Origin of the sequence: Polynucleobacter campilacus (genome assembly GCF_002206625.1) — a bacterium.
Lineage (GTDB): Bacteria > Pseudomonadota > Gammaproteobacteria > Burkholderiales > Burkholderiaceae > Polynucleobacter > Polynucleobacter campilacus.
Genome location: NZ_NGUP01000005.1, coordinates 55485 through 113155 on the forward strand (window position 1 = coordinate 55485; position 57671 = coordinate 113155).

The window sequence follows — 57671 nt, forward strand, 5'->3', positions numbered from 1 at the left end:
CCAGCCATCACCGCTGAGTTGTCGGAATACGCAACAATCGTCCCTTCTGGATGCAGCTGATGGGTATTGCGAATCATGGCAAACAACGAACGCTCTTGATCATCGCCATCAATAGTCCAGCTTGAATTAAAAATCTTATGGCGGCAATGTTCACTATTGGCTTGGGCAAACATAATGAGCTCTACGTCACTAGGATTGCGCTTTAGGCGGATGAAATTTTCTGTCAAATAATCAACTTCATCGTCAGAGAGAGCCAGACCAAGCTCTTGATTGGCCTGATCTAGTGCCGCCCTGCCTTGCTCTAGAACCCCAATCCGACTTAAAGGACGATCCTCAAAGGTTTGATATAAAGCATTTGCATCCTCAACCGATTGAACGACAGTTTCAGTCATGCGATCATGAACCGCTGCCAAAACCATTTGCTCTTGAGCTGCGCTTAAAGATTTTTTAGTTTTCCATGAGAACCGTACGCCACGCTCAATGCGCAATACATTTAATCCACATTGCCGGGCAATATCAGTTGCTTTACTAGCCCAGGGAGAGACTGTTCCAAGACGTGGAATGACGACAGCACTTTTTCCAGAGGCAGCGCCTGTAAATGGCTGACCGTACGTTAAAAGGCTGGCTAGAATTTTCTGATCTTGAGCAATTAAGGCTTGCGTCGACCAAATGAAATGTAGATATTGCGCCTCAATAGAATTTAGCTCGATACCTTGATTAGCTAAGGAGGCTAAAAGACGCTGTTGGCGAAAGGTAGATAGCGCGTTTGCGCCAGGTAAAAAATGGAAAAAAGACATCCCTAGATTATAAGGTTTTGCCTACAGCAAGCGTCCGCCCTGGAGGTGCAGTTGGCGCTGGCACCTGCTAGCCAAGGCTGGATCATGGGTGACCAGAACTAGGGTGGAATGATTGGCCTGATTTAGCTCAAAAAGAAGCTCAATCACCCGATTGCCGCTGAGTTCATCTAAACTTCCTGTAGGCTCATCGGCAAATAGAATAGCCGGCTGAGTGATAAAGGCTCTAGCCAAGGCAACTCGTTGCTGCTCTCCACCAGAAAGGGTCTTAGGGAAGTGTTCAAAGCGCTCGCCCAGCCCAACTCGCTCAAGCCAAGCCATGGCAGATGCTTTGGCATTGTCCATACTAGCCAGCTCTGCTGGAAGCATGACATTTTCTAGCGCCGTTAAGTGTGGCAATAATTGGAAGGACTGAAATACAAAACCAACCTGTAAGCCCCGAAGCTTTGCCCGCCCGTCCTCATCAAGGCTATTGAGGTCTTGGCCCATGAGCGTGATGTTACCCTGGCTCGGAAGATCCAGACCAGCCAAGAGCCCTAGTAAAGTGCTCTTACCGGATCCAGAGCTGCCAGTAATGGCTACACTCTCACCAGCTTCTAAATCAAAGCAAATATCGTGCAAAATAGTCAAAACACCATCACTAGATAAAACAGACTTACCTAGGTGGTTTGCACTGAGAACTTTTTCTGTGGTGCTCATAAAAACAGAAAGCAATTTATAGGCTTTTTAGCCTTAAAGTGATTGAATAGATGAATCAAAATAATCTGTTGACCTTTGTATCAAAAAAAGCAATTGCAATAGGCTTATTTTGCCTGTTAATTTCTTTTATCACCTCGGCAAGCTCAAATTCCACTATTTTGGTATTGGGCGACAGCCTCTCTGCTGAATACGGTATCTCCAGGGCCTCTGGCTGGGTCAAACTTCTTGAGGGACAGCTTCAAAAGCAAGGTAGTCAATGGATTGTCTTCAATGCCAGCATTAGCGGGGAAACTAGCTCGGGTGGTCTTGCGCGCATTTCCAACCTACTCCAGCAAAAGAAGCCAGGCATTGTCATGCTCGAGCTAGGGGCGAATGATGCCTTACGAGGTTTGTCTATTGATGAGACTGAAAAGAATTTAAGCAAGATGATTCAAATGAGTAAAAAATCAGGAGCCAAAGTATTGTTATTTGGCATGCAAATTCCACCCAATTACGGCCAAGACTATACAAAGAAGTTTAAAGATCTATACCCTAAACTTGCTAGCCAAGAAGGGATTGAGTTAGTGCCATTTTTTATGGCAGGAGTTGTCAGTAATGCGGATCTATTTCAGCCGGACAATATCCATCCTAATGAAAAAGCGCAGGCCATTCTCTACAAAAACATATGGGGCGCAATGGCCCCATATCAATCACTTCTCAATAGCAAGAAAACAGATTAGCTACCTGCACCTGTTGAGGGTGGCTTCAGTACGTTGATGGTCTTTACCTTTGCGTTATCACGCCAATAAGCCATAAATCCTGCAAACTCCGCCTGAGCTGCTAGTGCTTGTATCTGCTGTGACTGTGCTTTGTGTACTTTTGCATCAACGCCTGCTGGTTGGCGAGTCTGGTCAACTCGATACAAAGTAGTTCCAATACCTGGATTAGCAACGGATACATAAGCAGGCAATTTTTCTTGGCTCACAGACATTACATCATCTAGTGCGCTACCAACTAGGTTTGCTGGCTTATTCCGTGAAACCCAAACCGCAGCTCCAAAGCCAGAGGTGCTCTTTGGGTCTTTTTGAAGCTCTGTATAACGTTCCGCAGCAGCCGCAACAGCCAATTTCTCTGCAGATCGCTGACTGACTTGTCTTCTCACTTCAGCAGAAACCTCTGCAAACGGCAATGTCTGAGCAGGGTGAAAAATGACGACTCTTGCAGAGACAAAAACACCAGGCGAGATTTGCACTGCCTCAATATTACGTTTATTTTTTATTGCCTCATCACCAAATAGCGCTTGAACTACCTTTGGATTGGCCAGAGGGTGATCTCTTGATACACCACTTGGGCCTGAGCGTGTTACGCCCTTTTGATTCTGAATGCTTAACTTTAATTTTTCTGCAGCGGGCTTCAAGCTATCGGACTGGTCATAAGTTATATTAGCAAATTGGTCAGCTTTCTCGTTAAAGAGTTTGGCTTCCTCTTTGGGATCGGCCTTGAGCACAATATACTCAACATCAACGAATTCAGGGCTTGCAAAGAGTTTGGCATTGGCCTGATAAAAGGCTTGTAGTTCTTCTGGCGTCGGATTTACCTTAGATAAATAAGCTTTAGCCTCAAATGGCATAGCTTGTATTTGACGCTCTGTCTCATAAAGCGTAGAAATCATTTCAGAAAGTTTCGGACTGGCTAATTCAGTGCGGGCAACAGAATTGACCAGTTGGCCTATCTTGAGATCAAATGCCTGGCTTGCATAAAACTGCTCTTCGTTGAGACCATTGTTAGCTAAGAGTTGCTTAAAACGCGCGTCATCAAAGCTACCATCTGCTTTATATAAGGAACGAATTTGTGGAATATTTTGTAAATTCTTAACCAGAGCATCTTTGCCAACTTGCAGGCGTAAATCGTTTACCGCAAAACCGAGAATGAGCTGCTGTAGTAACTCGTTCAAAATTGCCTGTCTAAATGGAAGGCTTTGTGCAATCTGTGGGTTACCACCAACACGCTCGGCCTGACGTTTAGCAGCATTATCAACTTCCTGTGCAGTAATGGGTTTTCCATTGATCTTCACAAGATCAGTTTCTTTATCCATGAAACTGGAATAACTAGAGATTCCAAAAAAAGCAAACGATGGAACAATAAACAGCATCAATAAGAGCTGCATCAGCTTTTGGTGTTTACGGATGGTATCAAACATGAATAGGTTCGCTAGTATTAAATATTAACTGTATGAGTGTACTAGGCGGCTGGATTTGAAAGCTTGGACGCCTTGAAACAGGCTCAGAGGAAGTAAACATTTGGTGGGCGCTGACGGGCTCGAACCGCCGACATTCTGCGTGTAAGGCAGACGCTCTACCAACTGAGCTAAGCGCCCCAAACATTACAGAAAGGATTGTAACCTAAGTGCCTAAAAACACGTGTTTCCCGTCAAATCAGCCCCAGATGGAGAGGCAGAAAAGACGGAAAATAACACTACTTTCAGTGCTTGAGAACCTCGCCTGATAACAGCTTCTCACTAGCTTTGCTAGCTTCCGATGCTTTTTTGGCAAGCTCTTCAGGAGTTGGGTCAGGCAAAGCTACCGGCATACGGTCCAATGCAAGCTCTAACACCTTATCAATCCAGCGGACAGGAACAATTTCAATTGCATTCTTCACATTGTCCGGAATATCAATCAAGTCCTTCACGTTCTCTTCTGGAATCAAGGCTAACTTGATTCCACCGCGATGGGCCGCTAAGAGCTTCTCTTTTAAGCCACCAATCGGTAGCACCTCACCACGTAAGGTGATCTCACCAGTCATTGCAACATCTGAGCGAATTGGAATTCCTGTGAAAACAGAAACCAAAGCGGTCGTAATCGCAATACCAGCAGAAGGACCATCCTTTGGAGTGGCGCCATCAGGAAAGTGAATATGAATATCCTTTTTCTCAAACGCCTCATCAGTAATACCAAGAAGCTTGGATCTAGAGCGCACTACTGTACGCGCAGCTTCAACGGACTCTTTCATCACGTCGCCAATAGAGCCTGTACGCGTAATAACGCCCTTGCCAGGCATGACTGCTGCCTCAATAGTTAACAGATCGCCACCAACTTCAGTCCAAGCGAGACCGGTAACTTGGCCGATCTGATTTTCTTTAGCTGCCAAACCAAAGTCATACATGCGCACTGATAAGAATTTCTCAAGATTATCTGCATTGACCACTATTGGGGCGGCCTCTTTCTTTAAGAGTAAAAGTTTCACTACCTTACGGCAAATCTTGCTAATTTCTCTTTCTAAAGAACGAACGCCTGCTTCACGAGTGTAGTAACGAATGATGTTGCGAACAGCGCTTTCTTCAATCTTGAGCTCATCCTTTTTTAAACCATTGTTCTTAGTTTGTTTTGGAATTAGGTAATTCACAGCAATGCTAGTTTTTTCATCCTCCGTATAGCCCGCCAAACGAATAATCTCGAGACGATCTAATAGTGGCCCAGGAATATTTAAGGAGTTCGATGTTGCAACAAACATCACATCTGAAAGATCAAAATCAACCTCAACATAGTGATCTTGGAAAGTATGGTTTTGCTCTGGATCTAACACCTCTAACAAGGCGCTAGCAGGATCACCACGAAAATCCATACCCATCTTGTCGACTTCGTCCAATAGAAATAAAGGATTACGCACACCAACCTTAGTCAGGCTAGTAAGAATCTTGCCCGGCATAGAGCCAATATAAGTGCGGCGATGACCTCGAATCTCGGACTCATCACGCACACCGCCCAAGGCCATGCGTACAAACTTACGGTTGGTAGCGCGCGCAATCGATTGACCCAAGGAAGTTTTACCAACCCCTGGAGGGCCAACTAGGCAGAGAATCGGCGCCTTAACGCGGTCAACACGCTGCTGAACTGCGAGGTACTCCAAGATACGTTCTTTAACTTTATCTAAGCCGTAGTGATCCTCATCCAATACTTTTTCAGCATTGCTAAGGTCATTATTAATCATAGTTTTTTTCTTCCACGGAAGGTTGACTAAGGTATCAATAAAGTTTCGAATCACTGTAGCCTCAGCTGACATCGGTGACATCAACTTTAATTTTTTGTAGCTCAGATTCCGCTTTTTTCAAAGCTTCCTTAGGCATGCGCGCAGCTTTAATTCGCTTCTCGAGCTCCTCAAGATCGGCGCCCTCTTCACCTTCACCTAATTCTTTTTGAATGGCTTTAACCTGCTCATTTAGGTAGTACTCGCGCTGGCTCTTTTCCATTTGACGCTTGACGCGTCCACGAATACGCTTCTCTACTTGCAAAATATCAATTTCGCTTTCGAGATCGGTCAAGAGACTTTCTAAACGCTGTACTACATCGGTCATCTCAAGCAGGCGTTGCTTTTGCTCAAGCTTGACTGGCAAATGAGCGCAGATAGTATCTGCTAAGCGGCTTGGGTCATCTATACCACCGAGCGAAGACAAAATTTCTTGTGGCACTTTCTTGTTCAGTTTTACATACTGATCAAATTGGGCCATGATGGCGCGACGCAAGGCTTCAGTTTCATGAGCATCAATCGCATCGATCGCAGTTGGAGTAGCTTCACAGTTGAAGTAACCCAGGCTGTCTTCAATTTGGCTTACCTCTGCACGCTGCACTCCTTCGACTAACACCTTCACGGTGCCGTCAGGCAGTTTGAGCATCTGCAAGATGTTGGCGATGCAGCCGACCTCATAGAGGTCTGCAATCAATGGCTCATCCTTAGCTGCGGTCTTTTGGGCAACCAAAAGGACATTTTTGCCGGTTTCCATGGCAGCTTCTAGAGCTTTGATAGATTTAGGGCGACCCACAAATAACGGGATCACCATATGGGGGAAGACAACTACGTCTCGTAAGGGAAGTAAAGGTAGTTGAAGCGGTTCAGAGGGTAGTAATAAGTGGCCAGGCATAGGGCAAATCCTCCAAAGTAATCAATCCTCAAAAAGTCTCTAAAAGCAATAAACCACTAAATAAAGACAATATTCATGAGTAGCATACTACCTATATGGGCAGTACTTTTGGAAAATCAAGGGGAAAAAGTGTAAAAAAAAGGGCAATATTGCTTCGAAAACAGCAAAAACCCTGAGAAATTAAGCTTTTTTGCTTAAATCTGCCTTATCAGGATCTTGTTTATAGACTAACAAGGGTTTTCCGCCCTCAGCGATGCTGGTGTCATCAATCACAATCTTCTGGACATTCTTCAGGGACGGCAAGTCATACATGACATCCATCAAGGAGCCTTCCAGGATCGATCGAAGGCCTCGTGCTCCAGTCTTACGGGCGATTGCCTTCTTCGCAATGGCCGCTAAAGCTGCATGACGTACTTCCAGTTCAGCACCTTCCATGGTGAGTAGCGCTTGATATTGCTTTACCAAAGCATTTTTAGGCTCAGTAAGGATCTGAATTAAAGCATCCTCATCAAGCTGCATCAAAGTTGCTACAACGGGCAAGCGACCAATTAATTCCGGAATCAAGCCAAACTTAATTAAATCTTCGGGCTCTACCTCAATCAAGAGATCACTGACTCCTCGATCATCTTTACCAGGAACCGCTGCATTAAATCCAATACCAGTTTTGGCTGTACGCTGTTGAATCACTTTTTCAAGACCGTCAAAAGCGCCACCGCAAATAAATAAAATATTGGTCGTGTCCACTTGCAAGAAATCTTGATTCGGGTGCTTGCGTCCACCTTGTGGAGGTACTGCAGCCATAGTGCCTTCAACCAACTTCAATAAAGCCTGCTGCACACCTTCACCGGAAACATCTCGTGTAATGGAAGGATTATCAGACTTGCGCGAAATCTTATCGATCTCATCAATGTAGACGATGCCGCGTTGCGCTTTTTCTACGTTGTAGTCGCAAGCTTGCAATAGTTTTTGAATAATATTTTCGACGTCTTCACCAACATAGCCCGCTTCAGTCAGTGTGGTTGCATCGGCCATGACGAATGGCACATCAAGCATGCGAGCCAATGTTTGGGCTAAGAGAGTCTTACCAGAACCAGTGGGTCCAATCAGTAAAATATTGCTCTTTGCTAATTCAACTCCGTCCACAATTGCCTTGGCCGGCAATTTAGATTCTTTTTTATCTGCCACTTCAACCGGCTTACCATCTTTATCTAACTTCTCTTTTTTAGGCTTTGGTAAATACTTCAAGCGCTTATAGTGGTTATAGACGGCTACTGCCAAGGTCTTCTTAGCTTGATCCTGACCAATCACATATTGATCTAGGTTCTCTCTAATTTGATGGGGTGTTGGTAAAGAATCATCACCCTCTTCTTTAGGAAGCTTAGCAATTTCTTCTTGAATGATATCAGTGCAAAGATCAATGCACTCGTCACAAATAAATACAGACGGTCCCGCAATCAGCTTCTTGACTTCATGCTGGCTTTTGCCGCAAAAAGAACAATGCAACACTTTATCTGATGTGCTTGGGGTGGTCGTATCGCTCAAAATAGTCTTTATCTAAAAATTAAGGACGCTTCTCAATAACCTTATCGATTAAGCCGTAGTCACGCGCTTGCTCAGCAGACATAAAGTTATCGCGATCAGTATCTTTAGCGATAGTTTCAATTGATTGGCCTGTGCGATCAGCCAAAATCTTATTTAAGCGTTCGCGCAAGTACAAAATTTCACGCGCTTGAATCTCAATGTCAGATGCTTGGCCACGGGCTCCGCCTAATGGCTGATGAATCATGACGCGAGAATTTGGCAATGCATAGCGTTTACCTTTTTCACCTGCGCACAATAAAAATGCACCCATACTTGCAGCCATACCCATGCATAGAGTGCTGACGTGGGGCTTGATGAACTGCATGGTGTCATAAATTGCTAGACCAGCAGAAACCGACCCACCAGGTGAATTGATGTAAAGGGAAATCTCTTTATCTGGATTTTCGCTCTCAAGGAACAACAATTGTGCGATGACTAAGTTGGCTGTTTGATCGTTTACCTCGCCAACTAAGAAAACAACACGCTCTCTTAATAGACGAGAATAAATATCGTAAGCACGTTCACCTCGACCAGAGGTTTCAATCACCATCGGAACCAAACCTAGACCCTTAGGCTCTAGGTTCTCAGACTGAATATGGTTCTGGTTCATTTATGAAGATCCTCTTTAAGATAGGTTTATAGCAGCTTTGATTTAGTTTAACTTGCTTAGCTCTTCAAAGCTTATCGCCTTGTCGCTTACTTTAGCAAGTGAAGTGAAGTGTTTAATCACGTTATCTTCAAGAACAATATTCTCAATATCTTTTAAGCGACTGGGGTTGCTGTAGAACCAACGAACCACCTCTTTTGGGTCTTCATAAGTAGCCGCTTGCTCGTCGATTTCAGCTTTGATTTGGTCTGCAGTAGCAGCCAAGCCCTGCTTTTTAACTAATTCACTAAGAATGAGGCCGAGTCGAACACGCTTTAGTGCCTGGTCTGCAAATAACTCTGGTGGGATCGGGGCGTCTTTAGCATTAGGTAAGCCACGTTGAATGAGATCTTGACGCGCACCTTCAACCAAACGTTCTTGCTCGGAAGATACTAAAGATTTAGGAACATCAAATTCGCACAAAGTATTAAGCTTATCCATAACTTCATTTTTCAATAAAGAAGTAATGCGGCGTTTGACTTCACGATCGAGATTCTCTTTAACATCAGCGCGCATTTTTGTAACGCCGCCTTCTGTAACACCCATCGATAATGCAAATGCATCATCGACTGCTGGTAAGTGTGCCCAGTTCACTGATTTCACTGTAATGGTGAATTCTGCTGTTTTACCAGCAACATCTTTACCATGGTAGTCAGCTGGAAAGCTCAGCGGAAATGATTTAGTGTCACCCGCTTTGAGGCCTAAGCTGGCAGCTTCAAATTCAGGCAACATGCGTCCTTCGCCAAGAACATACTCAAAGTTCTCGGATTTGCCGCCTGCAAACTCAACGCCATCAATCTTGCCAACAAAGTCAATGACGACTTGGTCACCGTTTTGGGCTGCTGCATTAGATCCGCCATCACCATGCTCACCAGCCTCGCCACGTGGGTGGTAATGAACTTGCTGCTTACGTAAAATATCGATTGCTCGATCAATTTCAGCATCGCCAATATTCGTCGTGTATTTAGTAACTTCCGCTTGAGAAAAGTCACCAATCTTCACTTCTGGCAATACTTCGAAGAATGCATCAAAGACAATCTTGTCGGCGCCCAACTCACTCTTAGGCTCAAGACGTGGTTGACTTGCTAATGGAATGCCCTCTTTTTTGCTTTGCTCGTAGAACAGTTCAGAGGCTTTATCGTACTGAAGCTCGAAATCCACTTGCATGCCGTACTGCTTTTCAACCATATTCTTTGGCACCTTGCCTGGACGAAAGCCAGCCAATTTCATGCTCTTGCCAAATTGGGCCAAGCGGGCATCGCGTGCTTTTGCCAAATCGGCACGAGCGAATTCCAAAGTCATTTTGCGGTCTAAGCTACCTAAATTTTCTATCTGCAAAGCCATTTTCATCTCTTCATTAAAAACAGGATATGTGAAGTCCAAGCCGAGTAGCACTTGTGGTGCGAGGAGGGGGACTCGAACCCCCACACCATTTCTGGCGTCAGGACCTAAACCTGGTGCGTCTACCAATTTCGCCATCCTCGCGAATATCCGCAAACACTGCCAAGCTTAAACTTCACTCTAAAGACCGTAATTCTACAATGCTTGGGGTTTTAGAGGATCTTTAGGCCTTGTAGAGCAATGCTACAGCGTGTACTGCAACGCCCTCACCCCTGCCAAGATGGCCCAGGGATTCATTGGTTTTGGCCTTTAGGTTTACGTGGCTAGGGGTCACTGAGAGGTCAGTGGCAATATTTCTGACCATTTCTGGCAAAAAATCCGCCAATTTGGGCTTTTGACAAATGATCGTGGCATCCACATTCCCAATTTGAAAGCCAGCAGCCTGCACCTTTTGCAAGGCTGCCCGTAGCAAGATTCGGCTATCCATGTCTTTAAATTGTGGATCAGTATCCGGAAACAACTGGCCAATATCGTTTAATCCAGCCGCACCTAGTAAGGCGTCAGTTAGTGCATGCAGCAAAGCATCGGCATCAGAATGGCCTAATAATCCTTTTTCATACGGAATATGTACGCCACCAAGAATCAGTTTGCGATCAGCTACTAGAGTATGGATGTCGTAACCCTGGCCAATGCGAAATTGCGGAACATGAGCGTTACTTTGTGTCATAAATATTCTTTATTTACCTATTTTCTGAATTCAACAGTAATTGCATCAAATCCAAATCTGCAGAATGAGTTACTTTAAAGTTGCGGGTTGCACCTTCAATTAGCAATGGCTTTACTCCCGTTAATTCCATAGCGCTCGCCTCATCGGTAACATCAGCCTCCAATCGAATCGCATCTTGTAAAGCATCATGTAACTCCTTCAGGCCAAACATTTGCGGTGTTTGTGCCTGCCATAAATGCTCACGTGAAATTGTTTTTTCTACGTGCGGCATATTTCCAGCGATCGCTAAATCAAGATCAGCCCGCTTTAAGGTATCGGCCAAACGAACTGCTAATAAACCGCCGACATCTGAACCTTGAACGGAAGTAATTAACTTTTTAATTAGATCTGGCGTGATACCTGGTCTGGCTGCATCGTGCACCAAGATCCAATCATCAGGAGATATACCAGACGTCAGTTGTGCTGCCAAAGTATTGCGAACTGTCTCTTGGCGGGTAGAGCCGCCAGTAGGTAAAAAATGAATGGGCTTGCTTCCCTTTGCAAGGCTTTTCAAAATGGGGTTATCGATAAACCCTGGCGATACGCCAATCCAGATAGATTCAATCAGCGGGGATTGCATGTAGGCTTCTATGGCGTAAGCAAGCATTGGTCTGCCCGCTAGTTCCTGGAATTGTTTTGGTAAATCACCGCCCAAGCGGGATCCAGTGCCCGCTGTTGGCAGGAGAGCGTGACATTTCTTTACGGATTGATTTCCTAAGCCCATACCTGATTCTATAATGAGCACAGATGTCTGATGCATTAAATCTAGTACCCCCCATACCCGCCCCGCGGGCTGGGCAGCGCTTTACCTTTTCAGGACTAGTCGGCTCAGCTGATGCAGCCCTGATAGCGCAAACCGCTTTGCGCTATCGCAAGGATTTCTCAGTCATGGTGATATTTTGTGCCCAAGCACAAGAAGCTCAGCGACTTTTAGAAGAAATCCCTGCTTTTGGACCTCAACTAAAAACCCGTCTGTTGCCTGACTGGGAAATTCTTCCTTACGATCATTTTTCCCCTCACCAGGACTTAGTCTCTGAGCGTTTAGCCACCTTATATGAATTACTCAATGGCAGTTGCGATATTGTTTTAGTACCAGTGACTACTGCTTTGCAAAGATTAGGTCCGCCAGACTTCTTATCGGGGCATACCTTCTTTTTTCGTCAAGGCGATAAACTGAATGAAGCAGCTCTAAAGCTTCAACTTCAACAAGCAGGTTACGATCCAGTAAGCGCAGTCATGCGACCTGGTGAATACAGTATTCGTGGCGGTCTTATTGATTTATTTCCAATGGGCTCTAGCCTGCCTTATCGCCTAGATTTATTTGGGGATGAAATTGAGCAGATCCGCTCCTTTGATCCTGATACGCAAAGAAGTCTTTATCCCGTTAAAGAAGTGCGTCTACTGCCAGGTCATGAATTCCCATTCAATGATGAGGCACGCACCGCCTTCAGAGGCCGGTGGCGCGAAGTCTTTGAGGGCGACCCGACCCGTTGCTCTATTTATAAAGATGCCAACTTAGGCATCCCCAGTGCAGGCATAGAATCCTATCTGCCGATGTTCTTCAAGGAGCAATCTAGCGTCTTTGATTACTTCCCAAGATCGGGTGATCCAGTTTGGATTCTCAGTACTGGTGATGTTGAAGATGCTATACGGGGGTTTTGGAAAGACACACTCCCGCGCTATGAATTTCTCAAGCATGATCTTGATCGCCCTATTCTTCCTCCGAAAGAGCTCTTTCTCGATGTGGATGAATTCTTCAAGGCGGCAAAACCACACGCACGCTTAGTGCTAGAAAAAGAGACTTCTTCAGCCGCCCAGTTTCTCCAGGTGCCTGATGTTGCTGTTCATCGCAAAGACGCTGATCCAGTAAGTGGTTTACGTAAATTCGTTGAAAACGAAAAAGTCCGCATTCTAATTTGTAGTGATAGTGCTGGGCGTAAGGAGTCGATCCGACAGTTGTTTGAAGAAAGCAATTCAGTTGCTGGGCAGAATGGTAAGCCCCTCTATCAACTTCAGCCTGAGGGCTTCGATACGGTTGCTGATTTTATCAAGAGCGAATCCCAATTCGGCTTAACCACTGCCCCACTTTTTAATGGCTTCTCTTGGCCAGCCCAAAACCTCATTATCGTCACCGAGGCAGAGTTATTCACTTCGACAGCAAGGCAAAGACGTAAAGGAAAGGAATCGGAGAGCGCTGATCCTGACATGCTCTTTAAGGATCTGTCTGAACTTAAGATTGGCGACCCAGTGGTTCATGCTGAACATGGCATTGGTCGTTACCAAGGCTTAGTCCTCCTCAATGTAGCTCCACCCAAGGATGCCCCTATTTTTGAGGAGTTTCTTCATCTTCAGTATGCTGGTGAAGCTACTTTGTACGTGCCAGTTCAGCAATTACAAATGGTTACCCGCTATGCTGGATCAGATCCTGATTCTGCACCACTGCATCAACTTGGTTCTGGTCAATGGGATAAGGCTAAACGTAAAGCTGCTCAGCAAATACGCGATACTGCCGCTGAATTACTAAGTCTCTATGCCGCAAGAGCGATTCGCAAAGGGCATGCCTTTGAGTTTTCTGCTCATGACTACGCCGCTTTCTCAGAGAGCTTTGGTTTTGAAGAAACACCTGATCAGGCTAATGCTATTGCTGCGGTGATTGGCGACATGACGAGCGGTACGCCAATGGATCGCCTGGTTTGTGGTGATGTTGGTTTCGGTAAAACAGAAGTTGCTCTGCGCGCGAGCTTTGTGGCTGTCATGGGCGGTAAACAAGTAGCCATACTGGCGCCCACTACCTTGTTAGCCGAACAACATGTTGCAACTTGGAAAGATCGTTTTGCAGATTGGCCTGTGCGCATTGTAGAACTTTCACGCTTTAAGACCGCTAAGGAAATTACTGCGGCATTAGAGGCGATTGCTAAGGGCGAAGCGGACATCATTATCGGTACCCACAAGCTATTGTCTAAGGAAACACAATTCGCCAATCTTGGTTTGGTGATTGTGGATGAGGAACATCGCTTTGGAGTCCGCCAAAAGGATGCCCTGAAAGCCTTGCGTGCTGAAGTCGACATCCTGACTCTGACTGCCACTCCAATTCCAAGAACATTGGGAATGGCGATGGAGGGCTTACGCGAGTTCTCCATTATTGCTACAGCTCCTCAGAAGCGGCTGGCTATTAAAACCTTTGTGCGTCGCGAAGGTGATGGCGTCATTCGTGAGGCAGTACTTCGAGAAATCAAACGTGGTGGCCAAGTCTATTTCCTACACAATGAAGTAGAAACTATTCAGAATCGAAAGCATGCATTACAAGAGTTGATTCCTGAGGCAAGTATTAGTGTTGCTCACGGTCAAATGCATGAGCGCGAACTGGAGTCGGTGATGCGCGAGTTCGTTACCCAGCGCACCAATATTCTGCTATGTACTACGATTATTGAAACAGGGATTGATGTACCAACCGCCAATACCATCATCATGCATCGCGCTGATAAGTTTGGCTTAGCGCAATTACATCAACTCCGTGGTCGCGTCGGCCGCTCGCATCACCAGGCCTACGCTTACCTCATGGTTCCTGATCCGGAAGCCTTAAGTAAGCAGGCACAGTTACGCCTCAATGCGATTCAGGCTATGGAAGAACTTGGTTCTGGCTTTTACCTAGCCATGCATGACTTAGAGATTCGGGGAGCTGGTGAAGTCCTGGGTGACAAGCAGTCTGGCGAGATTCATGAAATTGGCTTTCAGCTCTATACAGAAATGCTCAATAGAGCTGTCAAATCCTTGCGCAGCGGAAAAGAGCCCGATTTACTCTCGCCTTTGCAAGCAACTACGGATGTCAATCTAGGCGTTCCTGCCCTTCTTCCAAATGACTACTGCCCCGATGTCCATGAGCGCCTCTCTTTATATAAACGTTTTGCAGGTACTAATGATTTTTCAGAGTTAATGGGTCTTCGTGAAGAATTGGTCGATCGCTTTGGAGATCTACCAGATCAAGCCAAGTCCTTTTATGAAACCCATCGTCTACGCTTAGAAATGACTGGGTTTGGCATTAAGAAAATTGATGCGACACCGGCATCTATACAGATTCAATTTATCCCTAATCCACCGATTGATCCTATGAAAATTATTCAATTAATACAAAGCTCAAAACATATTCAGCTCAATGGGCAAGATAAGCTCAAAGTACTCCCCCAGAAGAAGCGGGAATTTGAGAAGCTAGATCAACGTTTAGATTCGATTCGACAGATCCTAAGACGCCTGAACGAATCAGCAGTACTCAGCACTGCAAAAGCCAGTTAATCATTGCTATTATTAAAGCCATGTCTAAGCTAAGTCTCATTGTCCTATCGAGAGAGCCAATTCACGAAAAGTTGGTCTTTGAGCTCAAAGACCGGGCAATCATGTTTGGAGTCACACTTCACACTGTTGGTGGCCAGATATCAAATGGCGCTTACTATTCGGAGCGTTGGGAATGTAATCAGCGGCTAGACACTACTCAGAGAGAAAATCTGCGCACTATCGCAGCACAATTTAATAGTGATCTCTGCATTTTAGATGTTGATCTTCCGCCTAGCGATATTAAAGTACTCGCAATGGATATGGATTCGACTCTCATCAATATTGAATGTATTGATGAGATAGCAGATTTCACAGGAAAAAAAGCAGCTGTCGCACAAATCACTGAAGCTACTATGCGTGGTGAGATCAAAGACTTTCAAGAGAGCCTGCGGCGTCGTGTTGCATTGCTTGAGGGTGTTTCAGCCGACGCGCTTGAAGCAGTATATCGGGAGCGCTTACAACCAAATCCAGGAGCTGCAGAGCTCTTAGCAGGTGCCAATGAGCGTGGACTCTATACACTATTAGTATCTGGTGGTTTTACTTTCTACACTGAAAAACTCCGCCAGCAACTTGGGTTCAAGCAGGCGCAAGCAAACACCCTTGAAATCATCGACGATAAGCTCACCGGCAAAGTACTTGGAGATATTGTGGATGGTGCAGCTAAGGCAGCTTATCTTGATGAAGCTTGTCGTCTACTAGGGTGTACTAAAGCCAATGCAATGACAATCGGTGATGGTGCAAACGATCTCATCATGATGAATGGATCTGGTATTAGCATTGCCTATAAAGCAAAACCGATCGTCAAAGAAAAAGCCGACGCGGCTTTTGACCGAGTCGGCTTGGATGCTGCTTTACTACTGATTTCTTAGTAAGACGATTACATCCGTTCGAAAATAGTCGCAATACCTTGACCGCCACCGATACACATGGTTACTAGAGCGTATTTGCCTTGCACGCGCTGCAGTTCATGGATGGCTTTGGTGGCAATTGCCGCGCCTGAACATCCAATAGGGTGACCCAAAGCGATCGCGCCACCATTGACGTTGGTTTTAGCGGGATCTAAGCCTAAACCTTTCATTACCGCTAAAGCTTGCGCAGCAAATGCTTCATTCGATTCGATCACATCTATTTGCTCTAGCTTCAGACCAGCACGCTCTAAGGCAAGCTTGCTTGCGGGAATCGGGCCTTCGCCCATGATGTGGTTCGGTACGCCAGCAACTGCATAAGAAACTAAACGAGCTATTGGCTTATGACCAGCTTTCTTGGCTGTTTCTGCATCAGCCAAGACAAAGAAGGCTGCGCCATCATTAATACCAGAGGCATTACCTGCAGTAACAGAGCCACCTTCTTTTTTGAACACGGCCTTCATCTTGCCAAGAGTTTCCATAGTGGTATCTGGCTTGCAATGCTCATCAGTATCAAAGACAACGTCGCCCTTACGAGATTTAATCGTGATTGGAACGATTTGTGACTTAAAGCGGCCTTCTTTAATAGCATGAGCAGCGCGACGATGAGACTCCACCGCGAAAGCGTCCTGCTCTTCACGAGTCAGCTTCCATTTTTCAACAAGGTTCTCGGCAGTGACACCCATGTGCCCAACGCCAAACGGATCAGTCAATACGGCGACCATCAAGTCGAGCATCTTGGTATCGCCCATTCGTGCGCCGCTGCGCAATGCAGGAGAGCCGTACATGCCGCGTGACATCACTTCAACGCCACCGCCCACACCGTAATCGCAATCACCCAGCATAATTTGCTGCGCAGTAGTCACAATCGCTTGTAAGCCAGAGCTGCATAAACGGTTGAGCGACATTGCTACAGATTCCATCGGTAAGCCAGCCTGAATTGCAGCTACACGAGCAACGTAAGCGTAACGACTATCCGTTGGAATCGTGTTTCCAACTGTGACGTAATTCACTAATGCAGGATCAACGCCAGATCGAGCAACGGCCTCTTTCATCACAATACCGCCCAGCTCTGACGGCTCCAAGCTACTCAGTGAGCCATTAAAGGCGCCAATAGCAGAACGAACTGCACTTAAAACCACGACATCACGACTCATAACAATCCCCTTAGCTGAGCCCACAAATAGGCTTAATTATTAATACGACATTCATTTTTATTACTTTTTTCAAGTTTCCGCTACTAGATCATGCCCTTGTGAGCTGATCACCGTAGCACGAATAATCTCCCCTGCGCGATAGCGTTTTGAAGGCTTGCTAGCGGGCAAAACCCTCACCAAACCATCAATTTCAGGGGCATCACCAATAGTTCTGCCAATCCCACCGGATTCATCAACCCGATCGATTAGGACTTGGACTCTTTTGCCAATTTTTTTCGAAAGACGCAAAATCGAGATTTCCTCTGCTTTAGCCATGAAACGGGCACGACGTTCTTCACGAATAGCATCAGGAACAGGGCTTTCTAATTGATTTGCAGTAGCACCTTCCACTGGTGAATAGGCAAAGCAACCTGCGCGATCAATTTGGGCCTCGTTCAGGAAGTTCAGTAAATACTCAAACTCTGTTTCTGTCTCCCCCGGAAATCCAGCAATAAAAGTACTGCGAATGACTAAATCTGGGCAAGCGGCGCGCCAAGCCAAAATGCGCTCTAAGTTTTTCTCACCACTTGCGGGGCGCTTCATTCGTTTGAGAACATCTGGATGGGCATGTTGCAGTGGAATATCTAAATACGGAAGCACTCCATATCCATGTTCAGCAAACTCTGCCATCAAAGGCAAGACGTCATCTACGTGCGGATAAGGATAAACGTAATGTAGTCTTACCCAAGCTTGATGCTCACGCGCAATTTGATTTAATGCGTTTACCAAATCAAACATCCGTGTCTTCACTGGCTTGCCGTCCCAAAAGCCAGTTCGGTATTGGATATCGACACCATATGCACTAGTGTCTTGAGAGACAACTAATAATTCTTTAACGCCGGATTCAAATAAGCGCTTTGCTTCTAATAGCACCTCGCCAATCGGCCTGGATACCAAATCTCCACGAAGACTAGGAATGATGCAAAAAGTACAACGATGGTTGCAGCCTTCAGAAATTTTCAAATAAGCGTAGTGCTTTGGTGTCAGCTTGATTTCTATTGGAGGAACCAAGTCTACAAATGGATCATGTGGTTTTGGTAAATGCAGATGAATCGCCTGCATCACCTCATCAGTGGCGTGAGGCCCTGTAACTGCCAGGACTTTAGGATGAATACTCTGAATGAGATCACTGCCATCAGCATTCTTTTTAGCCCCCAAGCAGCCAGTCACGATGACTTTGCCGTTTTCAGCAAGTGCCTCTCCAATAGCAGCAAGGCTTTCCTCTACTGCTGAATCTATAAAACCACAGGTATTGACCACAACGAGATCTGCACCTGAATAATCTTTTGCAGTCTCGTAACCTTCCGCACTAAGTTGCGTCAGGATAAGCTCAGAGTCAACGAGCGCCTTAGGGCAGCCTAAGGATACAAAGCCGATTTTTCCAGCCACAACTATTCTTTTTCAGACTTAGTGGGCTGGGGGGTAAATGGAAAATTACCAAAGAGATTTTGTGAGCTCTGGAGTTGCTCTTGCATCTTCACAAATAGATCTTTGCTTTGCTCCATGTAATTTCCCATCAAGCCTTGCATCAGGGGATTTTGGAGATTCATCATTTGAGACCAAGCTTCGGGTGTACTGCCTGCCCCGAGACCTTTAGTCTGATCGCCCAGCTTATTGTGAATATCCACAAATGATTGCATGGTCTTTTCGAGATAATTACCCATCAAGCCTTGCATGGAGTTGCCATAGAAGCGAATGATTTGAGAAAGCATTTGTGAAGAAAATACTGGGGCACCACCAGCTTCTTCTTCTAGAATTATTTGCAGCAAAATATTGCGTGTCAGATCTTCGTCCGTTTTTGCGTCGATGACTTTAAACACCTCGTTAGCCATCACTAAGCCCTTGATGTCAGACAAAGTGACATAAGTACTTGTCTGGGTGTCGTAGAGACGACGATTGGGATATTTCTTAATGAGTCGGTCTTCGCCAGCTCGCTTTGTACGGGTAACCATTATTTTCCTTACTGAATACTGCAACGCAACATCAGCTTAGTTTATCTCTAGACTGAAGTAAAGATAAATAAGCCGTGTTGCGCTTACTTGCTAAATAAATGCTGCACTGCAGTATTAGCCAGTATGAATGCCGCCGTTTAGTGAGAAGTCCGCTCCGGTTGCATAGCCACCATCATCGGAGGCAATCCAACAGCAAATAGAAGCAATCTCTTCGGGGGTGCCTAAACGCTTTACTGGAATACCGGCAACGATCTTCTCGAGGACATCTTCACGAATGGCTTTAACCATATCGGTGCCAATATAGCCAGGCGAGACCGTATTGACAGTAACGCCCTTGGTAGCAACTTCTTGCGCTAAGGCCATCGTAAAGCCGTGTAAGCCTGCTTTAGCGGTGGAATAGTTTGCTTGACCAAACTGACCTTTTTGACCGTTGACAGAAGAAATATTAATGACTCGGCCCCAGTTGTTCTCAACCATACCTTCGATCACTTGCTTGGTAACGTTAAACAATGAATTGAGGTTGGTATCAATGACGGCCTTCCATGCCTCTGGCGTCATCTTGCGGAAAACGCTATCCCGCGTAATGCCTGCATTATTGACCAATACATCAACGCGACCTACCTCAGCTTTAACTTTGTCTAAGGCTGCAACTGTACTGTCCCAATCGGACACATTGCCCTCAGAGGCGATAAAGTCATAGCCCAAAGCTTTTTGCTCACCAAGCCAACGATCCTTACGCGGTGAATTTGGACCACAACCAGCAATCACCTTAAATCCATCTTTTGCTAAACGTTGGCAGATGGCGGTACCGATTCCACCCATTCCACCAGTAACATACGCGACTTTTTGAGACATTACATTCCCCTTTAAAAAACTTCGTTCATTGTTGCTGATCTAACTTCCTTGAGCTGCTTTTTCTTTTACATACACCCCGGGTGCAGCTTCCATTTTTTTGTACTTTGCATTACCAAAGCTTTTGCTGGCAGGTTTTTTCTTGCCGCCAAATTGTTCTAGCCACTGCGTGTAATTAGGCCACCAGCTACCAGTAATTTGCTTTGCACCTTCGAGCCACTCATTAGCCGTTGCTGCAATCTGATTATTTTCAAAGTAATAGCGCTTATTCTTTGCAGGTGGGTTGATGACTCCTGCAATATGACCAGAAGCACCAAGTACAAAACGATTCTTACCCTTCAGCAAGTGCGTTGACTCGTAAGCGGACTGCCACGGGACAATATGGTCCTCTTGTGAAGCATATATATAAGCAGGACACTTGATCTTACCCAAATCGATCTTTTCGCCACAAATCGTAAGCTTGCCTGGTTTAACCAAGTCATTCTGTAGATATGTGTGGCGTAAGTACCAGCAAAACATATTGCCTGGCAAATTCGTTGAATCGCCATTCCAATAAAGCAAATCAAATGGTGGCGGTGAATTACCCTTGAGGTAATTTTCAACAACATAGTTCCACACTAAATCATTCGGGCGCAAGAACGAAAAGGTATTGCCTAGATCTAAGCCAGACATCATTCCATATTTAGCACCCTTACTATCCTTGCCGCCCTTACCGCCAATAGTTTTCTCACGCATCTCGACCATAGCTTCGTCGATGAAGACATCCAAAATACCGGTGTTCGTGAAGTCTAGCAAGGTTGTAAATAAGGTCAAGCTAGCTACTGGGTGTTCATTGCGAGCCGCAAGCACTGCTAAAGCTGATGTCGTTAGTGTGCCGCCAACACAAAAACCTAGCGCATTAATCTGCTTTGTGTTGCCAATCTCCTTGACCACTTCAATTGCTTTAATGACACCCTTACCTACATAGTCATCCCAACTGACCTGCGCCATTGAGGCATCTGGATTTTTCCAAGAGACCAAGAACACGGTATGTCCTTGGGAAACCATGTGGCGGACCACGGAGTTATTAGGCTGAAGATCCAAGATGTAATACTTATTAATACACGGAGGCACCATGAGATACGGACGCTCAAAGACCGTTTCTGTCAGTGGTGTGTATTGAATGAGTTCAAATAGCTCATTTCTAAATACAACATGCCCTTCTGTCGTGGCAATATTTTTTCCAACCTCAAAAGCACTCTCATCGGTTTGAGAAACTTTGCCCTTCTTCATATCACCAAGCAGATTCGCAATTCCTTTTTGAATTGACTGCCCTTGGGTGCTAATAATGTTTTCTAGAACTTCTGGATTGGTTGCAATGAAATTCGATGGTGAGAGTGCATCGATCATTTGCTCGGTTGTAAACAAAATTTTCTGTTTAGTCTTGTCATCCGTCTCCACTGCTTGAGCCAAAGACATGAGATGTTTTGAGTTCAACAAATACGTTGCTGCAATCACTTTGCTCCAAGAAGAATGCCAAGCCTTACCAGCAAAGCGCCGATCTTTCACTTCAATCGCTTCAGGATTTGTCGCAATATGGGCTAACTCTGCAAAATATTCTTTTTGAATTTCCGCTAAACGCTCTGATGGAATCATCGCCATATGATGCGGCGCCAAAGATGGTGTTGCACTGGGATTCATGCCTGCAAACATAGTGCTCTCGTCAATTAGTTAAGTTCATTCTCGGTCTATAAGGTATATTAGGTTATACGCAATAACCCTAGCCGTAGGGCTAGGCTAGTGTTTACCCTCAGGAATGGTATCTAGGAGGATATCCAGATGAGCGAGGCGAATCGCCCAGTAACCCCGTCACGGCGATAGGAGAAAAACTGCCCCTGATCCAAAACTGTGCACAAGTCGCCACCAAAGGTGGACTCTACTCCAGCCCTTTTAAGCCGATCTCGTGCCAACTGATAAAGATCAGCCAAATACTTTCCAGGCCTATTGGATATGGGTAAAAAGCATTGCTTCATATCATGTAGTCCGCATTCCTGAAAGCGCCCCACTACGTCTTCGCCGACTTCAAAAGATTCTGGACCAATGGCCGGCCCCATCCATGCAATGATATTAGCCGCGCTCGATTGATGGGATAGCTTGAGCATTTCACTTACCGTGTTTTCTAATACGCCATCACATAAACCACGCCATCCGGCATGAGCGGCACCAATAACTGTGCCATCAGCATTGGAAAGTAGTACCGGCAGACAATCAGCCGTCATGATCGCTAAGACTTCATCTGGAATATTGGTCACCGCAGCATCGGCCTCATAAGGTTTGCTAGAAAACTGAGTGCGAGTGTCTGGGGTGCTCACTTGAATACGATGAGTTTGCTTTAACCAAATAGGCTCTGCGGGAACATATGCTCTAAGCAATTGACGATTAGCAATCACCCTCGCAGGGTCATCTCCAACATGATCCCCAAGGTTGAGGGTGTCATATGGCGAGTGACTGACACCACCTTGTCTTGTCGTCACTAGGGCATGAATAGCACCTGGAGCCGGCCATGTTGGTTTAATGGCATTCATGACTGATAGTCATTCTGAGGGGATGCTAGCAAAGCCTCTTCTTTTGGCAATACTTCTTCGCTCATGCCAACTTGCAGTAACAGCTCCATCAAATCAGGAGGTGGCAGGCGAAACCAAGTCATCCACTCTTGACTGATTGGATGTTGCAGACTTAAGGCATAGGCGTGTAAGGCTTGGCGTTCAAACAGCAGTGCCTTTGCTGCCCCCGGAGTTTTTTTGCGGTAAACAGGATCACCTAGAAGAGGAAAGCCAAGGGATTCCAAGTGAACGCGGATTTGGTGTGTGCGCCCGGTTTCTAAGCGACACTCCAATAAAGCAAGAGGGGCCTCACTAAAGCTTCCCTTTGCTAAGCGACGAAATAGAGTAGCTGCAGGCTTTCCTTGTGCGTTACCAGCAGCCATGCGAAGACGATCACGCTGATCTCTGCCAACAGTTGCTAGCACTTTGCCTTGATTTGGTGCGTCACCCCAAACCCAAGCTAAATATCGACGACCTACAGTTCGCTCTTGAAGCTGTCTTACCAAAGACGTTTGAGCTTGAGCAGTTCGAGCAACCACCATTAATCCCGAGGTGTCTTTGTCCAAGCGATGAACAATCCCAGCTCTAGGTAATAACTTCAGCTCTGGATAACGAAATAAGAGCCCGTTTAATAGGGTGCCTGACCAATTTCCAGCGGCTGGATGAACTACTAGCCCGGCCTGCTTATTAATCACGATGAGGGATTGGTCCTCATAAACAACATCCAAGGGGATATCTTCCGGACTAAAGGCAAATTGCTCTGGCATCTCCTGCGGAAAGACCTTGATGCTCTCACCACCATGCAGTAAATAGCGGGCTTTAGTCACTTTCCCGTCAACCATGACAGCCCCCGACTCGACCCAGGCCTTGAGTCGATTGCGAGAATAATCTGGCAAAGACCCTGCTAGGACCTTGTCGAGCCTCTCCCCTGCCATCTCTAAAGGGATATCTAGGGAGATGAAATCCTCTTCATCGATATAATCAACAGGATTCGAATCAGGAGTTTGCGGCAATGCCACGCTTAAAGAGCCTTTCAGTTATGTCCGACGTAATATCAGACGCCAGTTTAAGGCTTGCTGGGAATCCTGCCCCACAAAAAAAGTCCCTTATTTCAAATACCAGCCCAATCGCCCTGCTTTTACTCATATTGACGGTAGCACTATTTTTGAGTGGATGCGCAGGCAGCGATGGTCAAAAAGACGATACTGATATTTGGTCAGAGGCAAAGCTATATTCGGAAGCAACTGAGAAGTTAAATGATGGTGACTTTGTTAAGTGCGGAAAATATTTTGACAAGCTAGAGGCACGCTTTCCATTTGGACCCTATTCACAGCAAGCACAAATTAATACTGCTTATTGCTACTGGAAGGGGCAGGAACAAGCTCAAGCTTTAGTTGCTATTGACCGCTTCATCAAGCTTCATCAAGGAAGCCCAAGCTTAGATTATGCCTACTATCTTAGAGGCCTCATTACGTTCAATGATGATTTGGGGTGGCTCGGTAAATTTACGGGTCAAGATTTAAGTGAGCGAGATCCACAGGCAGCCAAGGATGCATTTGAGTCCTTCAAAATCGTTGCTGAGCGCTTCCCTAATAGTAAATACGCTCCGGACGCTTTAGATCGCATGCGCTATATCGTCAACTCATTGGCTGAAGCGGATGTGCTTGTGGCGCGTTACTACTATCAACGTGGAGCCTACTTGGCTTCGGCCAATCGTGCGCAGCTCGTTATTCGAGACTATGATCGCGCTCCTGCAGTAGAGGAAGCGCTCTATATCCTCTATAAATCCTACCAAAAATTAGGTATGGCTGATCTGAGCAACGATACAGCCCGAGTCTTTAAACTCAACTTTCCGGATAGCGTCATGCTAGAGACTGGACAGCGAGTGCAAAAAGAACGCAAATGGTGGCAGTTCTGGAATAAGTAAGACTTCGTTCACCATCTTTACTTAACCACAACAGGTACGCGCGGAGCTACAGCGCACAGCAGCTCATAGCCGATGGTGTCGCTCATTTGTGCAACATCATCTACCGGCACTTTATCGCCCCAAAGTTCAACAGTACTGCCAATTTTTGCATCGGGTGCATTACGCAAATCAATACTCAGCATATCCATAGATACACGGCCGACGATAGGGCAAACTACCCCACCATCCTGAGTACCACCGCTGACCCAAACTGGTGTGCCATCTTTGGCATGACGAGGGTATCCATCGGCATAGCCGCAAGCCACAATACCAATTCTCATGGTTTCGGGTGCTTCAAAGCGTCCGCCATAGCCAACGCGATCTCCTTTATCTAATACTTGGATATCAATGATTTCACTCTCTAACTGCATTACTGCCTTTAAGTGTGAGTTCTTGATATCTGCAAATAGCCCAGTAGGCGATGCGCCGTAAAGCATGATTCCCGGTCTCACCCAATCTCCAAGAGCATTGCGATGCCACAATATGGCTGCAGAATTGGCCAATGACGTAGGAGCCTCTAAACCCTCAATCGTGTCGTTAAATAGTTCCAATTGACTGCCCACTGTTGGCAAGCGATCAACTTGATCTGCATTTGCAAAATGCGTCATGTGATGCATTTTGTTCCCAGCAGCATGTAGGCGATGGAATGCTGTTCTATAGGCCTCAGGTTTTAAGCCTAAGCGATTCATGCCAGTATTCATTTTCAGAAAAATATTAAATGGCTTATGGGCCACGTACTTTTCTAGCCACTGAACTTGCATCTCGCAGTGCACAACCAAGTCACACGACAACTTCTCTGCCAAGGACATTTCATTTTCATGAAATAACCCTTCTAAAAGTAGGATTCGTCCTTGCCAGCAAGCATCCCTCAATCGCTGGGCATTTTGCATATTTAGCAGCGCAAAACCATCTGTGGATGCCAAACCTTTCAAAGCTGCCTCAAAAGTGTGGCCATAGGCACCGGATTTCACAACGGCCCAAATTTTGGACTCTGGAGCAAGTTCCCGAACTCTGTTTAAATTATGTCGAAAGGCATCAATGTGAATAGATGCCAAAATTGGCCTATTTATTAAGCCGATACCAAAACCGCCCATATTCACCCCTCCTTTCGTGTTTTAATGGATTCAATGACTAGATTGTACGAATGAACCGTAGTTTTTACACCATTATGGCGGCGCAATTTTTTTCGTCGCTTGCTGATAACGCATTGCTGATCGCAGCAATTGCCCTTTTGGCCCAGCTTCATGCTCCGGCCTGGATGACCCCTTTACTCAAATTATTCTTTGTTTTGTCCTATGTAGTGCTGGCAGCCTTCGTAGGCGCCTTTGCAGACTCCCGCCCCAAGGGAAATGTCATGTTTATTACCAATACGATCAAATTTGTAGGTTGCGTCGTAATGTTGTTCGGAAGCCACCCATTACTGTCTTATGCCATCGTGGGCCTTGGGGCTGCCGCATATTCTCCAGCCAAATACGGCATTCTGACTGAATTACTTCCCCCAGAAAAACTGGTAGCTGCCAATGGCTGGATCGAAGGCCTTACCGTGGGCTCAATCATTTTAGGCACTGTTTTAGGCGGCGTCTTGATTAGTAGCACAGTATCTGGGAGCCTCTTGGCATTAGATGTGCCAACGATAGATACGGGTATTGATACTCCTGCAGAGTCTGCCATCCTGATCATCATGATGATTTACATCATCGCTGCACTCATTAATCTCACGATTCCAGATACTGGGGCACGCTATGTTGTGCAAAAGGCCAACCCTATTGAGCTGATCAAAGATTTTTCTGTTTGCTTTAAAACTTTATGGAATGATCGCTTAGGTCAAATTTCCTTAGCTGTAACGACCTTGTTTTGGGGCGCCGGTGCTACTTTGCAATTTATTGTGATTAAGTGGGCCCAGGTTGCTTTGCATATGAATCTATCCCAGAGCGCCATTCTGCAAGCCATATCAGCCATTGGGGTTGCTGGCGGCGCCGTTTGGGCTGCTTCACGCGTTCCGCTTCGCAACTCATTAAAAGTGCTCCCTTATGGCATCGCTATGGGTCTCGTGGTTTGTGTGATGGCCGTCTACAACTCTCATATGCTGCCTGATATAACCGTGATGACAATCGGCAAGATGGAAGTCAGCCTGAATTTATTACCCGCTTATTTCTTGCTCATTGTGGTTGGTTGGCTTGCAGGATATTTTGTGGTGCCAATGAACGCTCTACTACAGCATCGTGGTCACGTTTTGATGTCTGCTGGCCACTCCATTGCCGTTCAAAACTTCAATGAGAATATTTCAGTACTGATGATGCTGGCAATGTATTCGATATTGATCTGGTTTGATGTTCCAATACCTTACGTCATTATTGGCTTTGGATTAGCTGTTAGCATCATCATGTGGCTTGTAATTAAGCGTCATGCAAAGAACCAATCTGAATATGACTCTATGCACCTGATCGGTGAACATAAGCATTAAATATTTTGTAGTACAGACTTCGCTAATAAAAGATCCTGCCAGAGCAATGCCTTATCTTTTGGCTTTGCAATTAGTTGAGCAAGATCAAATGAAGCAATCACCGGAATTTCTTCATCAGAACCATTGTTTAATGCCAGAATCGTTTCGCGCAGTTGCGGTAATGCATCTCGCTCGCCAGTAATTTTCTGAGCAACCGCGCCACCAAAGGCAAACCCCACCACTGGCAAACCATTTTCTGGAGCTTTGAGCTGACTCAAATCATCGCTAGTGTTTTTCCATGACCACTCTTGGCGGCCTAAACCTAAAGCTCGAATCATATTCTGAAAGAGAGCCTGTGCTTCTCCCTGTGGTTGCGCCCCAAAGAACCACCAATAGCCTTGGGAAATTTTTTCAACCTTCTCCACGCTATTCAATGCGGCATCCTGAGAAGCTACTTGAGGGCTCTCGGATGGTGATGACGCATCGCTATCCCTGGCTGACCATTGGGTGATGCCCATTTCTTTTAAGAAGGCAGTTTGTGTATTAGTCATAACTCTAGCTTAATCGATTTAGCCATCACGAGGGCATCCTCCCTGTTTCCTAATTGGGGGTCGGCTGGATAGTAGTTTTTACGTACGCCAATTTGCTCGTAGCCCAGTTTTTGGTACAAGGCGACTGCAGCAGTATTAGATGGTCTGACTTCTAGAATGATTCTAGGCATCTTTTGTTGGGCTGCAACGCCTTCAATTGCCGCCATCATTCTGGAAGCCAATCCAAGCTGGCGCAGTTTTGGCGAAACTGTGATGTTGAGCAAATGGAGTTCATCTACAGCGGGAAAGAGAATGCAATAGGCCCACAAGATGTCTGGATCTAAATACGAGCCTTTGACGGCTTGATCTACTTGTGGACGAATGCAATAGGCCCAGTGGCCTGCTGCTAGAGAGTCTGTGAAGTTGCCTTTGGTCCAAGGATGAAAATGGGACACTGCTTCAATTGCTAGAACAGCATCCAAATCTGCAGCCTGCATTGGCAGAAAAGAAAGTTCAGCAATACTCTCAGACATTACTTGAAAGCCTCCAGACGCTCTTGTGTTGTGAGTGCTACTTTGTCCCGAACGTACAACGGCTCGAGCTCCCTTACGCTGATTTGCCGACCTTCTTTAATCGCCTGCTTTGCAAAGTCTAAGATGCCCAAGGCACTTAAGTGGATTTCGGTATCCAGAGCATTAGATGATAGCGACGTCTTTGACTTTGAAAATAATCGATCGCTGTAGGCTGTCAGGGCGCTACCTGCTAAAAAGGAAATATCGGTGAGATCTAATTCTTCTGGTTTTGATAAATGAATATCGCCAATACGTTTTGGTAGATATTGTTTCTGACTGGCAGACTCATATTTAGCCCAGTAGATTTCATCCATACGGGCATCGATAGCGATAGCAAAGTTTCTTGGTTTAATTAGTTCAAAGTCATGTGTTTTGCATAATTGCGCTGCAATGGCATCCACACTGGCAACTGGCACTATCGGCAGATCACAAGAAATAGCCAAACCTTGTACAGCCGCTACACCAAGCCTAACACCTGTAAATGCTCCTGGGCCAATGCCAACAGCAATAGCATCAAGCTCGTTGAGTTTGATGTTCGCTTGCTGCAGAAGAGCTTGCACCCAGGGTAAGACCAGCTGGCTAGCGCCAGCCGATACCAACTCATGTCGGAGAATGGGTACTTCATCGTCTAAAGATAAAGCCACCGAACACCAAGCTGTTGATGTGTCGATGGCTAATATGCGCGTCAATTTGAGCTCTTTTTAGTTTGTTTGGTAGGTCAAATTATGAACCCAATTCTGCAATCACCTCAGGAGGAGCTTGAACAAGCTCAATTAAGACCCCCTCCCCACCAATGGGGAACTCATCGTTCCCTTTGGGGTGAACAAAAGTGATGTCATATCCAGCTGCACCTTTACGTATTCCACCAGGAGCAAAGCGTAGACCATTCGCGGATAACCACTCAACTGCTTTAGGTAGATCGTCTACCCATAACCCAATATGATTTAACGGAGTTTGGTGTACTGCAGGCTTCTTTTGAATATCAAAGGGCTGCATCAGGTCTAGCTCAATCTCATGAGACCCCTTGCCGATTGCGCAAATGTCTTCATCCACGTTTTCACGCTCAGAGACAAAGGTGCTTTTGTATTCAAAACCTAGCATATCGACCCATAACTTCTTAAGGCGTTCTTTACTTTCGCCGCCAATAGCGATTTGTTGAATGCCCAAAATTTTGAATGGCTTAGCTGACATCACCTCTCCTTATTCAAAGCGGATGATCAACTGATCTACTGCTAAGCTATCACCTTCTCTAGCGCATATCTCTGAAACGACACCATCTTGTAATGCTGAAATCGTATTCTCCATTTTCATAGCTTCAATCGATGCCAGTTTTTGACCAGCCGTTACAGCATCACCAACCTTAACAGCTATTTTTGTCAGTAGACCAGGCATCGGTGACATCACTAATTTGGAGGTATCAGGTGGCAGCTTAACTGGCATGCGCCTCTGTAACTCAGCGCCTAGCGGGCTTAGTACCATGCACTCAAAGTGAGCTCCGTCAAGAGTTAGCAGGTGTCTCACGCCCCGTCGTTCAACTTGTGCGGTCACTTTATGGATACCATTCATGGTGGCATGAAGGCAAATTTGTCCCGGACGCCAATGACTTACTATGTCATAGCGGCTGACACCATCAGGCTCGTCGATATACACCGAATAGATGCCATCTTTTAACTCAACACGAATAGGCACCTCAACAGGATCATTCATAGACCCTGATTTTTTACCAGTGACCACAACAAACTTCTTGGCAATGATCATTTCATGACCAGCCAACTGACCATCAATCATTTTGATGTGCTCTAGATAGCGATAGCGCATAAATGCAGCCAATGCGGCCAAGCGCTTGGGATCGCTTGGTTGGACAGAGTCTTTTTTAAAGCCCTCTGGATATTCTTCTGCAATAAAGCCGGTTGTGAAATCACCACTCACAAAACGGGGATGCTGCAATAAGGCTGCTTGAAAAGGAATGTTTGAATGAATGCCGCGAATCACAAAGTCATTTAGAGCCGAACGCATTTTCTCAATCGCTTCTGAACGGTCCTTGCCGTGAACGATCAATTTTGCAATCATCGAGTCGTAATACATGGGGATCTCACCGCCCTCGTATACGCCCGTATCTACTCGTACACCGTTTACCGACTCAGGTGGTCGATATTTCACCAGGCGACCAGTAGATGGCAAAAAGTTGCGGAATGGATCATCTGCATTAATACGACATTCCATTGACCAACCATCTAATTTCACATCCTCTTGTTTAAAGGCGAGCTTTTCACCAGCGGCTACACGGATCATTTGCTCAACCAGGTCAAGACCCGTAATCGATTCAGTTACCGGATGCTCAACCTGTAGACGTGTATTCATCTCCAGGAAGTAAAAAGACTTATCTTTGCCAACTACGAATTCCACTGTGCCGGCAGATTGATAATTGACCACTTTAGCCAAGGCAACTGCTTGTTTGCCCATTGCCTTACGGGTTGTAGGATCGATAAATGGTGAAGGTGCCTCTTCAATGACCTTCTGATGACGGCGTTGAATCGAGCAGTCACGCTCATTTAAATACACCACGTTGCCATGAGAGTCGCCTAAAACCTGAATTTCAATATGGCGCGGACCTTCAACAAACTTCTCGATGAAGATGCGATCATCCCCGAAGCTGCTCATCGCCTCAGTTTTACAAGCAGCGAAACCTTCGGCAGTTTCTTTATCATTAAATGCAACACGCAACCCCTTACCGCCACCGCCAGCCGATGCTTTGATCATGACTGGATAACCGATACCTTGGGCTATCTTGACCGCTTCATCGCTACTTGCAATCGCCTCGTTATGGCCTGGAATCGTATTGACCTTAGCCTCGATTGCCAACTTCTTTGAGGCAATTTTGTCGCCCATGGCAGCAATCGATTGGTATTTGGGACCAATAAAAACGATGCCCTCTTCTTCACAACGCCGAGCAAACTGTTCGTTCTCAGATAAAAAGCCATAGCCGGGGTGAACTGCTTGTGCCCCAGTATCTTTACAAGCTTGAATGATACGATCAATCACTAGATACGATTCTCTGGAAGGCGCAGGTCCAATGCAAACGGCCTCATCTGCTAATTGAACATGACGGGCTTCCTGATCGGCTTCTGAGTAAACAGCAACCGTCTTAATACCCATCTTCTTCGCGGTACTCATTACACGGCATGCGATCTCACCGCGGTTGGCAATAAGGATTTTCGTAAACATTTTTGTAGTCATGATTTGTCGCGCCTTTACAGGGGAATATTGCCGTGTTTACGCGCAGGATTCTTTAACTCTTTATCTTTCAACATCGCCAAAGAGCGAGCGATACGTTTGCGGGTTTCGTGCGGCAAAATTACATCATCAATATAGCCACGACGTCCTGCCACAAATGGGTTTGCAAATTTGGCCTTGTATTCAGCTTCACGGGCTGCAATTTTCTCTAGATCCGATTTTTCTTCGCGGAAGATAATTTCTACTGCACCTTTTGGGCCCATTACCGCGATCTCTGCGGATGGCCATGCAAAGTTCACATCGCCACGTAAATGCTTGGATGCCATCACGTCATAGGCACCACCATAGGCCTTACGCGTAATCAATGTGACTTTAGGCACGGTGCAATCTGCGTAGGCATAGAGTAATTTAGCGCCGTGTCTAATGATGCCGCCATACTCTTGAGCAGTACCTGGCATAAATCCTGGCACATCCACTAAAGTTACTACCGGTATATTAAAAGCATCACAGAAACGCACAAAACGCGCAGCCTTAATTGAAGCCTTAATATCGAGACAACCAGCTAACACCAAGGGCTGATTAGCAACGATACCAATCGAGCGGCCTTCCATGCGCCCAAAGCCAATCACAATGTTTTTGGCGTAATCAGGTTGAAGCTCAAAGAACTCTCCATCATCCACAATCTTTGCAATCAGCTCCTTCATGTCATAAGGTTGATTTGGATTGGATGGAACGAGCGTATCTAATGAAAAATCAGGCTCTTCAGTGCGATTAGCGCCTTTAATAAGTGGGGGTTTTTCGCGGTTCGATAACGGTAGATAGTTAAAGAAGCGGCGCAGCATCATGATGGCATCAACATCGTTATCAAAGGCTAAATCACAAACGCCAGAGACGGTGGAATGTGTAACTGCACCACCCAACTCTTCTGAGGTGACATCCTCATGCGTTACTGTCTTGACCACTTCTGGGCCGGTAACGAACATATAGGAGCTATCTTTAACCATGAAAATGAAATCCGTTAGCGCTGGCGAATACACAGCACCGCCTGCACACGGCCCCATGATTAAGGAGATCTGCGGTATCACACCTGAGGCGGTCACATTGCGTTGAAAGATTTCTGCATAGCCACCCAAAGAAGCAACGCCCTCTTGAATGCGCGCACCACCTGAGTCATTTAATCCAATCACAGGGGCGCCTACCTTCAGGGCTTGATCCATGATCTTGCAAATCTTTTCAGCATGAGCTTCTGACAAAGACCCGCCTAATACTGTGAAGTCTTGGGAAAACACAAACACAAGACGGCCATTAATCATGCCGTAACCAGTCACTACACCGTCACCTGGAACAGTTTGATCAGCCATTCCAAAATCATGACAACGATGCTCAACAAACATATCCCACTCTTCAAAAGTGCCTGCATCGAGTAAGAGTTCAATGCGTTCACGGGCAGTGAGTTTGCCCTTCGCATGCTGAGCGGCAATACGCTTTTGCCCACCACCTAATCGGGCAAGCTCACGTTTGGCCTCGAGCTGTTGAATGATTTCCTTCATGTGCTGCTCCTTAGAAAAATTCATGACCCATAGATTCCAGCAGGCGTCTTGCCGCCACTGAAGCTGCCATGGTTCCTTGATTTACCTGTGCAATTAAGATTGGTAAGAGCTCTTGAACTTGCGCATTGTTCCGAAATGCATTCTTTAAGCCTGCATCAATGCGATCCCACATCCATGCGCCTGCTTGTTGTTTGCGACGACTCTCAAATTTGCCATTGGCCTTTTGCAGCTTTTCAAAATGAGTTACTTTGTCCCAGAGCTCAGGTACGCCTTTGCCCTCAAGCGCACTTAATGTAATGACGGTGGGATGCCAAAACTCCTGCTGATGTGAAGCGTGATCTGGGTTGCCCTGAAAGCCGAGTAAACGCAAAGAACTCGTGATAAACAATTGCGCACGCATTGCTGCATCAGGATCGATGTCTACCTTATTAATCGCAATCAGATCGGCGATTTCCATCACGCCTTTTTTGATGGCCTGCAGATCATCACCAGCATTCGGTAACTGCATCAGCAAGAACATGTCGGTCATACCAGCAACTGCAATTTCGCTTTGGCCAACGCCGACCGTCTCAACGATGATCACATCAAAACCAGCTGCCTCTGCAACTAGCATGGTCTCACGAGTCTTCTCTGCAACACCGCCCAGCGTTCCTGAAGATGGGCTGGGCCTAATGAAAGCATCTTCAAGAACTGAGAGACGCTCCATACGGGTTTTATCACCCAAAATGGATCCGCCAGACAAGCTAGAGGATGGATCAATGGCTAACACGGCAACACGGTGGCCTTTTTCAATTAAGTAGAGACCAAGAGCTTCGATGAGTGTCGATTTGCCAACACCTGGGACCCCAGAAATACCTAAGCGAAATGAATTACCAGTCTTTGGCAACAGGGTATTGAGTACATCATCTGCACGCTTGCGGTGATCTAAGCGAGTAGATTCAAGTAAGGTAATAATCTTTGCTAGAGCGCGTCGCTGTTTAAGCGATGGCGCACTGGTGAGATCACTTACTAAGATCTGATCGGCAGCTTGAAGCATCTAATAGGGCCTGAGTTAAGCTGGTTTTACCGATTTACGAATTTGCTCAAGCACATCCTTAGCTGAAGCTGGAATAGGTGTACCTGGACCATAAATACCCTTCACTCCTGCTTCGTAGAGAAACTCATAGTCTTGTCTTGGAATAACACCACCTACAAATACGATGATGTCATCCGAACCTTGTTTTCTGAGTTCTGCAATGATGGCAGGCACTAAGGTCTTATGACCTGCAGCTAGGGTAGAGACACCTAAGGCATGTACATCGTTCTCAATTGCCTGGCGCGCACACTCTTCAGGAGTTTGAAACAAGGGGCCGATATCAACGTCAAATCCCAAGTCTGCATAGGCAGTCGCAACCACCTTAGCACCTCGATCATGACCATCTTGACCAAGTTTGGCAATCATGACGCGCGGTCGACGACCAAAATCTTTCGCAAAGTCGGCGATTTCTACTTTCAGTTTTTCCCAGCCTTCGGCTGAGTCATAGGCAGCTGCATACACTCCGGTCACCTTTTGAGTATCGGCGCGATGGCGCCCGTAAACTTTCTCCAATGCATCAGACACTTCACCGACCGTAGCACGTAAACGAATGGCATTGATAGCCAATTCCAATAAGTTTCCGGTGTTGTCCTCAGCGGCTTTTGTTAATGCCTCTAATGCTGCTGTTACTTTCTTACTATCACGCTTTGCTCTGATTTGTTCCAGGAGAGCAACTTGACCCTCGCGAACGCGATCGTTATCGATCATTAAGACGTCAACGAGATCTTCTTTATCGAGTTTGTATTTATTGACGCCAACAATCACATCGGCGCCCGAATCTATCTTGGCCTGCTTTTCAGCAGCAGAAGCTTCAATCTTCAATTTAGCCCAACCACTTTCAACCGCCTTAGTCATGCCGCCCATAGCATCGACTTCTTGAATAATTTCCCAAGCCTTGTCTGCCATCTCTTGTGTAAGGTTTTCCATCATGTAAGAACCAGCCCAAGGATCAATTACGCTAGTGATATGGGTTTCTTCCTGAAGAATTAGCTGGGTATTTCTTGCAATCCGACTTGAGAACTCAGAAGGTAAAGCAATCGCTTCATCAAAGGAGTTGGTATGTAAGGACTGCGTTCCACCAAAAACAGCGGCCATTGCTTCAACCGTCGTTCTCACGATATTGTTATAGGGGTCTTGCTCAGTCAATGACCAGCCCGATGTTTGGCAATGGGTGCGCAACATTAAGGACTTTGGATTTTTGGGCTCAAACGATTTCATGATGCGCCACCACAATAATCTTGCAGCGCGTAATTTAGCGACTTCTAAGTAAAAGTTCATTCCAATGGCAAAAAAGAATGACAAGCGGCCTGCAAAGCCATCCACATCTAATCCTTTGGCAAGTGCTGTTTTAACGTACTCTTTACCGTCAGCCAATGTAAAGGCTAGTTCTAGAACTTGATTGGCGCCTGCTTCTTGCATGTGATAACCCGAGATTGATATCGAGTTAAATTTAGGCATGTGCTTGGCGGTGTATTCAATAATGTCGCCAATAATGCGCATAGAAGGCTCTGGTGGATAGATGTAGGTGTTACGCACCATGAACTCTTTCAGAATGTCGTTCTGAATCGTTCCAGATAATTGCTCTTGTTTAACGCCTTGTTCTTCGCCCGCCACGATATAGCCAGCCAGCACAGGCAATACCGCACCATTCATCGTCATGGAAACAGAAACTTTGTTCAATGGAATGCCATTAAACAAAATTTTCATATCTTCAACAGAATCAATCGCAACACCGGCTTTACCAACATCACCAGTAACCCGCGGATGGTCTGAGTCATAGCCGCGGTGAGTCGCTAGGTCAAATGCAACCGATACGCCTTGACCACCAGCAGCCAATGCTTTGCGATAAAACGCATTGGATTCTTGTGCAGTTGAAAAGCCAGCGTATTGTCGAATCGTCCATGGACGCACCGAGTACATTGTTGCTTGAGGACCCCTTAAATATGGCTCGAAACCTGGCAAGCTATCGGTGTAATTGAGGTCTTGTGTATCTGCAGAGGTATAGAGTGCCTTAATGTGAATACCATCTGGCGTATTCCAACCAAGCTTCTCAGGGTCACCGTTTGGCGCTGACTTCTGGGCAGACTTTTTCCAGTCTTCTATATTCGAATCTGGAACTGCTGGCCATGAACTTCCTGATGGTTGTTTCTTTTCTGAACTCACAAGGCACCCCTAGTCAATTTGTTGCATTGCATCTAATTTAACAATTCTGCTTGACTATTTAGAATTTGTCCAGTTAATATGTATACATAATTATGAATACAAAACTGAACAATAGGCCTCTATACGAAGACGTAGCCGACAGACTGCGTGATCAGATATTTGCCAAGCAATTGGCGCCAGGAAGCTGGCTCGATGAGCAATCATTAGCAGAACAGTTTGGAATTAGCCGTACGCCCATGCGCGAAGCCATCAAGGCCTTAGCATCTGAGGGTCTAGTGACCATGAAATTGCGTCGTGGCGCGTATGTAACAGAGGTCAATCGCAGTGATTTAGATCAGATTTTCACTGTTTTATCCCTTTTGGAGGGCCAGGCAGCCAAAGAAGCAGCCATAAAAGCCACAGAGGATGATCTCAATCTCTTAGATCACCTGCACCATCGCCTAGAAACCGCAGCTGCAGATCGAGATATCGAGCAATTCTTTGAAATCAACGGAAAATTTCACGAGTTAATACAGCAAATTGCGGGGAATCGCTGGATGAACGGTGTGATTGATGATTTAAGAAAAGTCCTGAAATTGCATAGAAAAGACTCCCTAACGAGTACGGGAAGACTTCAAAACTCACTCATTGAGCATCGCGAGATTCTTCGGGCAATCCTAAAGCGCGATGAGTTGGCAGCAGAAGTAGCTATGCGTAAACACTTTGCCAATGGCTTAGAAGCCTTAAGATAGCAATAAATATCTATAAATAACAATGGCTTAGAATATTATCCTAAGCCATTACTTTATTAAGCTCGAGCAGAATTACTTTCTAATGACAAAGTTTCCAGGCAAAGAAGCAATATAAGCAGCGATGTCTTGCATATCTGCATCGGAGTACCCCTGAACTAGTGCACCCATGATGGCGTTATTACGACCATATTGCGGATTGCCACCCCCTACTTTGTAGGCCTTCAATGCATAGTAAAGGTAATCGGGGTATTGACCTGCCAGTTTTGGATAAATAGGCAATATCGGTGCATTGAGCCCGGCACCATGGCAAGAGGCACAATTGCCCTTCTCAACCAAAGCTAGACCTTTATCAACGCTAGCGGCATTAGCAACATTCACTAGGCCAATGCTAGAAAACAAAACTGCGGTAATGAGTGCAAATTTCATAAACGTATCTCTATCACTTCAATGGGTTTTTAGGTGAGCTGGCTGTTTGCGCAGCATAGTATTCGCCAAGGTCGGCCATATCCTGATCAGAAAGACTGCCAGCGATAGCGCGCATGGTTGGATGCTTTCTTTCGCCCTTCTTATATGCCGCTAATGCGCTAGCAATGTAGGCTGCATTTTGGCCGCCAATCATCGGTACTTTATAAACCAATGGGTAGTCAGCGCGGTATTCAGGAATTGAGTGACAGCCAACACAAAGCCATACTTTGGCATTTGCAGCCGCCGCATTCCCCTTAACTTCATCGGCTTGGGCAGTAAAACCAGTAAGCACTAAACCAGTAGCAAGCAGCAATCGAGGAAGAATTGTTCTTTTTTTCATAGAAATCAGTTTTAATGAGTTTGATTTAATTCGAGTGGACAGATTATAGCGGACTGATGCATCTAGAGGCGTTATTTGGCTCATTTAAACCCCCCGAAATCAGTAAAAGCTTGCAAAAGAAGATAGGGAAAAGCGCTTGCCAGTAAGATTCATGGTCTACCCCAATACGGACTCCTCATCATGAATAAACCCTACCTTGATCGCCTGAAATCTCTCGGGATTGAGCTTCCTCCAGCGGGACCACCCGCAGCTGCTTACGTGATGGCTAGAACTACTGGCAATATTGTTTTTCTATCGGGTCATATTGCCAAAAAAGATGGCAAGCCTTGGGTCGGAAAGCTGGGCAAAGATATGGATACCGATGCTGGTAAGGCTGCCGCAAGATCAGTAGCGATTGACCTCATCGCCACATTGCAAAGTCATTTGGGCTCACTAGATCAAATCAAGTCCATTGTCAAAGTCATGGGCCTGGTCAATTCTACCGAGCAATATACCGAACAACATTTGGTCATCAATGGTTGTTCAGAATTACTCGCCGACGTCTTTGGCGATGCAGGCAAGCATTCCCGTAGTGCATTTGGTGTAGCGCAAATTCCATTAGGTGCTTGCGTGGAAATTGAATTGATTGCCGAGATTTAAAAGTGCTTTAAGTTAAATTCAGAAAGATCAGCTTCAGTATCAACATCAGCAATATAGGCTGGATTGTCTGTAACAAAAATCTGGACTAACTCTGGATGCTGATCCATAAAAGGTCTACAGACCATGTTGGGTATTGCCAAAATATCCGCGATGAACTGATGTGAAAACACAACTGGATTACCTCGCTGCTCTCCTACCATAGGCAAAACCACTTCTGTTGGCTGATCCCGCTGCTCAAATTGCTTCAGCAATGCATCAATTTCCATAGTACCCACGAGAGGTTGATCGCATAGAGCGACCAGCAGCATATCGTAATCACTCTTTAAGGTTTCCAAACCCACACGTACTGAAGATGCTTGTCCTCGTTCTGGCTTTGGGTTGTGCGCAGTTGTAATTGCCAACCCGAGATCTTTTTTGAGCCTAGACAACTCCGATTCAATCGCATCCGCATAAAAACCTGTCACGACGATAAATTCTGTTGGCATAAATGGTGCGATTGCTTGGCAAAATCGACTTAAAAGGCTTTTGCCCTCCTTTTGCAAAAGCGCCTTAGGAATTGAACCCAATCGGCTACCCTCACCCGCGGCCAGCAAAAGTACTGCCAAGCGAAGCTTTACCGAATTGGAGTGCTTACCCAAAGATGTCATTAGAGTGATAATAAATAGGAAACTAGAAAAATAAACAATAAAGATCAATCACCGCATGAATAGCACCGATTTAAGCGTCCTTCGCTCTGCCGTCAGCTGGCTGAAAGCCGGCCACTCAGTGGCTATTGCTACGGTTGTTCAAACTTGGGGATCTGCCCCAAGACCTGTTGGCTCCTGGCTTGCCATTCGTGACGATGGTCAAGTAGCCGGCTCTGTTTCTGGCGGCTGCGTCGAAGATGACCTCATTCGTCGTGTGCAAACAGAAATTCTGACTAGAGCCACTCCAGAAATGGTGGTCTATGGAGTGAGTCAGCAAGAAGCGGCGCGCTTTGGTCTTCCTTGTGGCGGCACACTGCGACTGCTCGTTGAGCCCAAACCCGAACTGGTAGTGCTAGAGAAGCTGCTTGCGCAAATATCTTCCCATCAAATGACTCGCCGTACTGTGAATGTCAGCACAGGAAAATCCATCTTGGAGGCTGGAACTCGCCAAGATCAATTTGTTTGTAACGATCAAGAGATGCAAACAACTTACGGACCACGTTGGCGGATGGTCATTATTGGCGCTGGTCAACTATCACTGTATACGGCTGACTTTGCGCTTGCATCCGATTTTGAAGTGATTGTGATTGATCCACGTGAGGAATACGCAGAAGGCTTAAATCGAGAAGATCTCATCTTCCACAAAGGGATGCCAGACGATGTCTTGCTTGAAATTGGAGTTGACCCCCATACTGCTATCGTAGCGCTGACTCATGATCCTAAGTTAGATGACATGGCGCTGATGGAGGCATTAAAGTCCCCTGCTTTTTATGTTGGCGCATTAGGTAGTCGCAAGAACACCCAAAAACGCAAAGAGCGCCTCTTAGAGTTTGATCTTAGCCAAGAACAGGTAGACAAACTTCATGGCCCAGTGGGTCTATATATCGGCGCACTCACTCCACCAGAAATTGCAGTATCGATTCTGGCAGAGGTGATAGCCGTTAAATACGGCATTAGCGTTCCAAAGAAAAACTAAGTCCTCTAGTTTCCTTAGTTCGCCTTCAGCTTACCGTCTTTCAGACGTGGCTCAACAAAGTGTCCTTTGCGCGCGCGGTTGCCAGCAAATGATTTGAGTGTCTTCGCATCTAGATTGAGCTCTGTTGGCTTGCCAGCACGACCAGCACCAGCATAGGTGGCACCATCTGATCCAACAGCAATTGCAGATGCTAAAAATTCTTTATCGTCTAAGCCCATTAAGATGACGCCCTTACCGCCAGTTGGTAGGCGCTTGAGTTCATCTAATGGGAATACCAATAATTTAGAAGCTTGTGACAAGCAAGCAACCTGCTTCATGCCAACCTTGACCTTGACTGCACCCAAAGGTGCATCACCAACCACTTTGGCATCAATGCTGACAAAGGATTTACCCGCTTTATTACGAGTACTCATATCCGCTACGTTTGCCAAAAAGCCATAACCAGCTTTAGTAGATAGCAACACTAAATCATCTGGCTGACCGGCATAGTAAGCAACCATTTGCGAACCAGGGGCCAAATTAACAAAGCTGGTTAATGGAGAACCATCACCCCGCGCACCTGGCAATTCACTGACGGGCACCGTATAGACTCGTCCATCGCTGCCAAAGCCCTGCATCACATCAACGGTACGAACCTCAAAGGTGTCATACATACCATCACCCGCTTTGAAACTAAATTGGGTGGAATCATGATCATGGCCCTGACGAACACGCACCCAACCTTTTTGGGAGACGATTACTGTCACTGGTTCATCAATGACTTTGGTTTCAGCAATAGCACGCTTATCTTCCTGAATTAAGGTGCGACGATCATCACCAAAATCTTTCATATCGGATTCGATTTCCTTGATGATGCGCTTACGTAGAACGGTATCGCTTTGTAGCAAGCCGTCTAAATCATCTTTCTCAGCCTTGAGCTCTTTGAGCTCTTGCTCGATCTTGATGCCCTCAAGACGTGCCAGCTGACGCAAACGAATATCAAGAATATCTTCAGCCTGACGATCAGATAGCTTGAACTCCTTGATCAGATCAACCTTAGGTTCATCGCTATTGCGAATCATCTTGATGACCTTATCGATATTCAGAAGAACAGTTAAGCGCCCTTCTAAAATATGCATGCGATCTTTGACCTTACCCAAGCGGTACTGGGTGCGGCGGGTTACCGTGGCAACTCTAAACTCAACCCACTCGGTCAGAATCTCTTTAAGACCTTTTTGTCGTGGACGACCATCATTTCCAATCATCACCAAGTTCATCGGCGCATTCGATTCAAGCGAGGTATGTGCCAGCAAAAGGTTTACAAACTCATTGACATCAATATTTTTGCTCTTAGGCTCGAACACCAAACGCACTGCGGCATCTTTACTCGATTCATCGCGAACACCATCTAATACATTCAGAATGGTTGACTTCAGATTATTTTGCTCAGGAGTCAGCGTCTTTTTACCAACCCTCACTTTTGGATTGGTGATCTCTTCAATCTCTTGGAGTACTCGCTGAGAGGAAGTGGCTGGTGGTAATTCATTTACAACGATTTGCCATTGACCGCGGGCTAATTCTTCGACAGACCAGCGAGCGCGCACTTTAATGCTGCCACGACCAGTCTCATAAATCTGAGCAATCTCTGCTGTTGAAGAAATGATTTGCCCGCCGCCTGGATAATCCGGACCAGGCATGATGCCCAGTAAATCCTCAGTAGACAGCTTTGGCGACTTCATCAACGCAATGGCAGCACTCGCAACTTCACGCAAATTATGCGAAGGAATTTCTGTTGCCATACCAACAGCAATTCCCGATGCGCCATTTAAAAGAACAAATGGTAGACGCGCTGGCAATAACTTAGGCTCTTGAAATGAGCCATCATAGTTGGGCGCAAAATCAACCGTACCTTCATCAATCTCACTTAACAATAGGCCGGCAATCTTGGTTAAACGCGCTTCGGTGTAGCGCATGGCAGCTGCGCCATCACCATCGCGGGAACCAAAGTTACCTTGACCATCGATTAGGGGATAACGCAAAGAGAAACTTTGTGCCAAGCGCACCAATGCGTCATAGGCAGATTGATCGCCGTGAGGATGAAACTTACCGAGCACATCACCTACAACCCTGGCACTCTTTACTGGCTTAGCATCAGCACGCAAACCCATTTCGCTCATAGAGAACAAAATACGGCGTTGGACTGGCTTCTGACCATCCGATACTTCTGGCAAAGCGCGGCCTTTCACCACACTAATTGCGTAATCAAGATAAGCACGCTCAGCGTAAACCGCTAGGGTCAAACTATCTTTGCCATCCTCATTGAGATCTATTGTCTTAGGATCGTGTGGATCATTCGGACCCTGAGAATTCTGTGAAGCAGTCTTCGCCTTACGTGTCTCATCCACCTCAATGGCATCAGAAAATAGATCAGCCTGCTGAGCTGCAGGCTTCTTAGCTGGAGTTTTTTTGGTTGCCATTAAATGTCTGCCTCAACTTCATTACCGCGCTCTTCCAGCCAATCGCGTCTTGCTCCAGATTCAGATTTGCCCATGAGCATATCCATAGTTTTAAAAGTTTCATCTTCAGTCCAAGAGCCTAAAGTGACCGGCAGCAAACGACGGGTATCTGGATTTAAGGTGGTATCCCATAATTGCTCAGCACTCATTTCTCCCAAGCCCTTAAAGCGAGAGATTTGCCAGGCAGATTCTTTAACGCCGTCTTTACGTAATTTATCTTCAATTGCTTGCAGTTCACTGGCATCAAGCGCATAAATTTTTTGTGCTGGTTTTTTACCGCGTGCTGGCGCATCTACTCTAAAGAGTGGTGGCCTAGAAATATGCACATGGCCCAAATCAATGAGTTTAGGGAAATGCTTGTAGAACAGGGTTAACAAAAGCACCTGAATGTGGGCTCCATCAACGTCTGCATCAGACAAAATACAAACCTTGCCGTAACGTAAGTTCGAAAGATCGGGATCATCATTCAGACCATGGGGATCTACGCCAATAGCTACTGCAATATCATGCACTTCATTGTTAGCAAATAAGCGATCGCGTTCTGCTTCCCAAGTATTGAGAACCTTACCGCGCAGAGGCAAGATGGCTTGATATTCTTTATTACGGCCCATTTTGGCTGAGCCACCTGCTGAGTCACCTTCAACCAGGAAGATCTCATTCATGGAGATGTCTTGACTCTCGCAGTCAGTAAGCTTACCTGGAAGAACTGCAACGCCAGAAGATTTTTTCTTCTCTACTTTTTGACCGGCCCTAGTTCTTGCTTGAGCTTGCTTAATCACCAGATCAGCCAGTTTGCGGCCGTAATCTACGTGCTGATTGAGCCAAAGCTCTAAAGCAGACTTTGCATAGCCTGATACTAGTCTGACTGCATCGCGAGAATTTAAGCGCTCTTTAATTTGTCCTTGAAACTGTGGATCTAATACTTTGGCAGACAAAATAAAAGAGGCGCGCGCAAATACATCCTCTGGCATCAGCTTGACACCTTTGGGTTGCAAAGCATGCATTTCAATAAAGCCTTTGACGGCATTAAAGAGACCTTCTCTCAAACCACTCTCATGTGTTCCACCGGCAGGCGTTGGAATGAGGTTGACATAGCTCTCGCGAACCGGTGCACCATCCTCGGTCCAACAAACAACCCAAGCAGCTCCTTCACCCTCAGCAAATGAATCCTCTTCCCCTGTGCCAGTAGCATATTGCTCACCTTCAAATGGTGGAATGACTTCTGGGCCGTGTCCTGATTGCGCAATCGCTTCATTTAAGTAGCCACGTAAGCCTTGGGCATATTGCCAAGTTTGACTCTCACCCGATTTTTCTTGTATGAGAGTGACTTTCACGCCAGGCAATAGAACAGCCTTAGAGCGCAGAAGGCGAATCAGGTCAGCCATTGGGATAGCCGAGTTATCAAAATACTTTCCATCAGGCCATGCACGTACACGCGTGCCATGAGATTTATCCTCTTTGGATGATGACTTTGTTTTGAGTTTCTCTATGACTCTGCCATCAGCAAAAGTCAAAGTAGAAATCTGCCCTTCACGCCAAACAGTTACCTCTAATCTTTTAGATAGGGCATTAGTGACAGATACACCAACACCATGTAAACCTCCTGAGAATGCATACGCACCACCAGAACCTTTTTCAAATTTGCCTCCAGCGTGCAGTTGGGTAAACACGATTTCCACTACCGGGAGTTTTTCAGTCGGGTGCATTCCGACTGGGATACCTCGACCATCATCTTCAACACTTACGCTGCCATCTGTGTGCATAGTGACAATGATTTGCTTACCAAATCCACCTAATGCCTCATCCGAGGCGTTATCCAAGACCTCCTGGATGATGTGCAAGGGATTGTCGGTTCGGGTGTACATCCCAGGCCGCTGACGGACGGGTTCTAGGCCTTTTAGGACCTGAATCGATGATTCGCTGTATTCGGAAGTTTTACGGGTAGCCATGCGCGCAAATTGTGCCATGTCTGAGCTCGAAGCCGAACTTTTCCAGAATTCCCCTGCCATCCATGCCAAAATCAGGGCATGGGAGCCTTAAGTCATATTCGTGTTTTAGACCTTAGCCGGGTGCTAGCAGGCCCTTGGTGCGCCCAGAACCTGGCAGATCTGGGTGCTGACGTTATTAAAGTCGAGCGTCCTGGTGCTGGAGATGACACCCGACATTGGGGGCCTCCTTTCGCCAAAGATGCCAATGGCCAGGAAACTGCGGAATCTGCCTACTTTATTTGCATCAATCGAAACAAACGCTCTATCACGATCGATATTTCTAAGCCTGAGGGTCAAGAGATCATTCGCAAGCTGGCAGCAGAATCGGATGTGGTGATTGAAAACTATAAGGTGGGTGATCTAGCTAAATATGGGCTTGATTATGAGAGCCTTAAAAAAGTGAAGCCTGATGTTGTCTATTGCTCGATTACTGGTTTTGGTCAAACGGGTCCTTACGCAAATCGCCCTGGTTACGACTTCATTATTCAGGGCATGGGTGGTTTCATGAGTGTTACTGGTGAAGCTCATGATTTTGAAGGGGCTAGCCCACAAAAATCGGGCGTTGCAATTGCCGATATTTTTACGGGTATGTATGCTTCTTCAGCAATTCTGGCGGCTATCATTCACCGTGATCACACCGGCGAAGGTCAATATATCGATATGTCTTTGCTAGACACGCAGATAGCAGTAATGGCCAATATATCGAGCGCTTACCTGACTACCGGTGAAGTGCCTAAGCGTTGGGGCAATGCCTCGCCTATCATTGTTCCCTATCAAACTTTTCCAACATCGGATGGCTGGATCATTGTGGCAGCTGGTAATGATGGTCAGTTCAGACAGTTTGTGACAGTAGGTGGTGAAGCCCATTTGGCTGATAACCCCCTTTATGTTAACAATCCTTTGCGCGTTCAACACCGCAAGCAATTAGTTTCCCTACTTGAGCAAATGACCCGTAAGAAAACGAAGGGTCAATGGATTGCCTTATTGGAAGAAGCAAATGTTCCTTGCGGCCCTATCAATGACTTTAAAGAAGTGTTTGAGAATGAACAGGTCATTGCTCGAAACATTGAGCTTAATGTGCCACACCCTACTGTTGGCAATATGAAACTAGTTGCAAGCCCAATGAAGCTCTCTAAAACACCAACTGAAGTACGCATGGCACCACCAACACTAGGCCAACATACTGAAGAAATCTTGCATGATCGCCTCAATCTCGATGACAAAGCGATCCATGAGTTGCGCGACAAAGGAATCATTTAAGCCATGAGCACCCCAAGCATCAAACCATCACTGACTATTAAACAAGTTCTCATTTTTGGCGGCTTCATGGTCACCATGTCCATGGGTATTCGTCATGGCTTTGGCTTATTCAACTTACCCATCACCTCTGCCAATGAATGGGGTCGTGAAACGTTCGCCTTAACCATTGCTCTGCAAAATCTCACTTGGGGCGTATTTCAGCCTATTACTGGCGCACTGGCTGATCGTTATGGAGCATTCAAAATCATGGTAGCTGGCGGCCTTCTATATTCATTGGGTTTGGCCGGCATGGCAGTTTCTACCGATGTTCTCAATTTTACCATTGCGGGTGGCCTAATGATCGGTCTAGCGCAAACCGCAACCACCTATAGCGTGGTCTACGGAATTTTAGGTCGCAACGTTCCTGGGGATAAACGGGTTTGGGCGATGGGTATTGCTGCAGCTGCAGGCTCTTTTGGTCAGTTCCTGATGATTCCTGCTGAGCAAGGTTTACTGAGCGCTTTCGGTGCTCAAGATGCGCTCTTACTGCTAGCGCTGATGGCTAGCCTCATGATTCCAACCGCATACATGTTACGCGAGAAAAATTTTGTTCAGAATAATAATCTGGGTGATCAAACAATTAAGCAGGCCGTAAAAGAAGCCATGGGTAATCCGAGCTTTCGTTTGCTGACCTTAGGCTATTTTGTCTGTGGCTTCCAAGTAGTCTTCATTGCAGTGCATCTTGCACCCTATCTTAAAGATCTCTCAACAACTTATCCAGCGGTTGCATCCCCAGCAGTGGCCACTACTGCCCTAGCCCTAATTGGCTTATTCAATGTTTTTGGAACTTTTGGTGCTGGCATCTTAGGGCAACGCTTTCCGAAGCGCTATTTACTCTCCGGCATTTACTTGACTCGATCTATCGCGATTATTGGCTTCCTACTTTTGCCTTTAAGCCCAAGCAGTACCTATATATTTGCCGCAATCATGGGGCTCTTATGGCTTTCGACTGTGCCACTGACCAACGCCATCGTTGCGCAAATCTTTGGTGTTAAATACCTCAGCATGCTCTCCGGTCTGGTCTTCTTTTCTCATCAACTGGGTAGCTTCTGCGGTGCATTTTTGGGTGGCTACTTATTCGATCGCACAGGCTCCTATTTAATCGTTTGGGAAATTGCGATTGCGCTGGGTGTGTTTGCATTCTTAGTCAACTTACCGGTTAAAGAGCGCGCTATCACCCGAACAGTTAACGCATGATGGTGAAACTTTCTCTATGGCAATGGGTTTGTTATAGCGCTACCCTTTTTGTTTTGCTACTCATTTTTTCCGCTTACTTTGCGCCCGACATGATGGTTGCCATCACCAATCAAGTTTGGGCTTTGTGTGGATGGTAATCATTTTAAAAATTAGCATTTAATTTTCTTAATTTTCATAACACAGATTGATATTGAATTCAAACTCGCCGTAGCACAATGGATAGTGCACATGCCTCCTAAGCGTGGGATACAGGTTCGATTCCTGTCGGCGGGACCACGCAATAATCAAAACTTATCCACAGGCCTTGTGGATAAATCCGTAAAAGTTTTCCTAAGTCTTCGATTTGTATAGAGTGAGCTAGCTTGCTTAAATTATTGGCAGGCGCTACAAAGTGTATTGTTGCGTTTACATATGAAAATATGTGCATCTGCTCTGGGAAGTTTTATGTTATGAGCTATTGCCAGATGCCCCAAACAGCTCAAAAAAATACCAAAACTGGCTAGTTCCCTTAAACTCCAGGCTATGACCAGCCTATCAACCAGCACGCTCGCCGCCTTAGAAGAAATGCTTCAAAATACGGCGCGTTCTGCGCCGGCTGACTTTATGCCGATCCATCTTTCTCGCGGCCTAGAAAATGCACAAGTCATTGGCCACTTAAGCCCAGAGTTCATCCCATACCTGCAAGACTTTCTTCAAGCAGAATCTATTCCACTAATCTCCATGAGAAATAACTGCTTAGCGATTCAAGCGGGTCGACCTCAGGATTTGTCAGCCAGCCTTCTTCAGTTGGCTGACAAAATGCGCGCAGGCGGCTATGTTCCCGGTTGGCGAAATGAAGATTTTGCTTGGCTTGATCAAAACGGTCACCAGTGCTTTCGCTTAGAGCGCGCTGCATTTCGTACCTTTGGATTTCGAAGCATGGCAACCCATATCAATGGCTACACCAAATCTGATCTTCTTTGGTTAGGTAGACGCAGTGAAACAAAGTCGACTGATCCAGGCAAGTTAGACAATTTGGCAGCCGGTGGTATCTCTGCTGATGAGACACCTTGGGTTTGTGCGAAACGCGAGCTTTGGGAAGAGGCGGGAGTGCCGCCACAAATTGCTGATCAAGTAGAACCTGTTGGCCGTATACACATGCGTCGTCCTATTCCTGGGCGAGGCTTTCATGATGAGCAGCTCTTTATCTATGACTTAGAGCTAGCTGATCAGTTTGTTCCAAGCAATCATGATGGTGAAGTCAGTGGCTTTATTCAGATCTCCTTAGCCGAAGCTGCTGCCCGCATACTGGCTGACGAATTTACGAGTGACGCAGCTTTTGTCACGGCTGACTACATCCTGCGGCGCAATAAATCCCTTTTTTAGGCCTTTTTAGGGCCCTTCAGTAGAGTCCTGAACCCAAACCCCATTTCATGGTTAAATCATTACTTAAGGATGAAACAGGGGTGCCCTCTAAAGCAGAATATGCCAGAGGCGCTGAGAAAAACCCTAGAACCCGATCCAGGTAATGCTGGCGTGGGAAGTTACATCAGACCGACACCCGGTTTCGTCCATCTACAACTGTAAGGAGATGGACGTGAGTACAAACAAAGAAAAAACCAAACATGAAATTCCAAGCTTAAAAAGCTTAGAGCGAGACTTTGGTCAGAAGTTCGCTTACCCTGCTTCAACCAAAATCTATTTACAAGGTTCACGCCCTGACGTTAAGGCGCCGATCCGCATGATCGAGCAGCTTGCAACGCGCGTTGGTGAGGAAATGATTCCTAATCCTCCAGTGCCGGTCTACGACACCTCAGGTCCTTATAGTGATCCTGAGATTGTGATTAATCTCGAAAAAGGTTTGCCAAGACTTCGTGATACTTGGATTACTGAGCGTAACGATACGATTCAATTATCAGGGCCTAGCTCTGAATATGGCGTTGCACGCGCTCAAGATGAAGCCACCCAGAACTTGCGCTTTTCGCACATCAGCGCACCACGCGTTGCTAAAGCTGGTAGCAATGTTAGCCAGATGTATTACGCCCGCAAAGGGATTGTTACCCCAGAAATGGAATACGTTGCCCTGCGTGAGTCAATGGGCCTGGAGCAACTGCGCAAGGACCCAGCCTACAAGCAGCTCCTGAAGCAACATCCTGGTAAGTCTTATGGTGCAAATCTGCCTGATATCGTCACAGGTGAATTTGTGCGCTCTGAAATTGCTGCTGGTCGCGCAATTATTCCTGCGAACATCAATCACCCTGAATTAGAGCCCATGATTATTGGTCGTAACTTCCGAGTGAAGATTAATGGCAACTTGGGTAACTCTGCTGTGACTTCCTCCATCAACGAAGAAGTCGAAAAGATGGTGTGGTCCATTCGTTGGGGTGCAGACACCATCATGGATCTTTCCACTGGTAAGCATATTCATGAAACCCGTGAATGGATTATTCGCAATTCACCAGTGCCCATTGGTACAGTTCCAATTTACCAAGCTTTGGATAAAACGGGTGGCATTGCTGAAGATCTCACTTGGGAAATGTTCCGTGATACCTTGGTTGAGCAAGCTGAACAAGGTGTGGACTACTTCACCATCCATGCCGGTGTATTGCTGCGCTACGTTCCCTTAACTGCTGATCGCATCACTGGCATTGTGTCTCGTGGCGGCTCGATTATGGCCAAGTGGTGTTTAGCGCACCATAAGGAAAACTTCCTCTACACCCGATTTGATGAAATCTGCGAGATCATGAAAGCCTATGACGTGTCATTTAGCTTGGGTGATGGCTTGCGTCCTGGTTGTATTGCAGACTCGAATGATGCTGCTCAGTTCGGTGAACTTCATACTTTAGGTGAACTTACTGCCAAAGCTTGGAAGCATGATGTGCAAGTCATGATCGAAGGCCCTGGCCACGTTCCAATGCAGCGCATTGAAGAGAATATGACTGAAGAGCTCAAGCATTGCTTAGAAGCCCCCTTCTATACCCTAGGACCATTGATCACTGATATTGCTCCTGGTTACGATCACATCACCAGCGGTATTGGTGCAGCTCAAATCGGTTGGTACGGCACAGCGATGCTCTGCTATGTCACTCCTAAAGAGCACTTAGGTCTGCCTGATAAGGAAGACGTGCGCGAAGGTATCATTACTTACAAGATTGCTGCTCATGGTGCGGATTTGGCTAAGGGCTTGCCTGGTGCACAGGTCCGCGATAACGCCCTATCAAAGGCCCGTTTTGAGTTCCGTTGGGAAGATCAATTCAATCTAGGTTTAGATCCTGAGCGTGCACGTGAATATCACGATGCTACGCTGCCTGCTGAAGGCGCCAAGATTGCTCATTTCTGCTCTATGTGTGGTCCAAAGTTCTGCTCCATGAAGATCACTCAAGAAGTGCGTGACTACGCTGCAACTCTGGATGCTGATGGTAATCCTAAAGTAGGCAAAGTGATTCCGATTACTGCAGAAGTTTCGACAGACCCTGAAAAGGGTATGGAAGAAATGTCAGCAGAGTTTCGTAAGCGCGGTAGCGAAATTTACCAATAAAGTATTGCACTTTGACTGTGAATAGCACCTCCCTCTCGCACCGCAAGTATGCGATCGTCGGTGGCGGCCTGATGGGCCGTCTGCTGGCGGTTGCGCTTGCCCAGCGAGGCGCGCAAGTAGATCTATTTGATAAAGGCGATGCAAATGCTCATGGCTCTGCTGCCCGAGTGGCTGCTGCGATGCTTGCACCTCTCGCAGAATCTGTCATCACAGAAGATTCGGTAGTACGGATGGGTATTTATGGTCTATCTCGCTGGAAAGAGTTGATCGGTCAACTGTCAACTCCAGTATTTTTTCAACAAGATGGCACCTTAATTGTGTGGCATCGGCAAGATGCTAGTGAAGCGCAGCGATTCACGACCCACTTAGAGCGTAACTGCCGCAACAATGCATTATTACAATTGCCGCAAAAGCTAAATACTGAAGCAGTACGTGACTTAGAGCCAGGTCTTGCTGAGCGTTTTACTCAAGGATTGTTTTTGCCTAATGAGGGGCAGCTTGATAATCGCCAATTGTTGGATGCTCTGCTTTTAGAGCTCGGCATTCTCAAAGTTCATTGTTATTGGCATACGCAAGCCCATCCCGATGATCTTCGCAAAGACCAAACTTATCAGACTGTAATTGACTGTCGCGGTACTGGTGCTTTGGATGTTTGGGCTTCTAATGGCGCTAATACCTTACGCGGGGTGCGCGGTGAAGTCATTCGTTTGCATGCGCCCGAGGTCAAACTCAAGCGCCCAACCCGCCTCATTCATCCACGCTACCCAATCTATATTGCCCCAAAAGAAAATGACATCTATGTCGTTGGCGCAACCGAAATTGAATCAGATGACTTATCCGAGATGAGCGTGCGCTCTGCTATGGAATTACTCAGCGCCGTGTATACCGTGCATAGCGGTTTTGCTGAGGCCCGTATTTTAGAAATGGCAACCCAATGTCGCCCAACTCTGAAAAATAATCTTCCAGAGATCAAGACACGCAAAGATAAAGACCTCTGCGATGTGATGATGATCAATGGTTTGTATCGCCATGGCTACATGATCTCTCCGGCGGTTCTAGACTGCGCCTTAGAGCTCTTAGCTTTGGGCGAAAGCAAAACTGCTTTGGAATTAGGATTGAACATTAGTAAAGAAGCCAGCAATCAAGAGGCTAGCGTATGCGCGTAATAGTCAATCAAGTGGAGTATGAGCTCCCTGCCCAGAGCATGATCTCGGATGTACTCTCTTTAATTGATGCCCGGCCACCTTATGCTGTGGCTGTCAATCTGAACTTTGTTCCCAAGACTCAGCATAGAGAATTTTTGCTCAATGAGAATGATCAAGTTGAAGTGATCGCTCCAGTTACCGGTGGCTAAGATACGAGAATTCATGACAGCTCCATTACCCAATAATCTCAATAGCGCCGATGCCTTAGTGCTATACGGTGAGAGCTTTGCTAGCCGCCTGCTATTAGGAACCTCGCGCTATCCCTCTCCACAAGTGCTGGAGAATGCAGTTCAAGCCTCCAATCCGGCAATGATTACAGTGAGTCTGCGCCGCCAAGGAACATTCACTACAGAAGCACATAGTGGCTTTTGGGATCTCTTAAAGAAAATGGCTGTTCCAGTTCTACCCAATACTGCTGGCTGTCACAGCCTTCAAGAAGTAATCACGACTGCACAAATGGCACGTGAGGTATTTGAGACTGACTGGATCAAGCTCGAATTGATTGGTGATGATTACACCCTGCAACCGGATACTTTGCGCTTGGTTGAAACAGCGCAAACCCTAATTAAAGATGGCTTTAAGGTTTTGCCCTATTGCACTGAAGACCTCATTTTGTGTCAACGTTTAGTTGATGTTGGTTGCCAAGCAGTCATGCCTTGGGCAGCGCCGATTGGCACAGGTCAAGGCCCGTTAAATCCTTATGCTATGAAGTTGCTGCGTGATCGCTTAAAAGTTCCTCTCTTAGTTGATGCAGGCTTAGGCCTTCCATCCCACGCCTGCACTGTAATGGAATGGGGATTTGATGGCGTGTTACTCAATACCGCCGTTGCGCTTGCTGAAGATCCGGTAGTGATGGCAAAAGCCTTTGCGATGGCAGTCGATGCTGGTCGTGCAGCCTATTTATCTGGAGCCATGAAGCCCCAAGAATCTGCGCAGGCAAGCACACCGTTGGTTGGAACTCCTTTTTGGCATCAGAGCCAATGAGTTTAATTCGGGATCTTGCTGATCAAATTGTGGCAGCCCATGGTAATGGTGATCTATGCCTACCTATTCCAGCATTCAGCATCAGCGCACCGCCCCCCAGAATTGATAATGAATCTGCTGCTGATCATTACGAGCTTGCTGGCGCGCTCGCAGCAATCAATATGGGCTTTATTGAATCGGATGCCAAAGTATTGGGTAAGGCTTGGTCCCGCATGGTACAGGGCGATGGCGGCTTTGATGCCTTGAAGTGGCCTAACAGACCAGAGCACTTTGGTTTACTGCCTTGGACTCGTAATATGAATCCCAATGCTTTCCCAGAATGCCCAATGCGTTTAGGTTTATACGGCATCATGCCCGATGCAGATTGGGTAAAGCGGATGGTTGATGCGCAGCTTCCAACGGTCCAATTGCGTTTTAAATCTGAAGATAAATATAAAATCAGAAAACAAATCAAAGAGGCAGTGAAGGCCACTAAAGACACTCAGACCCTGCTCTTCATTAATGATTATTGGGAGCAAGCAATTGATGAAGGCGCTTATGGCGTTCATCTTGGCCAAGAAGATATGGCGATTGCTGATTTAGATAGAATTCGATCAGCCGGTTTGCGCTTAGGTTTAAGCACTCATGGTTATGCCGAGATGCTTTATGCAGATCGTTTTTGCCCAAGCTATATTGCAATGGGTGCAGTTTTTCCAACCANTNAGAGAATGCCTACTGCGCCACAAGGCTTAGGTCGCCTCTATCAATATGCCAAACTCATGAGTCACTATCCATTGGTGGCGATTGGTGGGATCGATCAACACAGTATTCATGCAGTTGCTAAGAGTGGCGTTGGTTCCGTAGCAGTGGTTAGAGCAATTACTCAAGCCAAAGATCCGAAGGCTGCCATCAAACACTTACAAGAACTCATGCAGTAGTACTTAATAAGCTAAAAGGCTTTTAGCGCTAACTAGTACTTGTCTTTTTCATCCAATAGAGCGGTTGGGTAAAAATCGTGCATATGCCACAAAGGCCCCGGGCCTTCACCAATACTTAAAAAACGCCCTGCCTCTAAGCCAGCCTCTACATAGGCAATCGCTTTTGCAACCGCATGACTTAAGTCATGACCGTCAGCTAAATACGTCGCAATTGCAGATGCTAAAGAGCAACCTGTGCCATGAGTATTGAGTGTGTTGACGCGATAGTGCTTGAATTCTTTGGATTGGGTAACCTCTAAGTCATCCTCAAGAGATTTCCACATCAGAAAATCGGTAATTTGGGTATGTGTAGCATCTAAGTGCCCACCTTTAATCAGGACAGCTTGCGGGCCCATCTCCAATAATTGATGCGCGGCCAGTTTGAAATCATCTGCACCAGCAATATCACGACCTAACAATAATGATGCCTCTTCCATATTAGGGGTAATCAATGTTGCCATCGGAAACAATTCTGTGATCATTGCTTGCGCTGTGTCATCGCCTCCTAGACTAGCGCCTGAGGTCGCCCGTAAGACGGGATCCAGAACAATGCGTTTCACGCCATGACGGTGCAATGCTTTGGCTACAGTTCGGACAATTTCTGGGCTAGCAAGCATTCCAATTTTGACAATATCTACCCCAATATCTAACAAGACAGCATCAATCTGGGCCTCAACTACATCCAGATCTACGTCCTGTATACGAGTGACCCCGAGGGTATTTTGAGCGGTGATGGCAGTAATCACCGACATACCATAGCCTCCAAGCGCAGTGATCACCTTCAGATCAGCTTGTAGCCCCGCTCCGCCACCGCTATCTGAACCGGCGATAGTCAGTACTCTAGGTATCTGAACGGATGTAGGAAGGGAGGACTTCATCTTGCTATAATATCCGCTTATTCCTCGATAGCTCAGCGGTAGAGCAGCAGACTGTTAATCTGTTGGTCCGTGGTTCGATCCCACGTCGAGGAGCCAAATACATCAAAAGCCCCTACTGAAAAAATAGGGGCTTTTGCTTTTGGTGGCTTACGGTAAGATTTAAAGACTCAATTTTAGGCGAGATAAAAATGATGGACGAATATGCTTTTATCGGCCTTTACCTCTTCTTTGGCGCATGTTTTGGCTTTTTGACTTACTCACAACGGCACTTGTTTAGCGAAGGACCTCGCAAGGCAATTGACTCAGATCAAACCTCGCTCCTAGAAGGCCGCATTTTTTGGGTCATGGTTTGTACCTTCCTATGGCCGATCATGGCCATCACTAGAATCAATACTGCTTGGGTGCTTTTCAAACGAAAAAAGCAGTCTAAAAAGTAATCCTATAAGATCATCATCAGGTCGAGTCTAATCAACAGGAGATGACAATGATTCAAATCAGTCTTTTTAATGCAATAGGCAGAACAACTCAGTTCATCATAGTTTTTATAGCCCTATTGGCTGTTAGCGCTCAACCAAGCTTAGCCCAATCAGATTATCCAAACAAGCCAATCCGATTTGTTATTCCTTTTCCTGCTGGCGGCTCAACCGACAATATTGCTAGGCCACTTCAAAATGAACTCCAAAATACAGTGAAGTGGAATGTCGTTGTCGACAATAAACCCGGTGCAGGCGGCAATATTGCCGCAGAAATCGTTGCTAAAGCACTGCCTGATGGCTACACCTGGTTAATGGCTTCTGTAGGTACTCATGGCATTAATCTTCCTCTTTACACTCAAGGTGGAGGAAAGCTACCATTTGATCCCATTAAAGATTTCACGCCAATCTCTCTGGTAGCAGAGTTACCGAATGTCTTAGTTTTAAATCCGGAGTTTGCTGCTAAGAACAATATCAATACCGTCAACGATTTGATTGCCTATGCTAGAGCTAACCCTGGCAAGGTTAATATGGCCTCCAGCGGTAATGGCACATCAATCCATATGGCTGGCGAGCTCTTTAAGTCCATGACTAAAACCTATATGGTTCATCTGCCATACAAAGGAAGTCCTCCCGCAGTAATCGACCTCATGGCAGGCAATGTAGACATTATGTTTGATAACCTGCCTTCTTCAATTAGCTTTATACGTGCGGGTCGATTAAAAGCATTGGCAGTGACTAGCGCTAAGCGCTCAGCTGCCTTGCCAGATTTACCAACCGTTGCTGAAGCAGCCAATTTACCAGGCTATGAGGTAACCTCTTGGTTTGGAGTTGTTGGCCCTGCAAATATGCCTGCAGATATTGTAAGCAAAGATAGTGCTGTCCTGATAGCGGCTATTAACAGCCCATCAGTGAAAGAAAAGTATCTGGCGATGGGTGCGCAACCGGTTGGCAATACGCCTGCGCAATTTAGTACCTTCATTAAAAATGAGATCACAAAATGGACTAAGGTTGTAAAAGATTCTGGGGCAAAAGTAGATTAATCTTTTAAACCTACTAAGCAAAAGAGGAGCGCTGCTCCTCTTTTTTACTTGCCTAATTGAGACAGTAATTTACTAGGTGAGATCACTTCTTGATCTAAGACCAATTCTATTAATGCACCCTTTTTACTAGCAAGTGCTTTTGCAAATACGGGTGCAAACTCTTCAGTCTTTGTGATCCTAAATCCGGGCATCCCAAAGCTATCTGCAAACTTTACAAAATCTGGATTGGTTAAGTCAGTTGCCATCACACGCGACTTAAATTCTCTTTCCTGGTGCATACGAATCGTTCCCAGCATACTGTTGTTAACTACCAAAACAATGGGGAATGCATCGTAACGCGCAGCCGTTGCTAACTCTTGGCAGTTCATCATAAAGTCGCCGTCGCCACAGACGGCAATTGCAACTTTTTCAGGGTTAGCGATCTTAGCAGCGATTGCTGCAGGTAAACCATAGCCCATAGAGCCATTCGCAGGGGCTAATTGAGTTTTATGAGGTCCATAAGGATAGAAGCGGTGTACCCAGGTCGCAAAGTTGCCAGCACCATTGGTCACAATGGCATCACGCGGTATAGAGCTTGGCAATGAACTCATGATCTGGGCTAGTTGCAAATCACCCGGTGTACTTACTGGGCTAGAAAAGGCTAAATATTCAGCATGCGCTGCTGGCATAGCTGCGCGATCATACTGATTCCCCATCTTGACATTCTTGAGCGCTGCACAGAAATTTTCTGGGCTGCAGTTAATGGCAAAGTCTGGGCGATAAACGCGACCCAGATCTTCTGCGCCTGGAAGTACATGAATCAGTTGAGTTTGAGTTTGGGGGATAGAGAGTAAGGTGTAACCCGCCGTGGTCATCTCGCCTAATCGCTCGCCAATGACTAACAAGGCGTCGGCCTCACCAATACGCTTGACTAAGGATGGGTTAGCCCCTATTCCCAAATCACCTGCAAATGCAGGATCGAGGTTATCAATAAGATCTTGAGACCGAAAACTAGTGGCTACTGGAACATTTTCTTGATTAGCCCAACTACGTAAATCTTCACAGGCGCCGCTATTCCAGTTGCCACCACCGGCAATAATCATGGGCTTTTTCGCTGATGTGAATACTTTCATCGCTGCATCAAACTGCTTGGTATCCAATCCTGGCTGAACGATATGGGCTGGTTTAGTAGGATTGTCTTGACCAGACATGTACAACACATCTTCGGGTAAAGCGAGTACAACCGGGCCTTTACGCCCTGCTTGAGCTATATGAAAAGCATGCGAAACAAATTCATCAATACGATCAACACGATCAATACTACCAACCCACTTTGCACATTCTGAATACATTCTGCGATAGTCGATTTCTTGAAAAGCTTCGCGCTCAACCATGTCTGTGCCAACTTGGCCAACGAGTAAAACCATCGGGGTTGCATCTTGATATGCCGTATGCATGCCGATCATGGCATTACAGGCGCCAGGTCCACGCGTGACCATCATCACTCCAGCTTGGCCAGTCAATTTTGCATAGGCCTCAGCCATGTAAGCGGCGCCACCTTCTTGACGGCAAGTAATAAAGCGAAAGTTAGGATGGTCTACCAGCCCATTTAAGAGCGGCAAAAAGCTCTCGCCGGGAACTCCAAAGGCGATATTGACTCCTTGCCTTACTAAGGCATTTGCCAGTATCTGACCACCATTGATTGTCTTGCTTGGTGTCTGCATTCTATTTTTATACTTTCTGATGGATC

General features: G+C 46.1%; 49 protein-coding genes, 4 tRNA genes, 1 pseudogene and 1 riboswitch (1 of these 55 only partly in view). Of the genes and pseudogenes, 20 read left to right on the top strand and 34 right to left on the bottom strand.

Translation table 11 applies throughout. The features are described 5' to 3' along the window. Both purL and CBI31_RS09255 read right to left on the bottom strand, forming a co-directional pair. A protein-coding gene (gene purL, locus CBI31_RS09250; RefSeq protein ID WP_088526124.1) for a phosphoribosylformylglycinamidine synthase crosses the window boundary here: on the bottom strand, positions 1 to 797 show its 5' portion. Its footprint begins 3205 nt before the window's first position; 797 of the gene's 4002 nt are visible here — the first part of the coding sequence; it begins with the start codon at positions 795 to 797; its stop codon lies off the left edge, out of view. 21 nt (positions 798 to 818) lie between these two features. Further along, entirely contained in the window at positions 819 to 1493 is a 675-nt protein-coding gene (locus CBI31_RS09255; RefSeq protein WP_088526125.1) for an ABC transporter ATP-binding protein, read from the bottom strand. Positions 1494 to 1543: 50 nt separating this feature from the next. Between CBI31_RS09255 and CBI31_RS09260 the strand changes: the two genes are divergently transcribed. Further along, on the top strand, positions 1544 to 2212 hold the full coding sequence (locus tag CBI31_RS09260) for an arylesterase (RefSeq protein WP_088526126.1): 669 nt from the start codon (positions 1544 to 1546) through the stop codon (positions 2210 to 2212). Here the strand turns inward: CBI31_RS09260 and CBI31_RS09265 are convergent. From CBI31_RS09265 to ispD, 9 genes and pseudogenes are all read right to left on the bottom strand, one after another. Then, positions 2209 to 3672: a peptidylprolyl isomerase gene (locus tag CBI31_RS09265; protein WP_088526127.1), complete on the bottom strand. Its 1464-nt coding sequence runs from the start codon at positions 3670 to 3672 to the stop codon at positions 2209 to 2211. The two genes, CBI31_RS09260 and CBI31_RS09265, sit on opposite strands and share 4 nt — an antisense overlap. Positions 3673 to 3773: 101 nt before the next feature. Next, positions 3774 to 3849: transfer RNA gene (locus tag CBI31_RS09270), tRNA-Val, on the bottom strand. A 104-nt stretch (positions 3850 to 3953) separates the two neighbouring features. Continuing rightward, a pseudogene (lon, locus tag CBI31_RS09275) lies at positions 3954 to 6387 on the bottom strand (endopeptidase La). Between the two features lie 180 nt (positions 6388 to 6567). Then, a complete protein-coding gene (gene clpX / locus CBI31_RS09280; protein WP_088526128.1) occupies positions 6568 to 7929 on the bottom strand; it encodes an ATP-dependent Clp protease ATP-binding subunit ClpX in 1362 nt (453 codons plus the stop codon). Between the two features lie 19 nt (positions 7930 to 7948). Beyond that, positions 7949 to 8578 carry an ATP-dependent Clp endopeptidase proteolytic subunit ClpP gene (gene clpP, locus CBI31_RS09285; RefSeq protein WP_088526129.1) on the bottom strand — a complete coding sequence of 210 codons (630 nt, stop codon included), beginning with the start codon at positions 8576 to 8578 and terminating at the stop codon, positions 7949 to 7951. A gap of 42 nt (positions 8579 to 8620) precedes the next feature. Further along, on the bottom strand, positions 8621 to 9958 hold the full coding sequence (tig, locus tag CBI31_RS09290) for a trigger factor (protein ID WP_161491199.1): 1338 nt from the start codon (positions 9956 to 9958) through the stop codon (positions 8621 to 8623). Between the two features lie 54 nt (positions 9959 to 10012). Continuing rightward, positions 10013 to 10099 (bottom strand) — tRNA-Leu (locus tag CBI31_RS09295). Positions 10100 to 10178: 79 nt separating this feature from the next. Then, positions 10179 to 10682, bottom strand: coding sequence for a 2-C-methyl-D-erythritol 2,4-cyclodiphosphate synthase (gene ispF, locus CBI31_RS09300; RefSeq protein WP_088526131.1), 504 nt, complete (start codon positions 10680 to 10682; stop codon positions 10179 to 10181). 13 nt (positions 10683 to 10695) lie between these two features. Further along, positions 10696 to 11445 carry a 2-C-methyl-D-erythritol 4-phosphate cytidylyltransferase gene (gene ispD, locus CBI31_RS09305; protein ID WP_088526198.1) on the bottom strand — a complete coding sequence of 250 codons (750 nt, stop codon included), beginning with the start codon at positions 11443 to 11445 and terminating at the stop codon, positions 10696 to 10698. Between the two features lie 23 nt (positions 11446 to 11468). Here ispD and mfd point away from each other — a divergent pair, with 23 nt between their 5' ends. Both mfd and serB read left to right on the top strand, forming a co-directional pair. Continuing rightward, a complete protein-coding gene (gene mfd, locus CBI31_RS09310) occupies positions 11469 to 15011 on the top strand; it encodes a transcription-repair coupling factor (protein ID WP_088526132.1) in 3543 nt (1180 codons plus the stop codon). A gap of 20 nt (positions 15012 to 15031) precedes the next feature. After that, a complete protein-coding gene (gene serB / locus CBI31_RS09315) occupies positions 15032 to 15919 on the top strand; it encodes a phosphoserine phosphatase SerB (RefSeq protein WP_088526133.1) in 888 nt (295 codons plus the stop codon). Positions 15920 to 15927: 8 nt separating this feature from the next. On the opposite strand, the gene CBI31_RS09320 is transcribed toward serB, so the two are convergent. The 7 genes from CBI31_RS09320 to CBI31_RS09350 form a co-directional block, all read right to left on the bottom strand. Beyond that, positions 15928 to 17112 (bottom strand): acetyl-CoA C-acyltransferase family protein, encoded by a 1185-nt coding sequence (locus tag CBI31_RS09320; RefSeq protein WP_088526134.1) that lies wholly within the window; start codon positions 17110 to 17112, stop codon positions 15928 to 15930. A gap of 69 nt (positions 17113 to 17181) precedes the next feature. Beyond that, on the bottom strand, positions 17182 to 18540 hold the full coding sequence (gene rimO / locus CBI31_RS09325; RefSeq protein WP_088526135.1) for a 30S ribosomal protein S12 methylthiotransferase RimO: 1359 nt from the start codon (positions 18538 to 18540) through the stop codon (positions 17182 to 17184). 2 nt (positions 18541 to 18542) lie between these two features. Further along, complete coding sequence (phaR, locus tag CBI31_RS09330; RefSeq protein ID WP_088526136.1) at positions 18543 to 19103, bottom strand: polyhydroxyalkanoate synthesis repressor PhaR; 561 nt, start codon at positions 19101 to 19103, stop codon at positions 18543 to 18545. Between the two features lie 114 nt (positions 19104 to 19217). After that, entirely contained in the window at positions 19218 to 19958 is a 741-nt protein-coding gene (locus tag CBI31_RS09335) for a 3-ketoacyl-ACP reductase (RefSeq protein ID WP_088526137.1), read from the bottom strand. Between the two features lie 39 nt (positions 19959 to 19997). Next, entirely contained in the window at positions 19998 to 21647 is a 1650-nt protein-coding gene (gene phaC, locus CBI31_RS09340) for a class I poly(R)-hydroxyalkanoic acid synthase (RefSeq protein WP_088526138.1), read from the bottom strand. A gap of 110 nt (positions 21648 to 21757) precedes the next feature. Beyond that, a complete protein-coding gene (gene pgeF / locus CBI31_RS09345) occupies positions 21758 to 22519 on the bottom strand; it encodes a peptidoglycan editing factor PgeF (protein ID WP_088526139.1) in 762 nt (253 codons plus the stop codon). Next, entirely contained in the window at positions 22516 to 23556 is a 1041-nt protein-coding gene (locus CBI31_RS09350; protein WP_206075488.1) for an RluA family pseudouridine synthase, read from the bottom strand. Before CBI31_RS09350 ends, pgeF begins: the two co-directional genes overlap by 4 nt. A 20-nt stretch (positions 23557 to 23576) precedes the next feature. Between CBI31_RS09350 and CBI31_RS09355 the strand changes: the two genes are divergently transcribed. Then, complete coding sequence (locus CBI31_RS09355; RefSeq protein ID WP_088526200.1) at positions 23577 to 24464, top strand: outer membrane protein assembly factor BamD; 888 nt, start codon at positions 23577 to 23579, stop codon at positions 24462 to 24464. A 17-nt stretch (positions 24465 to 24481) separates the two neighbouring features. On the opposite strand, the gene alr is transcribed toward CBI31_RS09355, so the two are convergent. Then, positions 24482 to 25573: an alanine racemase gene (gene alr, locus CBI31_RS09360; RefSeq protein WP_088526201.1), complete on the bottom strand. Its 1092-nt coding sequence runs from the start codon at positions 25571 to 25573 to the stop codon at positions 24482 to 24484. A gap of 74 nt (positions 25574 to 25647) precedes the next feature. Between alr and lplT the strand changes: the two genes are divergently transcribed. Next, positions 25648 to 26967, top strand: coding sequence for a lysophospholipid transporter LplT (gene lplT / locus CBI31_RS09365; RefSeq protein WP_088526140.1), 1320 nt, complete (start codon positions 25648 to 25650; stop codon positions 26965 to 26967). Here lplT and CBI31_RS09370 read toward each other — a convergent pair. Genes CBI31_RS09370 through scpA form a run of 8 tightly spaced genes read right to left on the bottom strand, consistent with a single transcriptional unit; the run spans position 26964 to position 36010 of the window. After that, positions 26964 to 27497 carry a DNA polymerase III subunit psi gene (locus CBI31_RS09370; protein WP_088526141.1) on the bottom strand — a complete coding sequence of 178 codons (534 nt, stop codon included), beginning with the start codon at positions 27495 to 27497 and terminating at the stop codon, positions 26964 to 26966. The two genes, lplT and CBI31_RS09370, sit on opposite strands and share 4 nt — an antisense overlap. Next, entirely contained in the window at positions 27494 to 28009 is a 516-nt protein-coding gene (gene rimI, locus CBI31_RS09375; RefSeq protein ID WP_088526142.1) for a ribosomal protein S18-alanine N-acetyltransferase, read from the bottom strand. The genes CBI31_RS09370 and rimI overlap by 4 nt, the downstream gene beginning before the upstream one ends. Further along, positions 28009 to 28737 carry a tRNA (adenosine(37)-N6)-threonylcarbamoyltransferase complex dimerization subunit type 1 TsaB gene (gene tsaB, locus CBI31_RS09380; RefSeq protein ID WP_088526143.1) on the bottom strand — a complete coding sequence of 243 codons (729 nt, stop codon included), beginning with the start codon at positions 28735 to 28737 and terminating at the stop codon, positions 28009 to 28011. Before tsaB ends, rimI begins: the two co-directional genes overlap by 1 nt. A gap of 34 nt (positions 28738 to 28771) precedes the next feature. Beyond that, positions 28772 to 29239 carry a VOC family protein gene (locus CBI31_RS09385; RefSeq protein ID WP_088526144.1) on the bottom strand — a complete coding sequence of 156 codons (468 nt, stop codon included), beginning with the start codon at positions 29237 to 29239 and terminating at the stop codon, positions 28772 to 28774. A 9-nt stretch (positions 29240 to 29248) separates the two neighbouring features. Then, positions 29249 to 31273: an acetyl-CoA carboxylase biotin carboxylase subunit gene (accC, locus tag CBI31_RS09390; RefSeq protein ID WP_206075495.1), complete on the bottom strand. Its 2025-nt coding sequence runs from the start codon at positions 31271 to 31273 to the stop codon at positions 29249 to 29251. A gap of 26 nt (positions 31274 to 31299) precedes the next feature. Further along, positions 31300 to 32832: an acyl-CoA carboxylase subunit beta gene (locus tag CBI31_RS09395; protein WP_088526202.1), complete on the bottom strand. Its 1533-nt coding sequence runs from the start codon at positions 32830 to 32832 to the stop codon at positions 31300 to 31302. 10 nt (positions 32833 to 32842) lie between these two features. Then, on the bottom strand, positions 32843 to 33868 hold the full coding sequence (gene meaB / locus CBI31_RS09400) for a methylmalonyl Co-A mutase-associated GTPase MeaB (RefSeq protein WP_088526146.1): 1026 nt from the start codon (positions 33866 to 33868) through the stop codon (positions 32843 to 32845). 15 nt (positions 33869 to 33883) lie between these two features. Beyond that, complete coding sequence (scpA, locus tag CBI31_RS09405; protein WP_420812083.1) at positions 33884 to 36010, bottom strand: methylmalonyl-CoA mutase; 2127 nt, start codon at positions 36008 to 36010, stop codon at positions 33884 to 33886. A gap of 152 nt (positions 36011 to 36162) precedes the next feature. Here scpA and CBI31_RS09410 point away from each other — a divergent pair, with 152 nt between their 5' ends. Next, positions 36163 to 36801: a GntR family transcriptional regulator gene (locus CBI31_RS09410; protein WP_088526148.1), complete on the top strand. Its 639-nt coding sequence runs from the start codon at positions 36163 to 36165 to the stop codon at positions 36799 to 36801. A 72-nt stretch (positions 36802 to 36873) separates the two neighbouring features. On the opposite strand, the gene CBI31_RS09415 is transcribed toward CBI31_RS09410, so the two are convergent. Further along, complete coding sequence (locus tag CBI31_RS09415) at positions 36874 to 37227, bottom strand: c-type cytochrome (protein ID WP_088526149.1); 354 nt, start codon at positions 37225 to 37227, stop codon at positions 36874 to 36876. Between the two features lie 13 nt (positions 37228 to 37240). Then, positions 37241 to 37606 (bottom strand): c-type cytochrome, encoded by a 366-nt coding sequence (locus tag CBI31_RS09420; protein WP_240553907.1) that lies wholly within the window; start codon positions 37604 to 37606, stop codon positions 37241 to 37243. Between the two features lie 180 nt (positions 37607 to 37786). Between CBI31_RS09420 and CBI31_RS09425 the strand changes: the two genes are divergently transcribed. Next, positions 37787 to 38245, top strand: coding sequence for a RidA family protein (locus tag CBI31_RS09425; protein ID WP_088526151.1), 459 nt, complete (start codon positions 37787 to 37789; stop codon positions 38243 to 38245). On the opposite strand, the gene CBI31_RS09430 is transcribed toward CBI31_RS09425, so the two are convergent. Beyond that, the gene (locus tag CBI31_RS09430; RefSeq protein ID WP_088526203.1) at positions 38242 to 38892 is read right to left on the bottom strand and encodes a nucleotidyltransferase family protein; all 651 of its coding nucleotides are present in this window, start codon (positions 38890 to 38892) and stop codon (positions 38242 to 38244) included. The two genes, CBI31_RS09425 and CBI31_RS09430, sit on opposite strands and share 4 nt — an antisense overlap. 55 nt (positions 38893 to 38947) lie before the next feature. Between CBI31_RS09430 and CBI31_RS09435 the strand changes: the two genes are divergently transcribed. Beyond that, positions 38948 to 39907 (top strand): XdhC family protein, encoded by a 960-nt coding sequence (locus CBI31_RS09435; RefSeq protein WP_088526152.1) that lies wholly within the window; start codon positions 38948 to 38950, stop codon positions 39905 to 39907. 14 nt (positions 39908 to 39921) lie between these two features. Here CBI31_RS09435 and parC read toward each other — a convergent pair whose 3' ends face one another. Together parC and CBI31_RS09445 are read right to left on the bottom strand one after the other, a co-directional pair. Then, positions 39922 to 42363, bottom strand: coding sequence for a DNA topoisomerase IV subunit A (parC, locus tag CBI31_RS09440; protein WP_240553909.1), 2442 nt, complete (start codon positions 42361 to 42363; stop codon positions 39922 to 39924). Then, on the bottom strand, positions 42363 to 44351 hold the full coding sequence (locus CBI31_RS09445) for a DNA topoisomerase IV subunit B (RefSeq protein ID WP_088526205.1): 1989 nt from the start codon (positions 44349 to 44351) through the stop codon (positions 42363 to 42365). The genes parC and CBI31_RS09445 overlap by 1 nt, the downstream gene beginning before the upstream one ends. Before the next feature lie 78 nt (positions 44352 to 44429). Between CBI31_RS09445 and CBI31_RS09450 the strand changes: the two genes are divergently transcribed. The 9 genes from CBI31_RS09450 (at position 44430) to thiE (ending at position 53509) form a co-directional block, all read left to right on the top strand. Then, a complete protein-coding gene (locus tag CBI31_RS09450; RefSeq protein ID WP_088526153.1) occupies positions 44430 to 45650 on the top strand; it encodes a CaiB/BaiF CoA transferase family protein in 1221 nt (406 codons plus the stop codon). A 3-nt stretch (positions 45651 to 45653) separates the two neighbouring features. Next, positions 45654 to 46886 (top strand): MFS transporter, encoded by a 1233-nt coding sequence (locus tag CBI31_RS09455; protein WP_088526154.1) that lies wholly within the window; start codon positions 45654 to 45656, stop codon positions 46884 to 46886. Between the two features lie 201 nt (positions 46887 to 47087). Further along, positions 47088 to 47162: transfer RNA gene (locus CBI31_RS09460), tRNA-Arg, on the top strand. 246 nt (positions 47163 to 47408) lie between these two features. Then, on the top strand, positions 47409 to 48251 hold the full coding sequence (locus tag CBI31_RS09465) for an NUDIX hydrolase (protein ID WP_088526155.1): 843 nt from the start codon (positions 47409 to 47411) through the stop codon (positions 48249 to 48251). Positions 48252 to 48317: 66 nt separating this feature from the next. Then, a riboswitch (TPP riboswitch) is annotated at positions 48318 to 48425 on the top strand. Positions 48426 to 48495: 70 nt separating this feature from the next. Further along, positions 48496 to 50403 (top strand): phosphomethylpyrimidine synthase ThiC, encoded by a 1908-nt coding sequence (gene thiC, locus CBI31_RS09470; RefSeq protein ID WP_206075496.1) that lies wholly within the window; start codon positions 48496 to 48498, stop codon positions 50401 to 50403. Positions 50404 to 50420: 17 nt separating this feature from the next. Next, positions 50421 to 51569: an FAD-dependent oxidoreductase gene (locus CBI31_RS09475; RefSeq protein WP_420812080.1), complete on the top strand. Its 1149-nt coding sequence runs from the start codon at positions 50421 to 50423 to the stop codon at positions 51567 to 51569. Beyond that, entirely contained in the window at positions 51560 to 51757 is a 198-nt protein-coding gene (gene thiS, locus CBI31_RS09480) for a sulfur carrier protein ThiS (protein WP_088526158.1), read from the top strand. The genes CBI31_RS09475 and thiS overlap by 10 nt, the downstream gene beginning before the upstream one ends. Before the next feature lie 13 nt (positions 51758 to 51770). Continuing rightward, positions 51771 to 52592, top strand: a complete 822-nt coding sequence (locus CBI31_RS09485) for a thiazole synthase (RefSeq protein WP_088526159.1) — start codon at positions 51771 to 51773, stop codon at positions 52590 to 52592. A gap of 350 nt (positions 52593 to 52942) precedes the next feature. Further along, on the top strand, positions 52943 to 53509 hold the full coding sequence (gene thiE, locus CBI31_RS10650) for a thiamine phosphate synthase (protein ID WP_476704263.1): 567 nt from the start codon (positions 52943 to 52945) through the stop codon (positions 53507 to 53509). Between the two features lie 32 nt (positions 53510 to 53541). On the opposite strand, the gene thiD is transcribed toward thiE, so the two are convergent. Further along, the gene (thiD, locus tag CBI31_RS09495; protein ID WP_088526161.1) at positions 53542 to 54426 is read right to left on the bottom strand and encodes a bifunctional hydroxymethylpyrimidine kinase/phosphomethylpyrimidine kinase; all 885 of its coding nucleotides are present in this window, start codon (positions 54424 to 54426) and stop codon (positions 53542 to 53544) included. Positions 54427 to 54447: 21 nt separating this feature from the next. On the opposite strand from thiD, the gene CBI31_RS09500 reads away from it, so the two are divergent. From CBI31_RS09500 to CBI31_RS09510, 3 genes are all read left to right on the top strand, one after another. Further along, positions 54448 to 54522, top strand: a tRNA-Asn gene (locus CBI31_RS09500). Between the two features lie 92 nt (positions 54523 to 54614). After that, positions 54615 to 54863 (top strand): hypothetical protein, encoded by a 249-nt coding sequence (locus CBI31_RS09505; RefSeq protein ID WP_088526162.1) that lies wholly within the window; start codon positions 54615 to 54617, stop codon positions 54861 to 54863. Positions 54864 to 54910: 47 nt separating this feature from the next. Further along, on the top strand, positions 54911 to 55942 hold the full coding sequence (locus CBI31_RS09510; protein ID WP_088526163.1) for a Bug family tripartite tricarboxylate transporter substrate binding protein: 1032 nt from the start codon (positions 54911 to 54913) through the stop codon (positions 55940 to 55942). A gap of 44 nt (positions 55943 to 55986) precedes the next feature. On the opposite strand, the gene CBI31_RS09515 is transcribed toward CBI31_RS09510, so the two are convergent. After that, positions 55987 to 57645: a thiamine pyrophosphate-binding protein gene (locus CBI31_RS09515; RefSeq protein ID WP_088526164.1), complete on the bottom strand. Its 1659-nt coding sequence runs from the start codon at positions 57643 to 57645 to the stop codon at positions 55987 to 55989. Positions 57646 to 57671: the final 26 nt, after the last annotated feature.

Excerpts from the sequence above, each read along its gene's own strand:
- CBI31_RS09255 (WP_088526125.1), bottom strand. The coding sequence starts at position 1,493 with ATGAGCACCACAGAAAAAGTTCTCAGTGCAAACCACCTAGGTAAGTCT.
- CBI31_RS09260 (WP_088526126.1), top strand. The coding sequence starts at position 1,544 with ATGAATCAAAATAATCTGTTGACCTTTGTATCAAAAAAAGCAATTGCA.
- CBI31_RS09265 (WP_088526127.1), bottom strand. The coding sequence starts at position 3,672 with ATGTTTGATACCATCCGTAAACACCAAAAGCTGATGCAGCTCTTATTG.
- clpP (WP_088526129.1), bottom strand. The coding sequence starts at position 8,578 with ATGAACCAGAACCATATTCAGTCTGAGAACCTAGAGCCTAAGGGTCTA.
- tig (WP_161491199.1), bottom strand. The coding sequence starts at position 9,958 with ATGGCTTTGCAGATAGAAAATTTAGGTAGCTTAGACCGCAAAATGACT.
- ispF (WP_088526131.1), bottom strand. The coding sequence starts at position 10,682 with ATGACACAAAGTAACGCTCATGTTCCGCAATTTCGCATTGGCCAGGGT.
- ispD (WP_088526198.1), bottom strand. The coding sequence starts at position 11,445 with ATGGGCTTAGGAAATCAATCCGTAAAGAAATGTCACGCTCTCCTGCCA.
- mfd (WP_088526132.1), top strand. The coding sequence starts at position 11,469 with ATGTCTGATGCATTAAATCTAGTACCCCCCATACCCGCCCCGCGGGCT.
- serB (WP_088526133.1), top strand. The coding sequence starts at position 15,032 with ATGTCTAAGCTAAGTCTCATTGTCCTATCGAGAGAGCCAATTCACGAA.
- CBI31_RS09320 (WP_088526134.1), bottom strand. The coding sequence starts at position 17,112 with ATGAGTCGTGATGTCGTGGTTTTAAGTGCAGTTCGTTCTGCTATTGGC.
- phaR (WP_088526136.1), bottom strand. The coding sequence starts at position 19,103 with ATGGTTACCCGTACAAAGCGAGCTGGCGAAGACCGACTCATTAAGAAA.
- CBI31_RS09335 (WP_088526137.1), bottom strand. The coding sequence starts at position 19,958 with ATGTCTCAAAAAGTCGCGTATGTTACTGGTGGAATGGGTGGAATCGGT.
- phaC (WP_088526138.1), bottom strand. The coding sequence starts at position 21,647 with ATGTTTGCAGGCATGAATCCCAGTGCAACACCATCTTTGGCGCCGCAT.
- pgeF (WP_088526139.1), bottom strand. The coding sequence starts at position 22,519 with ATGAATGCCATTAAACCAACATGGCCGGCTCCAGGTGCTATTCATGCC.
- CBI31_RS09355 (WP_088526200.1), top strand. The coding sequence starts at position 23,577 with ATGTCCGACGTAATATCAGACGCCAGTTTAAGGCTTGCTGGGAATCCT.
- lplT (WP_088526140.1), top strand. The coding sequence starts at position 25,648 with ATGAACCGTAGTTTTTACACCATTATGGCGGCGCAATTTTTTTCGTCG.
- CBI31_RS09370 (WP_088526141.1), bottom strand. The coding sequence starts at position 27,497 with ATGACTAATACACAAACTGCCTTCTTAAAAGAAATGGGCATCACCCAA.
- rimI (WP_088526142.1), bottom strand. The coding sequence starts at position 28,009 with ATGTCTGAGAGTATTGCTGAACTTTCTTTTCTGCCAATGCAGGCTGCA.
- CBI31_RS09385 (WP_088526144.1), bottom strand. The coding sequence starts at position 29,239 with ATGTCAGCTAAGCCATTCAAAATTTTGGGCATTCAACAAATCGCTATT.
- accC (WP_206075495.1), bottom strand. The coding sequence starts at position 31,273 with ATGTTTACGAAAATCCTTATTGCCAACCGCGGTGAGATCGCATGCCGT.
- CBI31_RS09395 (WP_088526202.1), bottom strand. The coding sequence starts at position 32,832 with ATGAAGGAAATCATTCAACAGCTCGAGGCCAAACGTGAGCTTGCCCGA.
- meaB (WP_088526146.1), bottom strand. The coding sequence starts at position 33,868 with ATGCTTCAAGCTGCCGATCAGATCTTAGTAAGTGATCTCACCAGTGCG.
- CBI31_RS09410 (WP_088526148.1), top strand. The coding sequence starts at position 36,163 with ATGAATACAAAACTGAACAATAGGCCTCTATACGAAGACGTAGCCGAC.
- CBI31_RS09415 (WP_088526149.1), bottom strand. The coding sequence starts at position 37,227 with ATGAAATTTGCACTCATTACCGCAGTTTTGTTTTCTAGCATTGGCCTA.
- CBI31_RS09420 (WP_240553907.1), bottom strand. The coding sequence starts at position 37,606 with ATGAAAAAAAGAACAATTCTTCCTCGATTGCTGCTTGCTACTGGTTTA.
- CBI31_RS09425 (WP_088526151.1), top strand. The coding sequence starts at position 37,787 with ATGAATAAACCCTACCTTGATCGCCTGAAATCTCTCGGGATTGAGCTT.
- CBI31_RS09430 (WP_088526203.1), bottom strand. The coding sequence starts at position 38,892 with ATGACATCTTTGGGTAAGCACTCCAATTCGGTAAAGCTTCGCTTGGCA.
- CBI31_RS09435 (WP_088526152.1), top strand. The coding sequence starts at position 38,948 with ATGAATAGCACCGATTTAAGCGTCCTTCGCTCTGCCGTCAGCTGGCTG.
- parC (WP_240553909.1), bottom strand. The coding sequence starts at position 42,363 with ATGGCAACCAAAAAAACTCCAGCTAAGAAGCCTGCAGCTCAGCAGGCT.
- CBI31_RS09445 (WP_088526205.1), bottom strand. The coding sequence starts at position 44,351 with ATGGCTACCCGTAAAACTTCCGAATACAGCGAATCATCGATTCAGGTC.
- CBI31_RS09450 (WP_088526153.1), top strand. The coding sequence starts at position 44,430 with ATGGGAGCCTTAAGTCATATTCGTGTTTTAGACCTTAGCCGGGTGCTA.
- CBI31_RS09455 (WP_088526154.1), top strand. The coding sequence starts at position 45,654 with ATGAGCACCCCAAGCATCAAACCATCACTGACTATTAAACAAGTTCTC.
- CBI31_RS09465 (WP_088526155.1), top strand. The coding sequence starts at position 47,409 with ATGACCAGCCTATCAACCAGCACGCTCGCCGCCTTAGAAGAAATGCTT.
- thiS (WP_088526158.1), top strand. The coding sequence starts at position 51,560 with ATGCGCGTAATAGTCAATCAAGTGGAGTATGAGCTCCCTGCCCAGAGC.
- CBI31_RS09485 (WP_088526159.1), top strand. The coding sequence starts at position 51,771 with ATGACAGCTCCATTACCCAATAATCTCAATAGCGCCGATGCCTTAGTG.
- thiD (WP_088526161.1), bottom strand. The coding sequence starts at position 54,426 with ATGAAGTCCTCCCTTCCTACATCCGTTCAGATACCTAGAGTACTGACT.
- CBI31_RS09505 (WP_088526162.1), top strand. The coding sequence starts at position 54,615 with ATGATGGACGAATATGCTTTTATCGGCCTTTACCTCTTCTTTGGCGCA.
- CBI31_RS09510 (WP_088526163.1), top strand. The coding sequence starts at position 54,911 with ATGATTCAAATCAGTCTTTTTAATGCAATAGGCAGAACAACTCAGTTC.
- CBI31_RS09515 (WP_088526164.1), bottom strand. The coding sequence starts at position 57,645 with ATGCAGACACCAAGCAAGACAATCAATGGTGGTCAGATACTGGCAAAT.